Source organism: Streptomyces sp. S07_1.15 (assembly GCF_020739505.1).
GTDB classification, from domain to species: Bacteria; Actinomycetota; Actinomycetes; order Streptomycetales; family Streptomycetaceae; genus Streptomyces; species Streptomyces xinghaiensis.
Window position 1 is genome coordinate 1,711,497 of sequence record NZ_JAJBZK010000001.1, and the last position, 56,958, is coordinate 1,768,454.

General features: G+C 73.7%; 48 protein-coding genes and 1 riboswitch (1 of these 49 cut by a window edge). Of the genes, 15 read left to right on the plus strand and 33 right to left on the minus strand.

Annotation, left to right across the window (positions count from 1 at the left end; all coding sequences use genetic code 11):
• Window positions 1–15: 15 nt before the first annotated feature.
• Window positions 16–1,362 carry a class I SAM-dependent RNA methyltransferase gene (locus LIX60_RS07260; RefSeq protein WP_227957728.1) on the minus strand — a complete coding sequence of 449 codons (1,347 nt, stop codon included), beginning with the start codon at window positions 1,360–1,362 and terminating at the stop codon, window positions 16–18.
• A 79-nt stretch (window positions 1,363–1,441) separates the two neighbouring features.
• Complete coding sequence (locus LIX60_RS07265; protein WP_227957729.1) at window positions 1,442–3,544, minus strand: APC family permease; 2,103 nt, start codon at window positions 3,542–3,544, stop codon at window positions 1,442–1,444.
• 260 nt (window positions 3,545–3,804) lie between these two features.
• Between LIX60_RS07265 and LIX60_RS07270 the strand changes: the two genes are divergently transcribed.
• Window positions 3,805–4,473, plus strand: coding sequence for a TrkA family potassium uptake protein (locus LIX60_RS07270; RefSeq protein WP_043460731.1), 669 nt, complete (start codon window positions 3,805–3,807; stop codon window positions 4,471–4,473).
• Window positions 4,470–5,141, plus strand: a complete 672-nt coding sequence (locus tag LIX60_RS07275; protein WP_227957730.1) for a TrkA family potassium uptake protein — start codon at window positions 4,470–4,472, stop codon at window positions 5,139–5,141. Before LIX60_RS07270 ends, LIX60_RS07275 begins: the two co-directional genes overlap by 4 nt.
• 118 nt (window positions 5,142–5,259) lie before the next feature.
• On the opposite strand, the gene LIX60_RS07280 is transcribed toward LIX60_RS07275, so the two are convergent.
• The 7 genes from LIX60_RS07280 to LIX60_RS07310 form a co-directional block, all read right to left on the minus strand.
• Window positions 5,260–6,162, minus strand: a complete 903-nt coding sequence (locus LIX60_RS07280; protein WP_227957731.1) for a DUF3159 domain-containing protein — start codon at window positions 6,160–6,162, stop codon at window positions 5,260–5,262.
• Window positions 6,163–6,165: 3 nt separating this feature from the next.
• A complete protein-coding gene (locus tag LIX60_RS07285) occupies window positions 6,166–6,567 on the minus strand; it encodes an OB-fold nucleic acid binding domain-containing protein (RefSeq protein ID WP_043460733.1) in 402 nt (133 codons plus the stop codon).
• Between the two features lie 34 nt (window positions 6,568–6,601).
• Window positions 6,602–7,321: a response regulator gene (locus LIX60_RS07290; protein ID WP_050930897.1), complete on the minus strand. Its 720-nt coding sequence runs from the start codon at window positions 7,319–7,321 to the stop codon at window positions 6,602–6,604.
• Window positions 7,322–7,431: 110 nt separating this feature from the next.
• Window positions 7,432–9,978 (minus strand): DUF4118 domain-containing protein, encoded by a 2,547-nt coding sequence (locus LIX60_RS07295; protein WP_227957732.1) that lies wholly within the window; start codon window positions 9,976–9,978, stop codon window positions 7,432–7,434.
• Window positions 9,979–10,161: 183 nt separating this feature from the next.
• A complete protein-coding gene (locus LIX60_RS07300; RefSeq protein ID WP_043460735.1) occupies window positions 10,162–10,953 on the minus strand; it encodes a DUF3710 domain-containing protein in 792 nt (263 codons plus the stop codon).
• 1 nt (window position 10,954) lies between these two features.
• Entirely contained in the window at window positions 10,955–11,470 is a 516-nt protein-coding gene (gene dut / locus LIX60_RS07305) for a dUTP diphosphatase (protein ID WP_227957733.1), read from the minus strand.
• On the minus strand, window positions 11,467–12,051 hold the full coding sequence (locus LIX60_RS07310) for a PaaI family thioesterase (protein WP_227957734.1): 585 nt from the start codon (window positions 12,049–12,051) through the stop codon (window positions 11,467–11,469). Before LIX60_RS07310 ends, dut begins: the two co-directional genes overlap by 4 nt.
• Window positions 12,052–12,109: 58 nt before the next feature.
• Between LIX60_RS07310 and LIX60_RS07315 the strand changes: the two genes are divergently transcribed.
• On the plus strand, window positions 12,110–12,553 hold the full coding sequence (locus tag LIX60_RS07315) for a DUF3093 domain-containing protein (RefSeq protein WP_227957735.1): 444 nt from the start codon (window positions 12,110–12,112) through the stop codon (window positions 12,551–12,553).
• A gap of 72 nt (window positions 12,554–12,625) precedes the next feature.
• On the opposite strand, the gene LIX60_RS07320 is transcribed toward LIX60_RS07315, so the two are convergent.
• The 4 genes from LIX60_RS07320 to LIX60_RS07335 form a co-directional block, all read right to left on the minus strand.
• The gene (locus LIX60_RS07320) at window positions 12,626–13,579 is read right to left on the minus strand and encodes a hypothetical protein (protein WP_374117820.1); all 954 of its coding nucleotides are present in this window, start codon (window positions 13,577–13,579) and stop codon (window positions 12,626–12,628) included.
• Window positions 13,580–13,592: 13 nt separating this feature from the next.
• Window positions 13,593–13,892, minus strand: a complete 300-nt coding sequence (locus LIX60_RS07325) for a DUF4193 domain-containing protein (RefSeq protein WP_019709681.1) — start codon at window positions 13,890–13,892, stop codon at window positions 13,593–13,595.
• A 381-nt stretch (window positions 13,893–14,273) separates the two neighbouring features.
• Window positions 14,274–15,521 carry a HAMP domain-containing sensor histidine kinase gene (locus tag LIX60_RS07330; RefSeq protein WP_227957737.1) on the minus strand — a complete coding sequence of 416 codons (1,248 nt, stop codon included), beginning with the start codon at window positions 15,519–15,521 and terminating at the stop codon, window positions 14,274–14,276.
• Window positions 15,522–15,527: 6 nt separating this feature from the next.
• The gene (locus LIX60_RS07335) at window positions 15,528–16,181 is read right to left on the minus strand and encodes a response regulator transcription factor (RefSeq protein WP_227957738.1); all 654 of its coding nucleotides are present in this window, start codon (window positions 16,179–16,181) and stop codon (window positions 15,528–15,530) included.
• A gap of 174 nt (window positions 16,182–16,355) precedes the next feature.
• Between LIX60_RS07335 and LIX60_RS07340 the strand changes: the two genes are divergently transcribed.
• A complete protein-coding gene (locus tag LIX60_RS07340) occupies window positions 16,356–16,658 on the plus strand; it encodes a hypothetical protein (RefSeq protein ID WP_125621609.1) in 303 nt (100 codons plus the stop codon).
• A gap of 104 nt (window positions 16,659–16,762) precedes the next feature.
• Here the strand turns inward: LIX60_RS07340 and LIX60_RS07345 are convergent, their stop codons facing one another.
• Complete coding sequence (locus LIX60_RS07345; protein ID WP_227957739.1) at window positions 16,763–17,596, minus strand: inositol monophosphatase family protein; 834 nt, start codon at window positions 17,594–17,596, stop codon at window positions 16,763–16,765.
• The gene (locus LIX60_RS07350) at window positions 17,593–18,732 is read right to left on the minus strand and encodes a ferrochelatase (RefSeq protein WP_095756757.1); all 1,140 of its coding nucleotides are present in this window, start codon (window positions 18,730–18,732) and stop codon (window positions 17,593–17,595) included. Before LIX60_RS07350 ends, LIX60_RS07345 begins: the two co-directional genes overlap by 4 nt.
• A 138-nt stretch (window positions 18,733–18,870) precedes the next feature.
• Between LIX60_RS07350 and LIX60_RS07355 the strand changes: the two genes are divergently transcribed.
• The 3 genes from LIX60_RS07355 to sepH all read left to right on the plus strand — a co-directional run bounded on the left by LIX60_RS07355 (window position 18,871) and on the right by sepH (window position 23,055).
• Window positions 18,871–20,106: an MFS transporter gene (locus LIX60_RS07355; protein ID WP_227957740.1), complete on the plus strand. Its 1,236-nt coding sequence runs from the start codon at window positions 18,871–18,873 to the stop codon at window positions 20,104–20,106.
• Entirely contained in the window at window positions 20,075–21,385 is a 1,311-nt protein-coding gene (locus LIX60_RS07360; RefSeq protein ID WP_227957741.1) for a D-arabinono-1,4-lactone oxidase, read from the plus strand. The genes LIX60_RS07355 and LIX60_RS07360 overlap by 32 nt, the downstream gene beginning before the upstream one ends.
• 563 nt (window positions 21,386–21,948) lie before the next feature.
• The gene (sepH, locus tag LIX60_RS07365; protein WP_227957742.1) at window positions 21,949–23,055 is read left to right on the plus strand and encodes a septation protein SepH; all 1,107 of its coding nucleotides are present in this window, start codon (window positions 21,949–21,951) and stop codon (window positions 23,053–23,055) included.
• Between the two features lie 115 nt (window positions 23,056–23,170).
• Here the strand turns inward: sepH and LIX60_RS07370 are convergent, their stop codons facing one another.
• The gene (locus LIX60_RS07370) at window positions 23,171–24,007 is read right to left on the minus strand and encodes a sulfurtransferase (RefSeq protein WP_227957743.1); all 837 of its coding nucleotides are present in this window, start codon (window positions 24,005–24,007) and stop codon (window positions 23,171–23,173) included.
• 263 nt (window positions 24,008–24,270) lie between these two features.
• Between LIX60_RS07370 and LIX60_RS07375 the strand changes: the two genes are divergently transcribed.
• Complete coding sequence (locus tag LIX60_RS07375) at window positions 24,271–25,032, plus strand: VOC family protein (protein WP_095756760.1); 762 nt, start codon at window positions 24,271–24,273, stop codon at window positions 25,030–25,032.
• On the opposite strand, the gene LIX60_RS07380 is transcribed toward LIX60_RS07375, so the two are convergent.
• From LIX60_RS07380 to LIX60_RS07395, 4 genes are all read right to left on the minus strand, one after another.
• On the minus strand, window positions 25,007–25,693 hold the full coding sequence (locus tag LIX60_RS07380) for a thymidine kinase (protein ID WP_227957744.1): 687 nt from the start codon (window positions 25,691–25,693) through the stop codon (window positions 25,007–25,009). The genes LIX60_RS07375 and LIX60_RS07380 overlap by 26 nt on opposite strands.
• An 81-nt stretch (window positions 25,694–25,774) precedes the next feature.
• Entirely contained in the window at window positions 25,775–26,971 is a 1,197-nt protein-coding gene (locus LIX60_RS07385) for an alkaline phosphatase family protein (protein WP_043460766.1), read from the minus strand.
• The gene (locus LIX60_RS07390) at window positions 26,971–27,564 is read right to left on the minus strand and encodes a DUF5998 family protein (RefSeq protein WP_019709692.1); all 594 of its coding nucleotides are present in this window, start codon (window positions 27,562–27,564) and stop codon (window positions 26,971–26,973) included. The genes LIX60_RS07385 and LIX60_RS07390 overlap by 1 nt, the downstream gene beginning before the upstream one ends.
• A gap of 122 nt (window positions 27,565–27,686) precedes the next feature.
• Complete coding sequence (locus tag LIX60_RS07395; protein ID WP_227957745.1) at window positions 27,687–30,509, minus strand: bifunctional GNAT family N-acetyltransferase/acetate--CoA ligase family protein; 2,823 nt, start codon at window positions 30,507–30,509, stop codon at window positions 27,687–27,689.
• Window positions 30,510–30,730: 221 nt separating this feature from the next.
• On the opposite strand from LIX60_RS07395, the gene LIX60_RS07400 reads away from it, so the two are divergent.
• On the plus strand, window positions 30,731–31,012 hold the full coding sequence (locus tag LIX60_RS07400; protein ID WP_125621589.1) for an HPr family phosphocarrier protein: 282 nt from the start codon (window positions 30,731–30,733) through the stop codon (window positions 31,010–31,012).
• Window positions 31,013–31,262: 250 nt separating this feature from the next.
• On the opposite strand, the gene LIX60_RS07405 is transcribed toward LIX60_RS07400, so the two are convergent.
• From LIX60_RS07405 to LIX60_RS07420, 4 genes are all read right to left on the minus strand, one after another.
• The gene (locus LIX60_RS07405) at window positions 31,263–31,970 is read right to left on the minus strand and encodes a GntR family transcriptional regulator (protein WP_227957746.1); all 708 of its coding nucleotides are present in this window, start codon (window positions 31,968–31,970) and stop codon (window positions 31,263–31,265) included.
• A gap of 241 nt (window positions 31,971–32,211) precedes the next feature.
• Complete coding sequence (locus tag LIX60_RS07410) at window positions 32,212–33,006, minus strand: M23 family metallopeptidase (RefSeq protein WP_227957747.1); 795 nt, start codon at window positions 33,004–33,006, stop codon at window positions 32,212–32,214.
• A 14-nt stretch (window positions 33,007–33,020) separates the two neighbouring features.
• Window positions 33,021–33,240: riboswitch (cyclic di-AMP (ydaO/yuaA leader) on the minus strand.
• Between the two features lie 355 nt (window positions 33,241–33,595).
• A complete protein-coding gene (locus tag LIX60_RS07415) occupies window positions 33,596–34,984 on the minus strand; it encodes a pitrilysin family protein (protein WP_227957748.1) in 1,389 nt (462 codons plus the stop codon).
• Window positions 34,981–36,360: a pitrilysin family protein gene (locus LIX60_RS07420; protein WP_227957749.1), complete on the minus strand. Its 1,380-nt coding sequence runs from the start codon at window positions 36,358–36,360 to the stop codon at window positions 34,981–34,983. Before LIX60_RS07420 ends, LIX60_RS07415 begins: the two co-directional genes overlap by 4 nt.
• Window positions 36,361–36,563: 203 nt before the next feature.
• On the opposite strand from LIX60_RS07420, the gene LIX60_RS07425 reads away from it, so the two are divergent.
• Window positions 36,564–39,017 (plus strand): DNA topoisomerase (ATP-hydrolyzing) subunit A, encoded by a 2,454-nt coding sequence (locus tag LIX60_RS07425; RefSeq protein ID WP_227957750.1) that lies wholly within the window; start codon window positions 36,564–36,566, stop codon window positions 39,015–39,017.
• A gap of 107 nt (window positions 39,018–39,124) precedes the next feature.
• Here LIX60_RS07425 and LIX60_RS07430 read toward each other — a convergent pair whose 3' ends face one another.
• Window positions 39,125–40,324 (minus strand): GTP-binding protein, encoded by a 1,200-nt coding sequence (locus tag LIX60_RS07430; RefSeq protein WP_227957751.1) that lies wholly within the window; start codon window positions 40,322–40,324, stop codon window positions 39,125–39,127.
• A 176-nt stretch (window positions 40,325–40,500) separates the two neighbouring features.
• Between LIX60_RS07430 and LIX60_RS07435 the strand changes: the two genes are divergently transcribed.
• The 3 genes from LIX60_RS07435 to LIX60_RS07445 all read left to right on the plus strand — a co-directional run bounded on the left by LIX60_RS07435 (window position 40,501) and on the right by LIX60_RS07445 (window position 43,892).
• Window positions 40,501–40,842 carry a helix-turn-helix transcriptional regulator gene (locus LIX60_RS07435; protein ID WP_227957752.1) on the plus strand — a complete coding sequence of 114 codons (342 nt, stop codon included), beginning with the start codon at window positions 40,501–40,503 and terminating at the stop codon, window positions 40,840–40,842.
• Entirely contained in the window at window positions 40,839–42,635 is a 1,797-nt protein-coding gene (locus LIX60_RS07440; RefSeq protein WP_374117821.1) for a SulP family inorganic anion transporter, read from the plus strand. The genes LIX60_RS07435 and LIX60_RS07440 overlap by 4 nt, the downstream gene beginning before the upstream one ends.
• Before the next feature lie 324 nt (window positions 42,636–42,959).
• The gene (locus tag LIX60_RS07445) at window positions 42,960–43,892 is read left to right on the plus strand and encodes a sucrase ferredoxin (RefSeq protein WP_227957753.1); all 933 of its coding nucleotides are present in this window, start codon (window positions 42,960–42,962) and stop codon (window positions 43,890–43,892) included.
• Window positions 43,893–43,970: 78 nt separating this feature from the next.
• Here the strand turns inward: LIX60_RS07445 and LIX60_RS07450 are convergent, their stop codons facing one another.
• Complete coding sequence (locus LIX60_RS07450; protein WP_227957754.1) at window positions 43,971–46,109, minus strand: type IIA DNA topoisomerase subunit B; 2,139 nt, start codon at window positions 46,107–46,109, stop codon at window positions 43,971–43,973.
• A 436-nt stretch (window positions 46,110–46,545) separates the two neighbouring features.
• Between LIX60_RS07450 and LIX60_RS07455 the strand changes: the two genes are divergently transcribed.
• Complete coding sequence (locus LIX60_RS07455) at window positions 46,546–46,770, plus strand: hypothetical protein (RefSeq protein ID WP_019709703.1); 225 nt, start codon at window positions 46,546–46,548, stop codon at window positions 46,768–46,770.
• Window positions 46,771–46,873: 103 nt separating this feature from the next.
• Here the strand turns inward: LIX60_RS07455 and LIX60_RS07460 are convergent, their stop codons facing one another.
• The 6 genes from LIX60_RS07460 to LIX60_RS07485 form a co-directional block, all read right to left on the minus strand.
• Window positions 46,874–47,737, minus strand: a complete 864-nt coding sequence (locus tag LIX60_RS07460; RefSeq protein WP_227957755.1) for a trypsin-like serine protease — start codon at window positions 47,735–47,737, stop codon at window positions 46,874–46,876.
• 160 nt (window positions 47,738–47,897) lie between these two features.
• Window positions 47,898–49,475, minus strand: a complete 1,578-nt coding sequence (locus tag LIX60_RS07465; RefSeq protein WP_308101112.1) for an RNA polymerase sigma factor — start codon at window positions 49,473–49,475, stop codon at window positions 47,898–47,900.
• 323 nt (window positions 49,476–49,798) lie between these two features.
• On the minus strand, window positions 49,799–50,740 hold the full coding sequence (locus LIX60_RS07470) for an FCD domain-containing protein (RefSeq protein ID WP_308101113.1): 942 nt from the start codon (window positions 50,738–50,740) through the stop codon (window positions 49,799–49,801).
• 243 nt (window positions 50,741–50,983) lie between these two features.
• Entirely contained in the window at window positions 50,984–51,748 is a 765-nt protein-coding gene (locus tag LIX60_RS07475) for an NUDIX domain-containing protein (protein WP_019709707.1), read from the minus strand.
• 166 nt (window positions 51,749–51,914) lie between these two features.
• Window positions 51,915–53,213, minus strand: coding sequence for a DUF4192 domain-containing protein (locus LIX60_RS07480; RefSeq protein ID WP_227957758.1), 1,299 nt, complete (start codon window positions 53,211–53,213; stop codon window positions 51,915–51,917).
• Window positions 53,214–53,538: 325 nt separating this feature from the next.
• Entirely contained in the window at window positions 53,539–55,698 is a 2,160-nt protein-coding gene (locus tag LIX60_RS07485; protein ID WP_227957759.1) for a RecQ family ATP-dependent DNA helicase, read from the minus strand.
• 265 nt (window positions 55,699–55,963) lie between these two features.
• Between LIX60_RS07485 and LIX60_RS07490 the strand changes: the two genes are divergently transcribed.
• Entirely contained in the window at window positions 55,964–56,596 is a 633-nt protein-coding gene (locus LIX60_RS07490) for a hypothetical protein (RefSeq protein ID WP_374117822.1), read from the plus strand.
• 15 nt (window positions 56,597–56,611) lie between these two features.
• Here the strand turns inward: LIX60_RS07490 and LIX60_RS07495 are convergent, their stop codons facing one another.
• Window positions 56,612–56,958: the 3' portion of a hypothetical protein gene (locus LIX60_RS07495; protein WP_227957760.1), read on the minus strand. The gene runs 277 nt beyond the window's last position; only the last 347 of its 624 coding nucleotides appear in the window; its start codon lies beyond the right edge, outside the window; the stop codon is at window positions 56,612–56,614.

Below are 56,958 nucleotides of genomic sequence, written 5' to 3' on the forward strand. Positions count from 1 at the left end.
CAGAGAATCAGCAGGTCACAGGCCCTTTGCGGCGGGTTCCAGGACCGCCACGCACTCCACGTGGTGCGTCATCGGAAAGAGGTCGAACGCCCGCAGCTTGCGGGGCTTGTAGCCGCCCTCGCGGAAGTACGCCAGGTCGCGGGCGAGTGCCGCCGGGTCGCAGGCGACGTAGACGACGCGGCGGGCGCCCAGGGCGGCGATCCGGGCGACCGTCTGCCTGCCCGCGCCCGCGCGCGGCGGGTCGAGGACGATCAGGTCGGCCTCGGTGATGCCCGTCTTCGGCAGCACCTGCTCGACCTTGCCCTGCTCGATACGGACGCGGTCCAGGTCGGCGAGGTTGTGCCGGGCGTCCTCCACCGCGCGCTTGCCGGACTCGATGCCGAGCACCGCGCCGGCCTCGCCCACCCGCTCCGCGATGGCGCCCGCGAACAGGCCGACGCCGCAGTACAGATCCAGGGCCATCTCGCCCTTGCGCGGCATCAGGCCCTGCATCACGGCCTCCACCAGCAGGTCCGCCGCCTTGGGGTGAACCTGCCAGAAGCCGCCCGAGCCGACCCGCCAGGTGCGCCCGGCCGCCCGCTCGCGGACGAAGGGCCGGCCGTGCACCCGGTGCACGCCGCCGTCCCTCTCCTCCACCCGCATCACCGAGACGGGGCGGTCGAGTTCCACGATCGGCAGCCGGCCGCCGGGGCGGGGGGTGAGGATGACCTGCCGGTCGTTCGAGCCGGTGGCCGCGATCGCCTCGACCCCCGCGATCTGCGGCCACTCCCGCTTCTCCACGCCGAGTTCGCTGACGCCCGGCGCCGCGATCAGGCAGTGGTCGACCGGCTGTACCTCGTGCGAACGGTGCTTGCGCAGCCCCGCCTGCCCGTCCTCGTCCACCGCGTACTGCACCCGGGTGCGCCAGGCCGGCACCTCGCCCTTGGCCACCTTGTCGCCGGGAGCGGGCTCGACGGTCCCGTCCCAGCCCGCCTCCTGCGGCGTCAGCCCGGCCAGCCGGGAGAGCTGCTCGGCGACCACGGCGCCCTTGAGCCGCCGCTGGGCGCCCGGCGCCACGTGCTGCCAGTCGCAGCCGCCGCACTTGCCGGGACCGGAGAACGGGCACGGCGCGGGGATCCGGTCCGGCGAGGCCTCCAGGACCTCCACCGCGTCGGCCCGCAGGAAGCGGGAGCTCTCGTCGCCCTCGGTGACCCGGGCGGTCACCCGCTCACCGGGCAGCGTGTGCCGGACGAACAGCACCCGGCCGCCGGGGGTGCGGGCGATGCAGTGCCCCCCGTGCGCGACGGGCCCGACCTCGACCTCGTACTCCTCGCCGACGAGCGAGGGGGCTTCGGAGGCGGAGGGGGTGGATGGTGTCGTCACAGCGGGGATGCTCCTGAGCTGGTGGTGAGGTGGAGGCCGGGCGGGAAGGGCCGGGACGGGCCGACCGCAGCCCTCCAGTCTACGTCCCCCGGCGGGAGCCGCCGTCCACTCCGGAATCGGTACGGAACTCCGGCCGGGAAGGCTCCTGTTCGGCCGTGCCGGCCGGCCCCGCCGGCCCCCGCCGCACCGCTCCCGGCGCGCTCCAGTCGGCCCGCCGCTTCGCGCGCGCCTTGGCCCGCTCGGAGGACTCCAGCTGGTACGGCACGGAGGTCACCATCACCCCGGGCGTGAACAGCAGCCGTCCCTTGAGCCGCAGCGCGCTCTGGTTGTGCAGCAGGTGCTCGTACCAGTGGCCGACCACGTACTCCGGGATGTAGACCGTGACCGCGTCCCGCGGGCTGTCCCGGCGCAGCCCCTTGACGTACTCGATGGTGGGCCGGGTGACCTCCCGGTACGGCGAGTCCAGGATCTTCAGCGGCACGGTGATGCCGCGCCGCTCCCACTCCGCCCGCAGCTCCCGGGTCTCCTCCGGGTCCACGTTGACGCTCAGCGCCTCCAGCGGCCCGGAGCGCAGCAGCTTCGCGTAGGCGAGCGCACGCAGGGTGGGCTTGTGGACCTTGGAGACCAGCACGATGGAGTGCACCCGCGAGGGACGTGTGCCCTCGTCGCCCGGCTCGTCCGGGGCGGCCAGCTCCTCGGAGACCCGGTCGTAGTGGCGGCGGATCGCCGTCATCACCCCGTAGAAGATCACCATGCCCAGCAGGGCGACCCAGGCCCCGTGGGTGAACTTGGTGACCAGCACGACGACGAGCACCAGCCCCGTGATGCAGGCCCCGGTGAAGTTGATCACCCGGGAGCGGAGCATGCGGCGCCGGGCGGCCGGGGCGGTCTCCTGCGCCAGATGGCGGTTCCAGTGCCGGACCATGCCGGCCTGGCTGAGCGTGAAGGACACGAAGACGCCGACGATGTAGAGCTGGATCAGCCGGGTCGAGTCGGCGTCGTAGACGTACACGAGCACGCCGGCGGCGCCCGCCAGCATCACGATGCCGTTGGAGAACGCCAGCCGGTCGCCGCGGGTGTGCAGCTGGCGCGGCAGATACCGGTCCTGGGCGAGGATCGAGCCGAGCAGCGGGAATCCGTTGTACGCGGTGTTGGCCGCCAGGAACAGCACCAGCGCCGTGGCCCCGGCCAGCAGCAGGAAGAGCAGCGAGCCCCCGCCGAAGACCGCCGCGGCGACCTGCGAGATGACGGGGTCCTGGTGGTACTCGGCGCCGACCGGGACACCGTCCCGCAGCAGTTCGTGGGCCGGTCGCTCGGCCATCTTGACATCCGTGACCATGGCCAGCGCGATGATGCCGACGAACATGGTGACGGCCAGGGAGCCCATCAGGGCCAGGGTGGTCGCGGCGTTGCGGCTCTTGGGGCGGCGGAAGGCGGGGACGCCGTTGCTGATCGCCTCGACGCCCGTGAGCGCGGCGCAGCCGGAGGAGAACGCCCGCAGCAGCAGGAACACCAGGGCGAAGCCGGCGAGCCCCTGCTCCTCCGCGGCGATCTCCAGGTCCGCGGTCGGGGCGCGCATCTCGTCGTCGAGGACCAGCCCGCGGAAGGCCCCCCAGAAGATCATCAGGAAGACGCCCGCCACGAAGACGTACGTGGGGACCGCGAAGAGCTTGCCGGACTCCCGCACACCCCGCAGGTTCATCAGGGTCAGCACCACGATGGTGCCGATGGCGAACGCCGTCTGGTGCTCGGCCACGAACGGCACCGCAGAGCCCAGGTTCTCCACCCCGGCCGCGATCGACACGGCGACGGTGAGGACGTAGTCGACGAGCAGGGCTCCCGCGACGGCGAGCCCGGCCCGCGGCCCCAGGTTGGTGGTGGCCACCTCGTAGTCGCCGCCCCCGCTGGGGTACGCGTGCACGTTCTGCCGGTACGAGGTGACGACGATGAACATCAGCAGCACCACGGCGACCGTGATCCACGGGCTGAAGTGGTAGGCCGACACCCCCGCGACGGAGAGGACGATCAGCACCTCTCCCGGTGCGTAGGCCACGGACGAGAGCGGGTCGGACGCGAAGACGGGGAGTGCGATCCGCTTGGGGAGGAGCGTCTCCCCGAGCCTGTCGCTGCGCAGCGCCCGGCCGATCAGGATCCGCTTGGGCACGTCGGTCAGTTTGGACACGCTGAGGATCGTAAGCCCGCGCTCAGGGAGAACAGCGCGGGCGGTCCGGATGGCGGAACTCCTTGACGCGATTCGAACACCAGGGGAACACCGGCGGTGAGGCCGGGCACGCGATGGGTCCCGCTCGAACACGGAGGGGTAGCGTTGCCGGGGACAGTACGGATCAGCGACGGATCAGTGGCACCCCGGCGGGGACGGAAGGATGATGGGCGATGTGTGTCCAGGTCACAACGGCAGGGGAAGGCGCGGGGTAGGACCTCATGCACATCGTGATCATGGGCTGCGGCCGGGTCGGTTCGGCTCTGGCGCAGACGCTTGAAGAACAGGGCCACACGGTCGCCGTGATCGACCAGGACCCCACCGCCTTCCGGCGCCTCGGCTCGGGATTCGGCGGCCGCCGGGTCACCGGCATGGGCTTCGACCAGGACACCCTCCGCGAGGCGGGCATCGAGGAGGCGGGCGCGTTCGCCGCCGTGAGCAGCGGCGACAACTCCAACATCATCGCGGCCCGGGTGGCGCGGGAGATGTTCGCGGTGGAGAACGTGGCCGCCCGCATCTACGACCCGCGGCGCGCCGAGGTCTACCAGCGCCTGGGCATCCCCACCGTGGCCACCGTCCGCTGGACCGCGGACCAGATACTGCGCCGGCTGCTGCCGTCCGGCGCCGAGGCGCTCTGGCGCGACCCGAGCGGCGCGGTGCAACTGGCCGAGGTGCACGTCTCCACCGACTGGGTCGGCCACAAGGTCGGCCGGCTCCAGGAGGAGACCGGCGTCCGGGTGGCGTTCCTGACCCGGCTCGGCGAGGCCATACTGCCCACCTCCCAGACGGTGCTGCAGGAAGGCGACCTGGTGCATGTGATGATGCGCGTCGACGACATGGACAAGGTCGAGGCGGTCTTCTCCGAGGGCCCCGGGGAGGAACGGCGATGAGGGTGGCGATCGCGGGTGCCGGCGCGGTGGGCCGCTCCATCGCGGGCGAGCTCCTGGAGAACGGGCACGAGGTGCTGCTGATCGACAAGGCCCCGACGGCGATCTCCGTGGAGCGGGTGCCGCAGGCCGAGTGGCTGCTGGCGGACGCCTGCGAGATCACCTCGCTGGACGAGGCGGCGCTCCAGCGCTGCAATGTGGTGATCGCGGCGACCGGTGACGACAAGGTCAACCTGGTCGTCTCCCTGCTCGCCAAGACGGAGTACGGGGTGCCGCGCGTGGTGGCCCGGGTCAACCACCCCAAGAACGAATGGCTGTTCAACGAGTCCTGGGGTGTGGACGTGGCGGTCTCCACGCCGCGGCTGATGTCGGCGCTGGTGGAGGAGGCGGTCAGCGTCGGCGACCTCGTCCGGCTGCTGCGCTTCAGCCACGGTGACGCCAACCTCGTCGAGCTGACGCTGCCGCCGGAGTCCGCCCTGGCGGGTACCCGCGTCGGCGACGTGGACTGGCCGGAGGACACCTCGCTGGTCACGATCATCCGCGGTACGCGGGTGCTGGTGCCCAGCCAGGACGACGCCCTGGAGTCCGGTGACGAACTGCTGTTCGTCGCGGCGCCGGCCCGGGAGGAGCGGCTGGAGGAACTGCTGTCCGTACGCCGCCAGGACGGCTGAGCCGCCGGCCGCGTACGGCACAGGCCTACGCGCGAGGGGCCCGGAAACCCATGGTCACCCATCGGTTTCCGGGCCCCTCGGCCGTGTCACGGGCTCCGGCGCGGAGCGCCCTGCCGGCTCAGTCCCGCGCGTGCCGGCGCCGGACGGGCGGCTCCGCGCCGTCCCCGCCGTCCGTACGGTGCGTGCCGCCCGGGTGCGCCGGTCCGGACAGCCGCTCGATCGCGTCGTCCACCACCTCGTGCGCCAGCCGTTCGAAGGCGTCCTCCCCCCGGTGGTGGGCCCGCTCGCGCTCCTCGCGTTCCCGCTCCTCCGCCTCCATCTCGGCGATCACGTCGATCGGCGGCGGTGCCTTGGCCAGGAAGATCCAGGTGAGGTAGACGCAGAGCAGGAACGGCGGGATGCCGAGCGCCACCTTCACCCAGCCGAGCTGCGTGGCGTCCCCCCACCAGTAGAGCGGGAAGAGGATCGCCGACTTGGCCAGCAGGATGAGGCCCCAGGCCCAGGTGGCCCGGGTGTAGGCGCGGAAGCGGCCCGGGTTGCGGGTGCGCCAGGAGAGGTTCTCCCGCAGGATCGGGCCGAGCAGCAGGCCGATCAGCGGGAAGCGGAACACCGCCGAGAGGATGTACACCACCGAGAGGCCCAGGGTGTAGAGCATCCCCGGCAGGTAGAAGTTCTTCGCGTCGCCGGACATCATCGCGAAGACGGCGCCGAAGGCCACGCCGAAGAGCCCGCTGAGGGCGTGCTTGAGCGTGTCCCGCCGGATCAGCCGGACGGCGGCGAGCACCGCGGTCAGCCCGAGCGCGGCGATGGCCGACAGATGGATGTCGCGCTTGATCGTGTAGAGGAGGATGAAGACGAGACCGGGCACGGTGGTGTCCACCATGCCGCGCACCCCGCCGAACGCCTCCAGCAGCGCGGTGTCGGCGGCGGACCGGCTCCCCGCGGAGTCCTGGTCCGGGCCCGGGCTCTCGCCGTCGGTCTCTGCTGCGGTCGTGGGAGTCGGCTTGTCGGAGGACGCCACCGGCTACTCCTGTCCGGGAGGTCGGAGTTCGTATCGGGGGTTGAACAGCACGCGGCGGCCCTGACTGGTCGAGACCCGGCCGGTCGCGATGAGCCTGCGCCCCGGTTCTATACCGGCGATCGAGCGCCGGCCCAGCCAGACCACGTCCAGCGGCGCCGAGCCGTCGTACAGCTCGGCCTCCAGGGCGGGCACACCCGCCCTGGGCCGCTGGGTGACCGTGCGCAGCGTACCGGTCACCTTGACGACCTCGCGGTCGGGGCATTCCCGGATGGGAACGCAGCCCGCCGTCTCCCGGGCGTCCTCCCGGAGCTCGTCGGCGTCCAGCTCCTCCGGGGTGGAGGAGAGCCGGTCGAGCATCCGGCGGAAGCGGCCGGTCTGTTTCACGGGGCGGGGAGCACCACTCATACGGGCAGCCTACCGGGGGGTGGGGCCGGACGGATCACGGCTCGAAGCGGTAACCCATGCCGGGCTCGGTGATGAAATGCCGGGGATGTGAAGGGTCCGCTTCCAGTTTACGGCGGAGCTGTGCCATGTAGACCCGGAGATAGTTGGTCTCGGTGCCGTAGGAGGGCCCCCAGACCTCCTGCAGCAGCTGCTTCTGGCCCACGAGCCGCCCCGGGCTGCGGACCAGCACCTCCAGCAGATGCCACTCGGTCGGGGTCAGCCGGATGTCCCGGCCGCCGCGGTTGACGCGCTTCGCGGCCAGGTCGACGGTGAACTCCTCGGTCTCCACCAGCACCGTCTCCTCGGCGGCGGCCACGGGCTCGGAGCGCCGGACCGCGGCGCGCAGCCGGGCCAGCAGCTCGTCCATGCCGAACGGCTTGGTGACGTAGTCGTCCGCGCCGGCGTCGAGGGCCTTGACCTTCTCGCCGGAGGTGTGGCGGGCGGAGAGCACCAGGACCGGGACCCGGCTGGTGCGGCGCAGCTCGTGGAGGACGTCCACGCCGTCCATGTCGGGCAGGCCCAGGTCGAGTATCACCACGTCGGGGCGGTGGGCGGCCGCCGTGCGGAGGGCGGTGGCGCCGTCGGCGGCGGTGTCGACCTCGTAGTCGCGCGCCCGGAGGTTGATGACGAGGGCCCGGACGATCCGCGGCTCGTCGTCGACCACCAGGACTCTCCGCCGGGCGGCCGGACCGGTCCGTGCGGGTGGCTGCGGCATGGCTGTGCGGCCTTTCTCTCGTCTCCGGCGTCCGGTGGCGTTCCGCCGCTCCGGGGCGGGCGGGACCTCCGGACCGGGAGGACCATACGCCCCGCCGTCCGCCGCCGGGTTCACGAGGTCACCGTCGCGGGCAGGTCCGGACGGCACGGCGGACGGCCGCCCGCGGCCCGCACCGTGAGCACCATCGTCATGCCGCCGCCGGGGGTGTCCTCCGCGGCGAGCGTGCCGCCCATCGCCTCGGCGAAGCCGCGGGCGACGGCGAGGCCGAGGCCCACCCCGGCGCCCCGCGGGGCGTCGCCGTACCGCTGGAAGGGTTCAAATATCCGTTCCTTCCCGGTGTCCGGCACCCCCGGCCCCCGGTCCACCACCCGGATCTCCACCCGCTCCCCCAGCGCGCTCGCCGCGACCAGCACCGGCACCCCCTCGGGGCTGTACTTGACCGCGTTCTCCACGATGTTCGCCACCGCCCGCTCCAGCAGCCCGGGGTCCACGGCGGCCATCGGCAGCACCTCGGGGATGTCCAGCACCACGCTGCCGTCGGGGACCCCGCCGAGGGCCACCGGCACCACCTCGTCGAGGTCGGCGTCGCGGATCAGCGGGGTGACGGTGCCGGTCTGCAGCCGGGACATGTCCAGCAGATTGCCCACCAGGTGGTCGAGCCGGTCCGCGCCGTCCTCGATGCCCGCCAGCAGTTCCCGCTCGTCCTCCTCCGACCAGCACACGTCCTCGGAGCGGAGCGAGGTGACGGCCGCCTTGATCCCGGCGAGGGGGGTGCGCAGATCGTGCGAGACGGCGGCGAGCAGAGCGGTGCGGATCCGGTTGCCCTCCGCCAGCTCCCGCGCCTGCTCCGCCTCGCCGACCAGCCGCTCCCGGTCCCGTACCGCCACGGCCTGCGCCGCGAAGGCGGAGAGCACCCGGCGGTCCGCGGCGGGCAGCACCCGGCCGCACAGCGCCAGCATCATGTGGTCCCCGACCGGCATGTCGACGTCGGCGTCCTCCGGGCAGGCCGCCGGGGCCGGCCCCACGCCGCCGGCCCGGCGCCACGGCTCGACGTCGCTCTCCCGCTCCAGCAGGGCCACCGAGTCCATGCCGAAGGTCTCCCGGACCCGCTCCAGCAGCGGCTCCAGGCCGGCCTCGCCGCGCAGCACCCCGCCCGCCAGGAAGGACAGGATCTGCGACTCCGCGCGCAGCCGCGCCGCCTGCTGGGTGCGCCGGGCGGCGAGGTCGACGACCGAGGCGACGGAGACGGCGACCGCGAAGAAGACCACCATGGAGACGACGTTGCCGGGATCGGCGACGGTCAGCGTGCGGACGGGCGGGGTGAAGAAGTAGTTGAGCAGCACGGTGCCGATGGTGGCCGCGGCCAGCGCCGGGAGCAGCCCGCCCAGCAGCGCCGCCAGCACCGTGAGGAACAGGTACAGCAGGACGTCGTTGGCGAACTCCGGCCGCGGGTGCTGGGCCGTGAGGGCCACGGTGAGCAGCACCGGCCCGGCGATCCCCGCCAGCCAGCCCGCCAGGCTCCGGGAGCGGCCGAGCGGCACCCCGCGCGGCACCGGCAGCCCGCGCCCCTTGGCGGCCTCCTCGTGGGTCACGATGTGCACGTCGAGGTCGAGGCCCGACTCCCGGGCGACCGTCGCGCCGACGCCCGGCCCGAAGACGTACTGCCAGGGTTTGCGGCGGCTCGAACCCAGCAGGATCTGGGTGGCGTTGACCCCGCGGGCGAAATCCAGCAGGGCGGCCGGCACCGCGTCGCCGATCACGTGGTGGAAGGTGCCGCCGAGGTCCTCCACCAGCGTGCGCTGGCCGGCCAGTTCCTTCGGCGAGGGGTAGGCCAGCCCGGTGCTCGGCGAGATGTGCACGGCGAGGATCTCCCCGCCGGAGCCGCGCGCCGCCACCCGCGCCGCGCGGCGCAGCAGCGTACGGCCCTCGGGGCCGCCGGTGAGCCCGACGACGATCCGCTCGCGGGCCTGCCAGGTGGAGCGGATGCGGTGCTCGCTCCGGTACTGCTGCAGGTACTCGTCGACCCGGTCGGCGGTCCACAGCAGCGCCAGTTCGCGCAGGGCGGTGAGGTTGCCGGGGCGGAAGTAGTTGGAGAGGGCCGCGTCGACCTTGTCGGGGGCGTAGATGTTGCCGTGGGCCATCCGCCGGCGCAGCGCCTCGGGCGACATGTCGACCAGCTCGATCTGGTCGGCCCGGCGCACCACCTCGTCCGGCACCGTCTCGTGCTGCCGGACGCCGGTGATGGACTCCACCACGTCGCCCAGCGACTCCAGATGCTGGATGTTCACGGTGGAGATCACGTCGATCCCGGCCCGCAGCAGTTCCTCGACGTCCTTCCACCGCTTGGGGTTCCGCGAACCGGGCGCGTTGGTGTGGGCGAGTTCGTCCACGACGGCGACGGCGGGCCGCCGCTCCAGCACGGCCGCCACGTCCATCTCGCCCGCGCCCGCCCCGGCGCCGCCCTCCGGCTCCCGGCGGGGTATCCGCTCCAGCCCGTCCAGCAGCGCGGCGGTGCGCCGCCGGCCGTGCGGTTCGGCGAGCGCCACGACGACGTCGGTGCCCCGCTCGGCGCGCCGGTGCGCCTCGGAGAGCATCGCGTAGGTCTTGCCGACCCCCGGTGCGGCCCCGAGGTAGATCCTGAGCTTGCCCCGTCCCATGGCCCCATTCTGTCGGCTCCGGAGGCCGCTCCGGCACCCGCGGCGGGAACAACCGCGGCCCGGGGCCGTGCGGAACGCACCCGCCCCGGCCGGGGGATCCCCCGGCCGGGGCGGTACGGGCGGACCGGAGGCGGGAGGCACGCCCTGACGGCGTCGGCGCGGCTCCCCGCCGTCCCGGGTCCGTCAGCGGATCTCGGTGATCTCCGGGCCGCGGGCCAGGCGGTCGGCGCCGCCCGCGAAACGGGAGCCCTGCGGGGAGTCGGCCTCGTCCTGCTGGACGCCGTCCGGCACCATCTGGGCGTCGTCCGGCAGCTTGAGGACGATCGGGTCGCGCGGCGCCATCGGCTGCTCGCCGCGGACGACCACGGTGTCCCGGAAGATCTGCTCCAGCAGCCCGGCGGCCTGCGGCTGGACCGCGCCCTGGCCGGAGATCACGCCGCGCAGGAACCAGCGCGGGCCGTCGACGCCCACGAAGCGCACCAGCTGCACGCCGTTCTTGCCGTCCGGAAGCTGGACGGGCACCTGGGCGCGGAGCTCCCAGCCCAGCGGGCCCTCGACCTCGTCGACGACACCGCCCTGCTGGGTGATTCCGCCGGCGATCTCCTCGCGCACCTCGCCCCAGATGCCCTCGCGCTTGGGGGCGGCGAAGGCCTGGAGCTGGATGGCGCTGTCCCGCAGGACGACGGTGGCGGCGACGATCGAGTCACCGGCGACCTCGACCCGCAGCTCCATGCCCTCGACCCCGGGTACGAAGATCCCGCCGAGGTCGACACGGCCCTCGGCGGGCCTGCTCACCTCGGAGATGTCCCAGGGCCCGTCGGGGCGGGGGGCCGGCGGCAGGTTCACTCTGTGCTGCCCGGTCTCCTCCGCGGCCTCCGGCTCCTCGCCGCCCGGCCCGGATGCGGCCGTGTCCGCACCGTCCCTGCCCGCGGTGTTCTCAGCGTCTGCGCGTCCCTTGCGACGACGTCCGAACACGTCACTGTCCTTCCCGGTCGTTCACGACCGAAGCGTAATCATGTCCCCCGGCGGGGCCGTCCATCGCGGCGTGGCCACCGGTCGACCCGAAGCCGTCCGCGCCCCGCGCCGAGCCGGGCAGCTCCGCGACCTCGTGGAAGCTCACCTTCTCGACCCGCTGGACGACCAGCTGGGCGACCCGGTCGAATCTCTCGAACCGCACGGTCTCGCGCGGGTCCAGATTGACCACGGTCACCTTGATCTCCCCACGGTACCCGGCATCGACGGTGCCGGGCGCATTCACGAGGGCGACGCCGCAGCGGGCGGCGAGCCCGGAGCGCGGGTGGACGAACGCCGCGTAGCCGTCGGGGAGGGCGATCGCCACCCCGGTGGGCAGCACCGTCCGCTCCCCGGGGGCGAGTTCGGCGGCCTCGGTGGTGACGAGGTCCAGCCCCGCGTCGCCGGGGTGCCCGTACGAGGGGACCGGCACCCCGGGGTCGAGCCGCCGCAGCAGCACGTCCACCGGCGGGCGGTTCACGGGTTCACCTCGAAGGCGCGGGCGACCTTGATCTGGTCCGGGTCGGACATCGCCGACCGGATCTCCTCGTCCCGGCCGTTCTCGATGAAGTGGTCCACCTTCACCTCCACGAACAGCGCGGCCGCGCGGACCGCGACGGGCCCGTCCGGGCCGCCGATGCGGCCGGTGGCGGTGCCGTAGATCTTGCGGCCGTGCACCGCGGTCACCTCCGCCGCCAGATGCAGCTCGGTGCCCACCGGCACCGGGCGGACATAGTCGGTCTCCAGCCGGCCGGTCACCGCGATGGTGCGCAGCAGCCAGCTCAGCCCGCCGAGCGTCTCGTCGAGCGCCGTGGCCAGCACACCGCCGTGGGCCAGGCCCGGGGCGCCCTGGTGGGCCTCCTTGACGGTGAAGACGGCGGTGACGCCCACGCCCTCGCCGGCGCGCGTCTCCAGGTGCAGCCCGTGCGCCTGTTCGCCGCCGCAGCCGAAGCACCGGTCGTAATGGGAGCCGAGGAGCTCTCCGGGCGCGGGGGCGTCGGGGTGCCGCACCGGCCGGCGGGCGTCGGCCGGGGGCGTCAGCGATGTCGTTGGTCCACTCACGAGTGCAGACCCTACCCGCGCCGGTCACGGCCCGGCGCGGGCGTGCCAAGCTGGGAGCATGCAGTCGTACGAGGAACGCCTCACCGCGCCCGCCTCCTGGTGGGCCGCCGCCGTCGCCGCCGGGCTCTTCTGCGCGCTGACCGCGGCGCCCTTCGGCATCCTGGCGGTGCTCGGCGCGCTGATCGCCGGCGGGGCGCTCGGGGCGGCGGCGGTGAGCGCGTACGGCTCGGCGCGGATCCGGGTGGTCGCGGGCTCGCTGGTCGCCGGTGACGCGCGGATCCCGGTGGAGGCCCTGGGCGAGGCCGAGGTGCTGGACCGGGCGGAGGCGGCGGCCTGGCGCACGCACAAGGCCGATCCGCGCGCGTTCATGCTGCTGCGCAGCTACATCCCGACGGCGCTGCGGGTGGAGATCACGGACCCGGCCGACCCCACGCCGTACGTCTATCTGTCGACCCGGAATCCGGAGGGGCTGGCCGCGGCGCTCGCGGCCGTCCGGTCCTGACGCCCGGAGACGGGGCCGGAGACGGGGCCGGGGCCGGGCGGTCCGCCGACGGGATGCCGGGCGGGCCGGGTCTCAGCCGGCGGTGTCCGGGGGGCCGTCGCCGGGGGCGGTGCCGTCCTCCGGGCTCCCGCCGTCCGGCCCCTGGAGGGACTTCGGGCTGCCGGGCTCCGGGTCCGGCCCGGGAGGGAGCTGGTCCCAGGGGACCTGGCGCCGGCGCAGGTCCCGGCGGATCTTCGCGGCGAGCGCGGCCGTCTCGCGCCGGTTCATCACGGCTCCGGCGGCGGCGCCGATCATGAACGGGACCAGGGTGGGGAAGTTGCGCACGGTGCGCTTGAGGATCTGGTTCCGCAGCCGCCGGCGCATCTGGGCGCCGAGCAGGGAGCTGACGTCGGCCGTCGCGGCGACATCGATCCCGCGCTGCTCGGTCCACGCGGAGAGGTAGGCGTAGGCGCGCTGCGTGGCGTTACCGGGGGCGCGGATGCCGTAGACCTCGTGGAGCTCGGCGATGAGCTTGTACTCGACGGAGGCGACGCCGACGATCTCGGCGGCCAGCTCGGCCGGCATCGCGGGCGGGGCCGGGAGCATGGCCGCCGCGCCCACGCTCGCGCCGACCGCGGAGGAGGCCCGGACCGCTCCGGCCACCAGCTTGTCGGCCAGTTCCTCGGCGTCGAGCCCGGGGAAATGCCTGCGGAGCGCCGCCAGATCGCGGACCGGGACGCGCGGTGCGGTGTCGATGATGCGGTCGGAGACGAGCGCGAGGCCGCCGCGGAGGCCGCGCCCGCCGCGTGCCGCTCCCCGTCCGGCCGCCGCCACCAGCGAGGCCGTGCGGCCCCGCTCCGGGCGCGGGGACAGGGCGGTGCCGGGCGCCTGGTCGGGGCGTCCGGCGGGGTCCGCCGGCAGGGCGTCCTGTTCCGCGGGCGCCTGAGCGCCGCCCACGGGGGCCTCACGGCCCGCGTGTTCCTCCCGGGAACCCGGAGAGCCCTGCCGCCGGATGCGACGTCTGCGGGACGGCGTGGAGCCTGTCACGGCCGTCCCGGCCTCAGGCCGCGCAGTCGCGGCAGACCGGCTGGCCGTTCTTCTCGGCGGCCAGCTGGCTCCGGTGGTGCACGAGGAAGCAGCTCATGCAGGTGAACTCGTCGGCCTGCCGGGGCAGGACACGGACGGACAGCTCCTCGTTGGAGAGGTCCGCACCGGGCAGCTCCAGGCCCTCGGCCTGCTCGAACTCGTCCACGTCCACACTGGACGTGGACTTGTCGTTGCGCCGGGCCTTGAGCTCTTCGAGGCTGTCCTCGTTGAGCTCGTCATCGGTCTTGCGTGGGGTGTCGTAGTCCGTCGCCATGTCGCTCTCCCCCTCTGGGTGTCTGCTGGTGTCTCAGCGCTCGTAACGCGTGAGGGGCCGGTCTTGTGCCCGACCTGAGGCGGAGATTTTGCCTCACATCAAGGTCTGTTACTCAATCGACACCCAACCGCCCCCCTGAAGGGGCGAGCACGTTGGATGGCGAAGGGGACCGTACACGGTCGTGTTCCCGCGCCGCGCGGGGCCATCCCGTGTACTTCCCGTGATCAAGGGTCTCGAAAACCCGCATTTTCCCGGCTTTCCGGGGACCTGTGCGGTCACGGAGCGTCAAGGGGCCGAAAATCGCGATTGTGAGCGATTCCACAGTGGGAGACCCGGGACCGTCCCGGGAATTTCCGCCCAAAGCGAACCACGGCCAGCATCTCAGACGGGGAGGGTGACCCGCATCACGAGACCACCGCCCTCCCGCGGCTCCGCGCTGACGTGGCCGCCGTGCGCGCGGACCACCGAGCGCACGATCGACAGCCCGAGCCCCACGCCCTTGTCGCTGCCGGTGCGCTCGGAGCGCAGCCTGCGGAAGGGCTCGAAGATGTTCTCCAGCTCGTACGCCGGGACCACCGGACCGGAGTTCGAGACCACCAGGGACGCCCCGCCCTCCCACTGCCCGGTGGAGATCTCCACCCAGCCGTCGGGCACGTTGTACCGCACCGCGTTCTGCAGCAGATTGAGGGCGACGCGCTCCAGCAGCACACCGTTGCCCAGGACGACCGCGAGCCGCCGCTCGCCCCGCAGCTCCACGCCCTTGCCCCGGGCCTCCTCGCGGACCTGCTCCACCGCCTGCGAGGCGACCTCCGCCAGGTCCACCGGCTTGCGGTCGACGATCTCGTTCTCGCTCCGCGCCAGCAGCAGCAGTCCCTCGACGAGCTGCTCACTGCGCTCGTTGGTGGCCAGCAGCGTCTTGCCGAGCTGGGTGAGCTCCGGCCCCGCCTCCGGGTCGGAGAGCTGGACCTCCAGCAGGGTGCGGTTGATCGCCAGCGGGGTGCGCAGCTCGTGGGAGGCGTTGGCGACGAAGCGTCGCTGGGCGTCGAACGCCCGGTCCAGCCGGTTCAGCATCTCGTCGAAGGTGTCCGCCAGCTCCTTCAACTCGTCGTCCGGGCCGTCCAGTTCGATCCGGCGGGACAGGTCGGAGCCGACCACCCGGCGCGCGGTGCGGGTGATCCGGCCCAGCGGCGAGAGCACCCGGCCCGCCATGGCGTAGCCGAAGGCGAACGCGGCCACGCTGAGGCCGAGCAGGGCCAGCAGCGAGCGCCGCAGCAGGTTGTCCAGCGCCAGCTGCCGCTGGTGGTCCATGCAGACCTCCAGCGCGGCGTTGAACTCCTCGTGGTTCTCGAAGAAGCGGTCGGTGAGGTTCGGGCAGGTGCTGCTCGTCGGCCGGAAGCTGCCCTCCAGCAGCTTGAACGGCAGGGCGTTGCCCTTGTCCAGCGCCTCGGCGGCCAGCAGATAGATGATCGAGAGCAGCACGATGCCGGCGATCAGGAACATGCCGCCGTAGAGCAGCGTGAGCCGGATCCGGATCGTCGGACGGAGCCAGGGACGCGGGCCCCCGGGCGCCGTCTGGGGGTCCCAGGTGGGCTTGGGGGGCGCCGCGGGGGGCGCGGGTGTGCCGGCCACGGCCGCTCAGACCCGGTAGCCGGAGCCGGGGACCGTGATGATCACGGGCGGCTCGCCGAGCTTGCGGCGGAGGGTCATCACCGTGACCCGGACCACGTTGGTGAAGGGGTCGGTGTTCTCGTCCCAGGCCTTCTCCAGCAGCTGCTCGGCCGAGACCACGGACCCCTCGGCCCGCATCAGCACGTCCAGCACCGCGAACTCCTTCGGCGCCAGCTGCACCTGCCGGCCGTCCCGGAAGACCTCCCGGCGGTTCGGGTCGAGCCGGATGCCGGCGCGCTCCAGGACGGGGGGCAGCGGTGCGGTCGTACGGCGCCCGAGGGCCCGCACCCGGGCGGTGAGTTCGCTGAAGGCGAACGGCTTGGGGAGGTAGTCGTCGGCACCGATCTCCAGGCCCTCGACGCGGTCGCTGACGTCGCCGGAGGCGGTGAGCATCAGCACCCGGGTCGGCAGCCCGAGCTCCACGATGTGCCGACAGACGTCGTCCCCGTGCACCAGCGGCAGATCGCGGTCGAGGACGACCACGTCGTACTCGTTGACGTCGACCCGCTCCTGGGCGGCGGCCCCGTCGTACACGACGTCGACGGCCATGGCCTCCCGGCGCAGCCCGGTGGCCACCGCATCGGCGAGCAGCTGCTCGTCCTCGACGACGAGTACGCGCACGGCACGCTCCCTTTCCCTGGTCCGCGGCCCGTGATCAGGCCGGACGCTGTTCGGACATCCTCCCCATCCTGCCCCGGCCGCCCGTAAACCGGCGGTAAGAGGATCACCGGATCGGGAGAATCAGGATTCTTATCGCGTTTGAGGTTTCTCTGAGGTCCGGGTTGGGGAGGACGAATGCACATCCGAGATCACGCCCTGTACGTGGCATGCCACGGCCTGCTGTCCCCCGCAGAGAAGCGGTGCGTGATCAACCCGCCGTCGGCACACCCCCGTGCCATCGACCCACGACGAGGGGGCGCAACCATGGACGCGTTCACCGCAGGACTTCTGCAGCGTATAGAGAGCACCGAGTCCGACCTGACGCGCGCTCGGGAGACGGGCGACGACTTCCTCGTGGAGGTGGAGCTGGCGGAGCTGGACGATCTTCGCCGCCTCGCAGCCGAGCACGGCGTGGAGATCGGCGCCCTGACCGCCTGAGCCGGCCCCGGTCACGTACGGAGGGCGCCCCGGTACCGTTCACCCGGTACCGGGGCGCCCTCCGTCCGTTTCCGGGGCGCGACGTTTCCGGGGTGCGGCCCGGCTCAGCCCGCGGGGTGGTCGTCGTGCCAGGCGCCGAGCTCCTCCAGCCGGCCGCGCAGCGCCTCGAAGAGCCCCGGCGGGGCGGCCACGGCCAGCTCACCGGAGAGCGGCTCCCCGGGCCGGCCGCCGGTGACCGCGCCGGCCTCCCGGGCGATCAGCTCGCCCGCGGCGTAGTCCCACGGGTTCAGCCCGCGCTCGTAGTAGCCGTCGAGCCGGCCCGCCGCCACATCGCAGAGGTCGATCGCGGCGGACCCGGAGCGCCGGATGTCCCGCAGCTCCGGCACCAGCGCGCGGAGCACCGCTGCCTGCCCGATCTTGCGCTCGCGGACATAGCCGAAGCCGGTGCCGATGAGGGCCCGGTCCAGCGGCGGCGCGGGATTGCAGCGCAGCCGCCGCTCCCCCCGGTACGCTCCCCCGCCCAGCACGGCCCGGGACGTCTCGCCCCGCACCGGCGCCGCCACCACGCCGGCCACCGTCTCGCCGCCGGCCTCGGCGGCGATGCTCACCGCCCAGTCGGGCCGCCCGTAGAGGTAGTTGACCGTGCCGTCGATGGGGTCGACTATCCAGCGGACGCCGCTGCGGCCCGCGGTGTCCGCGCCCTCCTCGCCGAGGAGCCCGTCGTCCGGCCGCCGCTCCGCGAGGAAGTCCTTGATCAGCTTCTCCGAGGCGATGTCCATCTCGGTGACGACGTCGATGGCGCTGGTCTTGGTCGCGGCCACCCCGAGGTCCTCCGGGCGGCTGTCGCGCAGCAGCGTCCCGGCGCGCTCGGCGGCCTCCAGGGCGATCGGCAGCAGCTCCCGGCCCAGGGCTTCGAGGTCCGTGTCCCGGGCGCTCATCGCGCGGCTCCCGCGTACGGGTCGTCCGCGCCGGCCGCGGCCGGCTTCGGCGTCCGGCCGGGGCAGCAGCCCACCGGGCAGACGTCGTGGCTCGGGCCGAGGTCGCCCAGCGCGCGGCGGCGCACCTCCTCGCCGCGCTCGGCGGCCGCGCGCTCCAGGACCAGCTCCCGGATGCCGGCCACGAAGCGCGGGTCGGCGCCGACCGTGCCGGCCCGGGCCACCGGCAGGTCCAGCGCGGTGGCCTTCGCCATGGCCTCCGTGTCGAGGTCGTAGATGACCTCCATGTGGTCGGAGACGAAGCCGATGGGCACCATGACGACGGCGGGCGCGCCCGCGCCGTGCAGCTCCTCCAGGTGGTCGCAGATGTCCGGCTCCAGCCAGGGGATGTGCGGGGCGCCGCTGCGCGACTGGTAGACGAGCCGCCACGGCCGCTCGACCCCGTCCGATCCCCGCACCGCCTCCGCGATCAGCCGGGCGACGTCCAGGTGCTGCGCGACGTACGCGCCGCCGTCGCCGTGGCCCTCCGGCGGGCCGGAGGTGTCGGCCGAGGCCGTGGGGATGGAGTGGGTGGTGAACGCCAGATGGGCGCCCTCCCGCACCTCCTCCGGCAGCCCGGCGAGCGCCGTGAGCGCCGCCTCGGCCACGGGCTCGACGAAGCCCGGGTGGTTGAAGTAGTGCCGGAGCTTGTCGATCCGCGGCAGGGGCAGGCCCTCGGCCTCCAGGGCCGCGAGCGACGCGGCGAGGTTCTCGCGGTACTGCCGGCAGCCCGAGTAGGAGGCGTAGGCGCTGGTGGCCAGCGTGAGGACGCGGCGGTGCCCGGCGGCGGCCATCTCCCGCAGGGTGTCCGTGAGATAGGGCGCCCAGTTGCGGTTGCCCCAGTACACGGGGAGGTCCAGGCCGTGCTCGGCGAAGTCCTTCCGGAGCGCGGCCAGCAGCTCGCGGTTCTGGTCGTTGATGGGGCTCACGCCCCCGAAGAGGAAGTAGTGCTGCCCCACTTCCTCCAGCCGCTCGCGGGGGATGCCCCGGCCGCGGGTGACGTTCTCCAGGAAGGGCACCACGTCGTCCGGCCCCTCGGGGCCGCCGAAGGAGAGGAGCAGCAGGGCGTCGTAGGGATCGGGGACTGACTGATCGGACATGCCGCCGATCCTGCCACCCGCTACCGACGGCCGGGAAAATACCCGGGCGTCCGGGCCCCGGACGGCCGTAGGCTGAGGCGCCCCTGTCCCCAGTCCTCCCCTGGTCCTCCCCTGCCAGGTCGCCGCCGGAGCCGTCACGTGCCCAGTCCCTACCGCGAGATCTTCGCGCACCCCGGCACCATGGCGTTCTCCGCGGCCGGTCTCCTCGGGCGGTTGCCCGGGGCCATGCTGGCCGTCGGCGTCGTCACGATGATCTCCCGGCTGACGGGCCGCTACGGGCTGGCGGGGGCGGTCGCCGCGACGCTGGCCCTCTCCTCCGCCTGCCTGTCCCCGCGGATGTCCCGGCTGGTCGACCGGCACGGCCAGCGCCGGGTGCTGCGCCCCGCCCTGCTCGGCTCGGTGGCGGCCGTCACGGGACTGCTGGTCTCCGCCCGCCAGGGGCTGCCCGCCTGGACGCTCTTCGTCTTCGCCGCCGGAGCCGGCTGTGTGCCGCACCTCGGCTCGATGATCCGCTCCCGCTGGGCCGCCCTCCACCGCGGCTCACCACGGATGCTGCACACCGCCTACTCCTGGGAGTCCCTGGTCGACGAGGTCTGCTTCGTCCTCGGGCCGCTGGTCTCCATCGGGCTGTCCACCCAGTGGTTCCCGGAGGCCGGGCCGCTGGCGGCCCTGGTGTTCCTCACCTCGGGCGTCCTGTGGCTGACCTCCCAGCGCGCCACCGAGCCCGTTCCGCACCCCCGCGAGCAGCACACCGCGGGCTCGGCGCTCCGCTCCCCCGGCCTGCGGGTGCTGGTGATGACCTTCGGCGTCTGCGGAGCGATCTTCAGTTCGGTCGACGTGGTGACGGTGGCCTTCGCCGAGGAGGCCGGCCATCCGGCGCTGGCCGGGCCCGTGCTGGCGGTGTACGCCCTGGGGTCGGGGCTGGCCGCCGGGGTGTTCGGGCTGCTGGACCTCAAGGGCGCGCCGTCCCGCCGGTGGCTGCTCGGGGTGTGGGCGATGGCGCTCTGCACGCTGCCCCTGCTGTCGGCCGGGAATCTGCTCGCGCTGGCCGCGGCCCTCTTCTTCGCCGGCATGACGATCGCCCCCACGGCGGTCACCACCATGGCCCTGGTCGCGCAGCACGTCCCCGCCGCCCGGCTGACCGAGGGCATGAGCTGGACGAGCACCGGCGTGCAGCTGGGCATCGCCGGCGGGGCGGCCGCCGGCGGCTGGGTGGTCGACGCGGCGGGTGCCGGGGCCGGATACTCGGTGCCCGCCGGGGCTGGACTTCTCGCGGCAGTGGTGGCATCCCTGGGGTACCGCCGGCTCCGGCCGGCTCCGCGGCGGCAGAGAGTGGGAGCACATGACGCAGAAGACCGGCGACGCGTGGCGTAACTGGGCGGGGACGGTGGCGGCGCGGCCGCTGCGCTCCCCGGCCCCCGCGGCCACCGACGAGGTGGCCCGGATCGTCAAGTCGGCCGCCGAGGAGGGGGTTCCGGTGAAGGCCGCCGGCACCGGCCACTCCTTCACCGCCGCCGCGGCCACCGACGGCGTGCTGATCCGCCCCGACCGGCTGACCGGGGTCCGGCGGATCGACCGCGACGCCGGGACGGTCACCGTCGCCGCGGGCACCCCGCTGTGGCAGCTCAACCAGACCCTGGCCGGTGCGGGCCTGTCGCTGACGAACATGGGCGACATCATGGCGCAGACGGCCGCCGGGGCCACGAGCACCGGGACGCACGGCACGGGGCGGGACTCCGCCTCCATATCCGCGCAGCTCACCGCCCTGGAGCTGGTCACCGCCGACGGCTCGGTGCTGCAGTGCTCGCGCGAGGAGAACCCCGAGGTCTTCGCCGCGGCCCGGATCGGCCTGGGCGCGCTGGGGATCGTCACCGCTCTCACTTTCGCGGTCGAGCCGCTCTTCCTGCTCACGGCCCGTGAGGAACCGATGCCGCTGAACCGGGTGCTGGCCGACTTCGATCAACTGACACGGGAGAACGAGCACTTCGAGTTCTACTGGTTCCCGCACACGGAGCACTGCAACACCAAGCGGAACAACCGCAGCGCCGGTCCCGCCGCCCCGCTCGGCCGGATCGGCGGCTGGGTCGAGGACGAGCTGCTCTCCAACGCCGCCTTCCAGCTGGTGTGTTCGGCGGGCCGCGCCGTGCCCGCCGCGATCCCGCGGATGGCCCGGATCACCGGCCGCGCGCTGTCGGCACGCACCTACACCGACATTCCGTACAAGGTCTTCACCTGCCCGCGCCGGGTCCGGTTCGTGGAGATGGAGTACGCCGTCCCGCGCGCCGCGGGCATCGCCGCGCTGCGCGAGGTGAAGTCGCTCATCGAACGCTCCGGTCTGCGCGTCGGTTTCCCCGTGGAGGTGCGCACCGCACCGGCCGACGACATCACGCTCTCGACCGCCTCCGGCCGGGACAGCGTCTACATCGCCGTGCACCTGTACCGCGGCACCCCGTACCGGCCGTACTTCTCGGAGGTCGAGCGGATCATGACGGCTCATGAGGGGCGCCCGCACTGGGGGAAGCTGCACAGCCGGGACGCAGGCCAACTCGCCTCGGTGTACCCGCGCTTCGGCGAGTTCACGGCGCTGCGCGACCGGCTCGACCCGGAGCGGGTGTTCGGCAACGCGTATCTGCGCCGGGTCCTGGGCGGCTGACGGGCTGCCGCGCGTCGGCGCGTACCGGCTGCTGCCCCTTCGGTCGGATGTGCGACGGGGTACGGGGCCGGGGCCTGGGCCGGTGGTCCGCGCGCCGGCGCCCGGCGCTCCGTCACTCTCCGTCCACGCTCCCGCCGTACGGCCGCCCGCCTCCGCAGCAGGGCGAACGGAAGGGATGACTCCGGATCAGGAGGTTCCGTGAAACTCCGTCCGCGCACGGTTACCCGTGCTCCGGCCGATCCGGTCCGGGCGGCAGAAGTCGGCGGCGTGCCAGTCCACCCGGGTGGGCTGAATGGAGTACTGTGGCGAATCCTGGCTCCGGCTCCCCGCCGGGCTGCCCGGATCCGCGAAAGCGGCCCGGAGCAGGGTTCGGACCGACGTAGTCGTGGCAGGACCTGGGTAGGGTGCATGGGACGGACGGCGCGGTCACGCATCGTGACATATGGGTGACCGCGTCACAACGGCGAAGAAGGGCCCCGGCCCGACACGCCGGGCAACTCGGCAATGCTGTGGCAGGCTGCACCCGGGCAGGCCACACTCGTCTAGCGGAAGCAGCGACGCACGTGACGTCGGCAGGCACCACCCGGGAGGTCCCCATGCCCGAACTGCGTGTCGTGGCCGTCAGCAACGACGGCACACGGCTGGTGCTGAAGGCTGCGGACAGCACGGAATACACCCTTCCGATCGATGAGCGGCTGCGCGCCGCCGTGCGGAACGACCGTGCCCGGCTGGGCCAGATCGAGATCGAGGTCGAGAGCCACCTCCGCCCCCGGGACATCCAGGCGCGGATAAGGGCGGGTGCCTCCGCCGAGGAGGTCGCGCAGCTCGCCGGCATCCCCGTCGAGCGGGTGCGCCGCTTCGAGGGCCCGGTGCTCGCCGAGCGCGCCTTCATGGCCGAGCGGGCCCGCAAGACCCCGGTCCGCCGCCCGGGCGAGAACACCGGACCCCAGCTCGGCGAGGCCGTCGCGGAGCGCCTGATGCTGCGCGGAGCGGAGAAGGACACCGTCCAGTGGGACTCCTGGCGGCGGGACGACGGCACCTGGGAGGTGCTGCTCGCCTACCGGGTCGCCGGTGAACCGCACTCCGCGAGCTGGACCTACGACCCCCCGCGCCGACTGGTGCAGGCGGTGGACGACGAGGCCCGCTCCCTGATCGGGGACACGGACGACACCCCCGAGCCGAGCATCCCGTTCGTTCCCCGGATCGCCCGGCTCCCCCGGGACCGGCCGATGGACCGCACCGTGCCGATCGACCGCTCGGAGCGGCCGGACCGCGCGCTGTCCGCCCGCTCGGAGTCCGAGGAGACCGCCGAGCGGGAGGGCCGCGACCGCGACTCGCTGACCAGCCTGCTGGAGGCGGTGCCGAGCTTCCGGGGCGACATGGTCGTACCGGAGCAGACCTCGCCGTCCCGGGCCGAGCCCGCCGACAGCCCTCCGGACGACGAGCCGGCCGCCGCCGAGGAGCCCGCGGCACCGCCCGCCGCCGCGGCGAGCGCCGGCTCGGCGTACGCCGACGTGCTGATGCCCCGCGCCGTGGCGGGTCACCGGGACCGGCTCACCGGCACGACGGACCGGCAGGCGGAGGCGGACGGCGTCCGTCCCGGCCGCCGCGCGGCCGTACCGAGCTGGGACGAGATCGTCTTCGGCACCCGCCGCAAGAAGCAGGAGTAGCCGGAGCCCTCCGGTGACGGCACCCGGTGGCCGGGACCCGCGTGTTGCCGCGGGCCCCGGCCACCGGGCGTTCGTCCGTACGGACCGGGGGCCGCCCGGGAGCCGCCGGGCCGCGTCAGCCCGGGTCGGCGCCCGTGGCGACCGGACGGTCCGGATCGGCGCACCACTCGCTCCAGGAGCCGGGGTACAGGGCCGCCGGAATGCCCGCCAGCTCCAGCGCGAGCACCTCCTGTGCCGCCGAGACCCCGGAGCCGCAGTACACGCCCACGGGCGCGTCACCGCGGACCCCGAGGGCGGCGAAGCGCCCGGCGAGCTCGCCCGCCGGACGGAACCGGCCCCCGGCGGTGAGATTGCCGGCCGCCGGCGCGGACAGCGCACCCGGGATGTGGCCCGCCACCGGGTCGACCGGTTCCACCTCGCCGCGGTAGCGCTCGGCCGCGCGGGCGTCCAGCAGCACGCCCGTACGCGCCAGTTCGGCGGCCTCGTCCGCGCCGAGCACCGGCAGACCGCCCGGGCCGGGCTCGAACGTTCCCTCGGCCGGGGCGGGTTCGGACGTCTCCAGCGGGCCGCCGGTCTCCCGCCAGGCGCGGAGGCCGCCGTCGAGCACGCGGACCGAGGGGTGCCCGGCCCAGCGGAGCAGCCACCACGCGCGGGCCGCGCCCCAGCCCTGCGCGTCGTCGTACACCACGACCGGGCGGCCGGAGGAGACGCCGGCCCGCCGCATCGCGGCCCCGAGGACGGCCGGGTCCGGCAGCGGATGCCGGCCGCCGCTCCCGGGCGGACCGGCGAGGTCGGCCTCCAGGTCCACGTAGACGGCGCCGGGGATGTGGCCCTCCCCGTACGCCGGTCTGCCCGGTGGGCCGCCCAGCTGCCAGCGCACGTCGAGGAGGACCGGCGGGGAGCCGCCCGCCGCCTCCCGGGCCAGATCGGATGCGGTGATGAGGGTGTCCATGTCCCCATCTTCGCGTAGGCCGGCTGCGCACCGGACCGACTCCGGAAACCAGCCGTACGTCGGGCAGTTGTCGGACAGCCGGACCGCCGGCACGGATACGCAACGGCAAAGTGGGCATCCTTGACCCCAAAGCCATGGAACGCGGCGCGGCCGTCTCCCTCGGCGCGGCAGCTGGTGCAAGCATGAGGCCGGGCGCCCTCCCACCGCGACGACGTGCGCCCGGTCCCGCCCGGATCCGAACGCCCCCGAGGAGAGTAGTGACGATGACCGAGGCAGCCACGCCGCGTACACCGGGAACGCCCTGCTGGGTGAGCCTGATGGCGCACAACCTGGCGGCGACCCAGGACTTCTACGGCGCCCTGTTCGGCTGGAGCTTCGTGCCCGCGCCGCGGCAGCTCGGGCCGTATGTCCGCGCCCAGCTGGGCGGACGCGAGGTCGCCGGGGTGGGCGAGCTGTCGGGCGGGCGCGAGCTGCCGGTCGCCTGGACCACCTATCTGGCCACGGACGACGCGGACGCGACGGCCGAGCTGATCCGCGCCTGCGGCGGTACGGTCGCCGTCGGCCCGCTGGACGCGGGGGACGCGGGGCGGCTGGCGATCGCCTCGGACCCGTTCGGCGCGGTGTTCGGGATCTGGCAGGGACTGGCCCTGGCCGGAGCCCAGGCTTCCGGTGAGCCGGGCACCCAGACCTGGAACGATCTCCAGCAGCAGGACTTGGCGGCCGCGAAGTTCTACGAGGCGGTCTTCGGCTACGACAGCGCGGCGAACGGCCCGGAGGAGATCACGCTCTCCCTGGCCGGCCGGCCCGTGGCCGCCGTGCGGGAGCTGGGCGAGGAGCCGGTCCGGGGGCACGGGCCGCGCTGGATGACGTACTTCGAGTCGGCCGATCCGGATGCCGACGCGCGCCGGGTGGCCGGTCTGGGCGGCCGCCTGCTCGCGCCGCCGCACGACCAGCCGTTCGGGCGGGTGGCCACGGTCGCCGACCCCGAGGGCGCGGTCTTCAATCTGCTGCGGACGGCCCGCTGACGACGGGCCCCTCTCCGCGGTCGACCGGGAGGACGTCCGGGGAGAGCGCGGCGGCGCGGGCCGCGGCCGACGTCATCCGGCGTTGGTGGTGGCGGCGGCACAGCACCTCGTAGCCGGTCTCGTCCCCGGACAGGCCGACGTCCCCGACGACCACCTGCTCGCCCTCCACGACCATCCGGCCGCCGGACGTGCGGGCGTTGTGGGTGGCCCGCGCGCCGCACCAGCAGAGCGCCTCGACCTGCAGGGTCTCGATGCGGTCGGCGAGTTCGACCAGCCGCTGCGAGCCGGGGAAGAGCTTGGAGCGGAAGTCGGTCGTGATGCCGAAGGCGAAGACGTCGACGCCCAGATCGTCGACGACCCGGGCGAGTTGGTCGATCTGCGCGGGCGCGAGGAACTGCGCCTCGTCGGCGATCACGTAGTCGGCGCGGCCGCCCGCGGAGAGATGGCCGACGAGATGGGCGTAGAGGTCGAGGTCCGCGGCCGCCTCGATGGCCTCGGTGACGAGGCCCAGCCGGGAGGAGAGCTTGCCCTCGCCGGCCCGGTCGTCCCGGGTGAAGATCAGGCCCTGGAGGCCGCGCGCCGACCGGTTGTGCTCGATCTGCAGGGCGAGAGTCGACTTTCCGCAGTCCATCGTGCCGCTGAAGAAGACCAGTTCGGGCATCGGGGGTGGGGGGCCTTTCGGTTCGGGGTCGCCGCCGGCCGCGCCGGGGCCCGCGGATCGAGCGCAAGTATCGCCGTGCGGTCAGGAGCGTACTTCGAGCAGCGGGACGAGCTGTTCGGCGGCCGTCATCGAACCGTGCAGCCCCACCATCGAGGACTCGTTGGGCTCGGTGCGGGACGCGGTGATCGCCACGTCGGCGCAGGCCGCGGCGACGACATCGCCGATGCGGCCGTACACGCGCTCCTCCACGGGGCCGAACCAGCCCGCCTCGACGGCCTCGTCGCGGCTCGCGACCCACATCCGGTCGCCGAGCACCTCGCGCCACACGGCGGCGACGTCACCGGCGGCACCGGGGACGGCGTAGACGTGCCGGGCGCGGGCCTCGCCGCCGAGGATCGCGACGCCGGCGCGCAGCTCCCAGTCCTCGTCGAAGTCGATCCGGGACTCCTCGTCGAACGGGATGTCGACCATCCCGTGGTCGGCGGTGATGTAGAGCGCCGAGCGGGGCGGCAGTTGCTCGGCGAGGCGCTGCGCGAGCCGGTCCACATAGGCGAGTTCGGCGAGCCATTCGCCGGAGCCGGTGCCGTGGCGGTGCCCCTTGCCGTCCACCTCGCTGTAGTACGTGTAGACGAGCGAGCGGCCCGCGGCGCCGAGTTCCGCCGCGGCGAGGTCCATCCGCTCCTCGCCGGTGGCCCGGCCGTGGAAGGTGCCTCCGCTGAGCGCCACCCGGGTCAGCGGGGTGGTCTCGAAGCCGGGCGCGGAGACCTGGCAGGTGTGGATGCCGGCCGCGTCCGCGCGCTGGAAGACCGTCGGGTACGGCTGCCAGACGTGCGGGTCGGTCCAGGGCCGCCAGCGGAGCTGGTTCATCAGCACGCCGCTCGCCGGGTCCAGGACGGTGTAGCCGGCCAGGCCGTGCGCGCCGGGCGGCAGGCCGGTGCCGACGGAGGCGAGGGAGGTGGCCGTGGTGGAGGGGAAGCCCGCGGTGAGGGGCCCGCCGGTGCCGCCGTTGGAGCCGGCCAGCAGGGAGGTGAGGAACGGGGCCTCGCCGGGGTGGGCCCTCAGCAGCTCCCAGCCGAGGCCGTCCACGAGGAAGACGCAGTTCCGGTCGGCCGGTTCCAGTCCGAGCCCGGCGCTCAGCCCCGGAACTCCCTGGCCGGCGGCGAGGGTCGGCAGCAGCTCGGCGAGCGATCCGGTCCCGTAGGCCGGTGCGGGGGCGGAGCGCGGATCGAGCGGTGCGGGGTCCTGCCAGGCGGAGCCGGCGGTGGCGGGCTGGGCCATCAGCGGGCGGCGGTGGAGGCCACGGTGGCCTCGGAGAGCGACTGCGCGAAGGCGAGCGTCTGGCGGACGGAGTCGGGGCCGTCACCGGCCTCGCTGACCCGCAGGCTGAGGTCGTCGGCGGTGGAGTTGCCGGTGTAGCCGTGGTCGGCCTCGCAGCCCGGGTCGCCGCAGGCGGCGGGCTCCAGGTCGATGCGGTTGACCGCGCCCCAGCCGATGGTGAGGACGACCTCGCGGGGCAGCGTGCCCGGGGTGTACGACTCGGGGTTGGCCACGACCCGGCTGAGCACCACGGAGGAGATCCGCTCCAGCCGCACCGACTCCGTGGAGGTGGTCGCGTACGGGGAGGGGGACGTGCCGTCGGCGGCCTGCTCGTCGGTGTGGCTGACGATGAACCGGGTGCGGGTCAGCACGAGCACGGTGACATGGCGGCGGACCTCGTTGGAGTCGAAGGTCGTCTCCTGGTGGACCAGGTACGAGGTGACCGGTTCGCCGCCCACGGCGGCCTCCACCGCCTCGGCCACCAGGGCCGGGTAGTAACCGCTGCGCTCGATCGCCGAGCGCAGCCCTTGGGTCGTCGTGCCGGTCTTCGCCATGGCCCCATCCTACGGGGCGGCGGCACCGCCCGAGGAACGGCGGCACCACCCGGCGGCACCACCCCGGCGGCACCACCCCGGCGGCCCGCCCGGCGGCCCGCCCCCGGCCGTCCGCGGACGGCTCAGTAGACGGGCAGCCGGCGCGGGCCCATGTCGGAGCCGGTGGGCGGGGCCGCGAGCCGTACGGAGGCGCCGAGCACGCTCAGCCCGTGGGCGGCGACGACGACCGGTTCCAGCTCCACCGCGACCACCTCGGGGTGGTCGTCGACCAGGCGGGAGAGCCGGAGCAGCAGTTCCTCCAGGGCCGCGGTGTCCACCGGGTCCGCTCCGCGCCAGCCGAAGAGGAGCGGCGCGGCCCGGAGGGACCGGATCAGCTCGGCGGCGTCCCGGTCGGTGGCCGGCAGCAGCCGGTGCGCGATGTCGCCGAGCAGTTCGGAGGGCGCGCCGGAGAGGCCGAAGGAGAGCACGGCGCCGGCCGCGGGGTCGATCGCCGCCCGGACGACGGTGTCGACGCCGCGGGGCACCATGGCCTGCACCACGGGGCGCAGTTCCTCCGGCTTCCCCAGGAAGTCCGTGAACTCCCGGTAGGCGCGGCGCAGGGCCTCCTCGGTGGTGAGGTCGAGCCGGACACCGCCGAGGTCGGCGCGGTGGCGCAGATGCGGGGCGGTGGTCTTGAGCGCGACCGGGTAGCCGAGGACGGCGGCGGCCCGGGCGGCGGTGTCCGCGTCGGGCGCGGGCAGCGCGGGCCGGACGGCGATGCCGTACCGGGCGAGCAGGGAGGCGGCGCGGTCGGCGGGGAGCGGGAAGCTGCGGGCGTCCCGGTCGCCGGCGGCGGCGAGCAGGCCGTCGATCTCGGTGCCCGCCCCGGCCTCGTCGATGTCCTCGTACTCGGGGACCCGGCCCGGTTCGGCGGCCGTGCGGCGCCAGGCGGCGTAGCGCACGGCCTCGGCGAGCGCCCGTACGGCCCGTTCGGCCGCGGGGTAGGCGGGGACGCCCGAACCGCGCGGGGTGCCGTCGGCCTCCGTGTCGGCGTCCGCGGCGGGTGACGCCCCGGTGGCCGCCACGGGGTCCTCCCCGGAGGCGCCGAGGGCGGCCGCGAGCCCGTCCATCTCCAGGTGGGCCACCACGACCGGCTTGCCGGCGCCGCCCGCCCGGACGGCGTCGCGCAGGGCGGCGGCCAGCTCCGGGCCCTCGCCGGGCGAGGGGCCGTCGCTCTCGCCGACCCAGGGGATGGCGGTGACGACCACCGCGTCGCAGGCGTCGTCGGCGAGCGCCGCGGCGAGCGCCGTGCGGAAGTCGTCGGGGGTGGCCTGGGTGGTGAGGTCGAGCGGGGTGAGCGGGCGGAGCCGTTCGGTGAGGCAGGCGTCGTAGGCGAGCAGGCCGAGGGATTCGGAGTTGCCGAGGATGGCCACCCGCGGTCCGTCCGGCAGGGGCTGGCCGGCCAGCAGCAGGCCGGTGTCGACGAGTTCGGTGACGGTGTCGACGCGGATCACCCCCGCCTGCCGGAAGAGCGCCGAGACGGTGGCGTCGGGGATGCGGGCGCTGGGCACGGCGTGCCCGGTGGGGGCGGCGCCGCTGTGCCGGGCGCCCTTGACCACGACGACCGGCTTCGCGGCGGCCGTGCGGCGGGCGAGGCGCGTGAACTTGCGCGGGTTGCCGATGGATTCCAGGTACATCAGGACGACGTCGGTGGCCGGGTCGTCGTGCCAGAACTGGAGGACGTCGTTGCCGGAGACGTCGGCGCGGTTGCCCGCCGAGACGAAGGTCGAGGTGCCGATGTGGCCGGCGCCGCGCCGGTGCAGCGCCGAGAGCAGGGCGATGCCGATGGCGCCGGACTGGGTGAAGAGGCCGATGTGCCCGGGCGGCGGCAGTTCGGGGGCGAGGGAGGCGTTGAGGCGTACGCCGGGTGCGGTGTTGAGGATGCCGAAGGCGTTCGGGCCGATGATGCGCATGCCGTACGAGCGGGCCTGGCGGACCAGTTCGCGCTGGCGCTCGCGCCCCTCGGGGCCGCTCTCGCCGTAGCCGGAGGAGATGACGACCAGGCCCTGCACGCCGTGTTCGCCGCAGTCGGCGACGACGGCGGGCACGGATCCCGCGGGGACGGCGACGACGGCGAGGTCCACGGCCTCGCCGATCTCCCCGACGGTGCGGTGGGCGGGCACGCCCTCCGGGTCCAGGGTGTTCAGGCCCTCGGGGAAGGCCCGGTTGACGGCGTGGACGCGGCCGGTGAAGCCGCCGTGCAGCAGGGCGCGGAGGACGGCGCGGCCCATGCCGCCGGGCCGGCGTCCGGTGCCGATCACGGCGACCGAGCCCGGGGCCAGCAGCCGCTGGACGGACCGGGCCTCGGCGCGCTGCTCGCGGCTGCGCTGCACGGCCACGGAGCGGTCGGTGGGTTCGAGGTCGAACTCCAGCCGGACGACGCCGTCCTCGAAGTGGCGCTTCTGGGTGTAGCCGGCGTCCGTGAACACCTTGATCATCTTGGTGTTGGCGGGCAGCACCTCGGCGGCGAAGCGGCGGATGCCGCGTTCGCGGGCGACGGCGGCGATGTGTTCGAGGAGGGCGGAGGCCAGACCGCGGCCCTGGTGGGCGTCCTGGACGAGGAAGGCGACCTCGGCCTCGTCGGCCGGGGCGGAGGCGGGCCGTCCGGTGGCGTCGATGCGGTCGTACCGCACGGTGGCGATGAACTCCCCGCCCACGACGGCCGCCAGGCCGACCCGGTCGACGTAGTCGTGGTGGGTGAAGCGGTGGACATCGCGGTCGGACAGCCGGGGGTACGGCGCGAAGAAGCGGTAGTACTTGGACTCGTCCGAGACCTGCTCGTAGAAGTCGACCAGGCGCTTCGCGTCGTCCTCGGTGATGGGGCGGATGTGGGCGGTGCCGCCGTCGCGCAGGACGACGTCGGCTTCCCAGTGGGCCGGATAGACGTGCTCCGACGGCGTTTCCATGGGGCCAAGCGTACGGGTGTGCGGCCCGGTGCGCGGGGTGCCGCGCGCCGGTGGCGCCGGTCCGGGCCGGCGGACGGCCGTTCCGGGCCGTTCGGGAGCGGGCGCGGGGCCCCGGTACGGTGACCGCAGGCCGGCCCGGGCACTTGCGGCACCGTGGCAGAATGGTCTAGACAACTCACGGCTCACGGATTACCCGTTTCCTGCGATCGAAGGGCACCACCATGGCAGAGCGCCGCGTCACCGTCGGCTGGGCAGAAGGGCTGCACGCCCGCCCCGCCTCGATCTTCGTCCGCGCGGCGACCGCCTCCGGCGTTCCCGTGACGATCGCCAAGGGCGACAGCTCCCCGGTCAACGCCGCCTCGATGCTCGCGGTGCTCAGCCTGGGCGCCCAGGGCGGCGAGGAGATCGTCCTCGCCTCCGAGGCCGAGGGCGCGGACGCCGCGCTCGACCGGCTGGCCAAGCTGGTCTCGGAAGGGCTGGAGGAGCTGCCGGAAACGGTCTGAGACCGGGGCCGCCGGGAGCGGCGAACGGCGCACACCGGAGCCGCGGTTGCCCCTCGGGGGCGGCCGCGGCTTCCGTGTGCGGCCCGTGCGCCCCCGCGAGGGCGTGCCGGGAAAACAATCCGGCACCCTTACGGCAGCCGCTTCTTCTCGTCCACCCGATATCCGCGTCACCGCCCCGTATACGCGTCCCGTCCGCACCTTCCCCGCTTCTCCGCCCTCTTTTCCCCACGCCCGCATTACGCCCGCGTTGTTAATTCTGGACGCGTTCCGTGTTGACGGATTGTTTCGGATTCCTCACCGCGGCCGGACGGCGGAGCCGGCTGCCGTCCGGCGGCGCGAGTTCGGTGTGCGCCGCCACAAGGGCCCGGGCACGCGCCGCGTCCCCCCGCGCGACGGCGTCCACGATGGCGCCGCGCTCCGTCCAGGTGTCGGCCGTGGGCGCCGACCGCGGGGCCGCGTACACCCACGCGATCTTGCGGCGGACCTGGGTGAGCAGGGCGATCAGGCTCGGACTGCCCGAAGCCTGGGCCAGCGTCTCGTGGAACCAGGCGTCCAGCGAGCGCAGATCCGCCGCCTGCCCGTGGCGCGCCCGCTCCCGGCCGAGCGCCACCAGCCCGCGCAGCACCTTGAGATGCGCCTCGGTGCGGCGCTGCGCCGCCCGCCCCGCGGCCAGGGGCTCCAGCAGGGAGCGGATCTCCAGCAGGTCGGCGGCCTCCCGCTCCGTCGGCTCGGCCACACAGGCGCCCGCGTGCCGCCGCGTGGTGACGAACCCCTCGGACTCCAGGGCCCGCAGGGCCTCCCGCACCGGGACCCGCGAGACGCCGTAGCGGCGCGCGAGCAGTTCCTCGGTGAGGCGGCTGCCGAAGGGATACGTCCCGGCGACGATGTCGTCGCGGATCGCATGGCGCACCGCGTGCGCCGGAATACGGCGGCCGGCGGGCGGCGAATCACCGTTCATCTCCGACTCCGCATTTCCGGACCTCCACTGGAATTCCCGTGGAACACAGGGCTCGACATTCCCGAACTGTATTGCAGGACGCGGAATATGGTGCCGGGGATGCGCGCCGGTGGAGGCGATCCGGCCAGGAAACCGGCCACGGCGGGAGGCGGCCGGGACGGACCGCAGGGCCCGGGCCGTCCGGAGCCGGATACGCGAAGACCCCGGCCGGGTGGGCCGGGGTCTCGCCTCGCGCCGGGCGTCAGACCGAGACGCCGTGCGACCGCAGGTACGCGACGGGGTCGATGTCGGAGCCGTACTCGGCGGTGGTGCGGGCCTCGAAGTGGAGGTGCGCACCGAAGGAGTTGCCGGTGTTCCCGGCAAGACCGATCTGCCGGCCGGGCGTGACCGCCTGGCCCGCGGTGACATTGAGGGCGGACAGGTGCCCGTACTGGGTGTAGGTGCCGTCGTTCATCCTGATGACGACGCTGTTGCCGTAGGAGCCGTCCCAGCCGGCCTCGACGACGGTGCCCGAGCCCACGGACTTGACCGGGGTGCCCTCGGCGGCCTTGAAGTCGATCCCGGTGTGGCTGCCGGAGGACCAGGCGGCACCGGAGGCGTGGTACTGGGTGGAGACGAAGCTGCCGTCGACCGGCATCACGAAGGTGTTGAGGCGCTTGCGCTCGGCCGCGCGGGCGGCCCGCTCCTTGGCGGCGCGCTCCTCCTTGGCCCGGGCGTCGGCGATCCGCTTGGCCTCGGCGGCCTCACGCCTGGCGGCGGCCTCGGCCCGCTCCATGGCGGCGGCCACGTCGGCGGCGGACTGCTGGGCCTCGGCCTGGTCGCCGATCCGCTCGCCGAGGGTGTCGTCGAGGACGACCGCCTGGCGGAGCCCGGTGTCCGCGGCCCCGCGGGCACTGTCGTCGGCGGCGAACGCCGGGGAGGCGAGCGTGGCGGCCACGCCGCTGGTGGCGAGGGTGGCCATGCCGGCGACGCGCGCGGGGCGGATGCCGCGACGGCTCGGACGGCGGTGCTTCCCGGTGGTACGGGTGGGCGGCATAGGGTGCGGCTGTCCTTTCCTTCCTTCTCGCCTACCGGGTTAGCTGACGGGTTCGGAGCAGGAAGGTCTCCTACGGGCCCCTCACGGGGAGGCGCCCGATTCACCCCAAGGGACCGGACCGTTCCCGTACCGCCGTCGGCGGCGTGGGGCGGCCCGTCCCGCACCGGTGAGGTACGGGAAGGAGGGTCCCCGGCTCCCCTGGCTCGCGCCATGGGGACTCGGCGATGACTGCCCGGTGCCGCGGTTTGCGGCGAAGTGCCCGGCCGGACAGCCGGATCGACGCTAAGACGGACGGCTCCGCCGCGCCAAACGAAACCGGCTTATTGTTGCGGAGGCCACAGGAGAGAACGCCCGCACCGCGGCAAAACGGGCCAAAGGGCGGTGCTCCCCGCCGCACGGAACGGCGGAATCGGCGCCTCCGCCGGGCCCGCCTCCGGAGCCCCCGCCCGGGCCCCGTGCGCCGTACCGGCGTGACGGGAAACGGCCGTGACGGACCGCCGGTTCCGACGGTGCGTCACGGCCGCCTGTCCGGCAGGTCGCGCGCTGCTCGACAGCTCGCGTCCCGAACGCCGGTGACCGGACCGGTCGTTCAGCCGCTGACGACCTTGACCTCCCCGATGCCCAGCGCCCGGACCGGCTCCTCGATCGCGGAGGCGTCCCCGACCAGCACCGTCACCAGGTTGTCCACCGGGAACGCGCTGACCGCGGCGGCGGTGGCCTCCACTGTGCCGGCCTCGGCGAGCCGGGCGTACAACTGCGCCTGGAAATCGTCCGGAAGGTACTGCTCGACCTGGTCGGCCAGGGTCCCGGCGACGGCCGCGGCGGTCTCGTACTTCAGCGGCGCGACCCCGACCAGGTTCTGCACGGCCACATCGCGCTCCTCGTCGGTCAGCCCGCCGGCCGCGAGGGTGCGCAGCACCTGCCAGGTGTCCTCCAGGGCCGGGCCGGTGACGTCCGTGGCGACCGAGCCGCTGATGGCCAGCAGCGAGGCGCCCGTGCCCTCGGGCGTCGAGCGCAGCACCTGGCCGAAGGCGCGCACGCCGTAGGTGTAGCCCTTCTCCTCGCGCAGCACCCGGTCCAGGCGGGAGGTGAGCGTGCCGCCGAGGCAGTAGACGCCGAGCACCTGGGCCGCCCAGACCCGGTCGTGCCGGTCGGGGCCGACCCGGCCGATGAGGACCTGGGTCTGCACCGCGCCCGGCCGGTCCACGATCACGACCCGGCCGGTGTCGTCCGCCGTGATGGCCGGTACGGGGCGGGCCTCGGCCGTGCCGCCGGTCCAGGTGCCCAGGGTGCCGGCGAGGACCTCGGCCAGCGCGATGCCGGTGAAGTCGCCCACGATCACGGCGGTCGCGGTGGCGGGGCGGACGTGCGCCGCGTAGAACGCGCGGACGCCGGCCGCGTCCACCCGCGCGACGGTCTCCTCGGTGCCCTGCCGGGGCCGGGACATCCGGGACTCGGCCGGGAACAGCTCCTTGGAGAGCTCCATCGCGGCCCGGCGGGCGGGGTTGGCCAGCTCGTGCGGGATCTCGTCGAGACGGTTGCGGACCAGCCGCTCGACCTCGTCCTCGGGGAAGGCCGGGGCCCGCAGGGCGTCGGCGAGCAGCCCCAGCGCCTTGGCCAGCCGGGAGGCCGGGACCTCCAGGGAGACCCGGACCCCGGGGTGGTCCGCGTGCGCGTCCAGGGTGGCGCCGCAGCGCTCCAGTTCGGCGGCGAACTCCTCGGCGGTGTGCCGGTCGGTGCCCTCCGAGAGGGCGCGCGCCATGATCGTGGCGACGCCGTCGGTGCCCTCCGGCTCGGCCTCCAGGGGTGCCTGCAGATTGATCTCGACGGCCACCACCTTCTGGCCGGGGCGGTGGCAGTGGAGCACCGTCAGCCCGTTGGGCAGGGTGTCCCGCTCGGGGGTCGGGAAGGCCCAGGGCGTGGGCTCCCCGGCGCGCGGCATCGGGTGGTACGTCATGGTGGTGCCGGCGTCGCTCACTGGGCCGCCTCCTTCTCGTCGGTGCCGTCGGTGCCCTCGGTGCCGTCCGCGCCGTCCCCGGACTCGTGTCCGGGCCCGGTCGGCTCGTAGACGAGCGAGGCGCGGTTGTCGGGACGCAGCCGCGCCGCCGCCACCTCCCGCACCTCCTCGGGGCCGACCTCCAGCAGCCGCTGTACCGCCGTCAGCGCGAGCTGCGGGTCGCCGAAGAGGACGGCGTACCGGCAGAGCTGGTCGGCGCGGCCGCCGACGGTGGCGAGCTGGTCCAGCCACTCGCGCTCCAGCTGCGCCTGGGCGCGCTCCATCTCCTCGGGGGTCGGGCCCTCCTCGGCGAACCGGGCCAGCTCCTCGTCGACCGCCCGTTCGATGGCGGGGATCTCCACACCGGAGGACGCCTTGACGTCCAGCCAGCCCATCGAGGGGGCGCCCGCCAGCCGCAGCAGGCCGAAGCCCGCGCCGACGGCGAGGCGGTCCCGGCGGACCAGCCGGTTGTACAGCCGGGAGGACTCGCCGCCGCCGAGGACCGTCAGGGCCAGATCGGCGGCGTCGGCGGCGCGGGTGCCGTCCTCCGGGAGCCGGTAGGCGGACATCAGCGCGCGGGCCGGGACCTCCTCGCGCAGTTCCTCCCGCAGCTCCCCGCCGATGATGTCGGGCAGGGCGCCGTCGCGCGGCGGCTGCTTGCCGTCGTGGCCGGGGATGGAGCCGAAGTAGCGCTCGATCCAGGCGAGGGTCCGCTCGGGGTCGATGTCGCCGACGACCGCGAGGACGGCGTTGTTCGGCGCGTAGTACGTCCGGAAGAAGTTCCGGGCGTCCTCCAGGGAGGCGGCGTCGAGGTCGGCCATCGAGCCGATGGGGGTGTGGTGGTACGGGTGGCCCTCGGGGTAGGCCATGGCGGTCAGCTTCTCGAACGAGGTGCCGTAGGGGACGTTGTCGTAGCGCTGGCGGCGCTCGTTCTTCACGACGTCCCGCTGGTTCTCCATGCTCTCGTCGTCGAGGGCGACGAGGAGGCTGCCCATGCGGTCGGCCTCCAGCCAGAGCGCGAGTTCGAGCTGGTGGGCGGGCATGGTCTCGTAGTAGTTGGTCCGCTCGAAGCTCGTGGTGCCGTTGAGCGAGCCGCCGGCGCCCTGCACCAGCTCGAAGTGGCCGTTGCCCTTCACGTTCGCGGAGCCCTGGAACATCAGGTGCTCGAAGAGGTGTGCCAGGCCGGTGCGGCCCTGGACCTCGTGGCGGGAGCCGACGTCGTACCAGAGACAGACCGCGGCGACCGGGGTCAGGTGGTCCTCGGAGAGGATCACGCGCAGACCGTTGGCCAGCCGGTGCTCCGTCGCTGTCAGGCCGCCGGACCCGGCCTTCTCGGTGGCCGTGTGACCCATGGGCATGTACGTCCCTTCGATCGCGGGTGAGGGGTGCGGAGATGATGAGTGCTGCCACTGTATGCAAGCGGCCGGAGACCTGCCGAAGTTCCCGTAGCGTGCCGTTCGGACGGGTCGTGGGCCGCACTGTCCGCGGCGGGGTCCACAATGGTCCGCGTCACCAACCCCCGCCCAGCGAAGTTTCGAAGTCCTAAGGAGCAGCAGCCGCGATGGCCCGCCGCAGTACGAAGACCCCGCCTCCCGAGGAATTCGAGGAGCGCATCCTCGACATCGACGTCGTGGACGAGATGCAGGGCTCCTTCCTGGAGTACGCCTACTCGGTCATCTACTCGCGCGCCCTCCCCGACGCCCGCGACGGCCTCAAGCCCGTCCACCGGCGCATCGTCTACCAGATGAACGAGATGGGCCTGCGGCCGGACCGCTCGTACGTGAAGTGCGCACGCGTCGTCGGCGAGGTGATGGGCAAGCTCCACCCGCACGGCGACGCCTCGATCTACGACGCCCTCGTGCGCATGGCGCAGCCGTTCTCGATGCGGCTCCCGCTGGTGGACGGCCACGGCAACTTCGGCTCCCTGGGCAACGACGACCCGCCCGCCGCCATGCGGTACACCGAGTGCCGGATGGCCGCCGCGACCTCCCTGATGACGGAGTCGATCGACGAGGACACGGTCGACTTCGCCCCCAACTACGACGGCCAGGAGCGGGAGCCGGCCGCCCTGCCGGCCGCGTATCCGAACCTGCTGGTGAACGGCGCCTCGGGCATCGCGGTGGGCATGGCGACCAATATGCCGCCGCACAACCTGGGCGAGGTGATCGCCGCCGCCCGGCATCTGATCAAGCACCCGGGCGCCGATCTGGCCACGCTGATGCGCTTCGTGCCCGGCCCGGACCTGCCGACCGGCGGCCGGATCGCCGGGCTGGCCGGCATCCGCGACGCCTACGAGACCGGCCGCGGCACCTTCAAGATCCGCGCCACGGTGGCGGTGGAGAACGTCACCGCACGCCGCAAGGGCCTCGTCGTCACCGAACTGCCGTTCACCGTGGGACCCGAGAAGGTCATCGCCAAGATCAAGGACCTGGTGGGCGCCAAGAAGCTCCAGGGCATCGCGGACGTCAAGGACCTCACCGACCGGTCGCACGGTCTGCGGCTCGTCATCGAGATCAAGAACGGCTTCAACCCGGAGGCCGTGCTGGCGCAGCTCTACAAGCTGACGCCCATGGAGGAGTCCTTCGGCATCAACAACGTCGCGCTGGTGGACGGCCAGCCGCTGACGCTGGGGCTCAAGGAGCTGCTGGAGGTCTATCTGGACCACCGCTTCGAGGTCGTCCGGCGGCGCAGCGAGTTCCGGCGCGGCAAGCGCCGCGACCGGCTGCACCTGGTCGAGGGCCTGCTGACCGCGCTGATCGACATCGACGAGGTCATCCGGATCATCCGTTCCAGCGACAACTCCGCCGAGGCCAAGCAGTCGCTGATCGCCCGCTTCTCCCTGAGCGAGATCCAGACCCAGTACATCCTGGACACCCCGCTGCGCCGGCTGACCCGGTTCGACCGGATCGAGCTGGAGTCGGAGCGGGACCGCCTCAACACCGAGATCGCGGAGCTGACCCGCATCCTGGACTCCGACGCGGAGCTGCGGAAGCTGGTCTCCTCGGAACTCGCCGTGGTGGCGAAGAAGTTCGGCACCGACCGGCGCACGGTGCTGCTGGAGTCGGCGGACGCCCCGGTGCAGGCGGTGCCGCTGCAGGTCGCCGACGACCCGTGCCGGGTGCTGCTCTCCTCCACCGGCCTGCTGGCCCGTACCGCCAACGGCGAGCCGCTGGAGGGCGGTTCCACGAAGCGCGTCAAGCACGACGTGATCGTCTCCGCCGTCCCGGCCACGGCCCGCGGCCATGTCGGCGCGGTGACCTCCATCGGGCGGATGCTGCGCCTGTCCGTGATCGACCTGCCGCAGCTTCCCGACACGGCCTCCGCCCCGAATCTGTCCGGGGGCGCGCCGATCGCCGAGTTCCTCACCCTCGACGAGGGCGAGGAACTCATCTGCCTGACCACGCTCGACGAGAGCTCCCCCGGGCTGGCCATCGGCACCCGGCAGGGCGTGGTGAAGCGCGTGGTGCCGGACTATCCGGCGAACAAGGACGAGTTGGAGGTCATCGGCCTCCGGGACGGCGACCGGGTGGTCGGCGCGGTCGAACTGCGCACGGGTGACGAGGACCTGGTCTTCGTCACCAGTGAGGCGCAGCTGCTGCGCTACCCGGCCTCCCAGGTACGGCCGCAGGGCCGCGCTGCGGGCGGCATGGCCGGGGTGAAGCTGCCCGAGGGCGCCGAGGTGATCTTCTTCGGCGCGGTGGACCCGGCCGGCGACGCCGCGGTCTTCACCGTCGCCGGTGCCGCCCAGGGCACGCTCGACGCGTCGGTGCAGCAGTCGGCGAAGCTGACCCCGTTCGACCAGTACCCGCGCAAGGGGCGGGCCACCGGCGGAGTGCGCTGCCAGCGCTTCCTCAAGGGCGAGGACCGGCTGGTCTTCGCCTGGGCCGGGGCCACGCCGCCCCGGGCGGCCGGTTCCTCGGGCGCCCCGGTGGAGCTGCCGGAGCCGGACCCGCGCCGGGACGGTTCGGGCCTGCCGCTGACGAAGCCGGTCGCGGTGGTCGCCGGACCGGTGTAGCGGGCCGGGCGGAGCGGGCCGGCCGACGCGGGTCGTCGGCCGTGCGCGCCGGAGGCCCGCGCTCCGGGAGCCCGGGCGCCGGAGGGCCCGGGCTCCCGGGCCCGGGCTCAGGCGTACTCGGCGTCCTCCGGCTCGCCGGGGTCCGCGGCTTCCCCGTACGCCCCTGGTTCGCCGTACTCCCCCGGCCGCCCCGGCTCCCCCGGTGGTCCCGGCTGTTCGCGCTGTACGTACCGCAGTACGCCCCACATGCCCGTCTCGTCGGCGGCGCCCTCCCCCGGCTCCGTCTCCCGGCAGGCCTTCAGCTCCTTGCGCACGGCCCCGGTGTCGATGCCGGCTCCGATCAGCACGAGCTGGGTGCCCGGTGTCTCGCCCCGGGACCAGGGCGAGGGGTAGAAGCGCAGGAAGTCGCCGACGGCGTGCAGGGTGAACTTCTCGCGGTGGCCGTCCGCGCCGAAGTGGACCCAGCCCTTGATCCGGTAGAGCCCGTCCGGCCTGCCGTCGAGGAAGGCCATCAGCCGGCGCGGGTCCAGCGGGGTGCCGGAGGTGAACTCCACGCTGTCGTAGGCGCTGTGGAGGTGGCCGCCGCCGTCACAGCCGTCACCGCACCCGCCGTCGCGGCCGGCGGGCCCGCGGGCCGCCCGCTCCCGGTTGACCTCCCGGTAGAGGTCCTCGAACGACAACTGCCGTACGGGCTCGGTCTCCTCCCCGCGCGGCCGTTCGTCGAAGAGCAGCCCGGCGTCGATCCGCCCGTGCGCGGCGGGGATGACGGGGGCGCGCGGAGCGAGCCGTTCCAGCGTCTCCAGGGTGTCCCGCAGTCCCGCCTCGTCCACCCGGTCCGCCTTGTTGAGGACCACCAGGTCGGCGATGCCCACATGGCGGTCGAGCTCCGGGTGCGCGGTGCGGGTCCGGGCGAACTCGGCGGCGTCGACCACCTCGACCAGACCGCCGTAGACGATGTCCCCGTTGTCGCTGGCCAGGATCATCCGGATGAGCTCCTGCGGCTCGGCCAGCCCGCTCGCCTCGATGACGATGACGTCGATGCCGGCCCCGGGACGGGCGAGCCGCTCCAGGAAGCCGTCGAGCTCACTGGTGTCGACGGCGCAGCAGAGGCAGCCGTTCCCGAGCGAGACCATGGAGTCCACCTGGCCGGCCAGGGCCATCGCGTCGATCTCGATCCTGCCGAAGTCATTGACGATCGCGCCGACGCGCGTACCGTCGCTGCTGCTCAGCAGGTGGTTGAGCAGGGTGGTCTTGCCCGATCCCAGGAACCCCGCCAGCACGACGACCGGTATCTGTCTCCTGGCCAAGGGGGCGCCTCCGTCGTCGTCATCAGCTGGGCCGGTTCGGTGGTGTGCCGCGGGAACGGCCGCGGACCAGGATAGAAGGCGGTCGCGCGTCAACGATTTGAAGAATTCTTCAATTGAGCACATCATGGGATCGGGCTCCCACGGCTCCATCCCTCCCCCGAAGACAGGTGCTGATCTTGCAGGTCCCCCTCTACCAGGCCAAGGCGGAGTTCTTCCGCATGCTCGGGCATCCCGTCCGCATCCGGGTGCTGGAACTCCTCCAGGACGGCCCCATGCCCGTACGGGACCTGCTCGCCGCCATCGGCACCGAGCCGTCCAGCCTCTCCCAGCAGCTCGCCGTGCTGCGCCGCTCCGGCATCGTGACCTCGGCCCGCGAGGGGTCGACCGTGGTCTACGCCCTGGCCGGCGGCGATGTGGCGGACCTGATGAAGGCGGCCCGGCGGATCCTCACCGAGATGCTGGCCGGCCGCAACGAACTGCTGGCGGAACTGCGGGAGCCCGGGGACCTCCACCGGTGAACCGGTTCCGCGCACGGGCCCTCTCCGGGCTCCTCTCCCTCCTGCCCACGCGCTCCGATCTCGCCGCGATGCGCGGCCGTCCGCGCCGTGACCTGCTGGCCGGCCTCACCGTGGCCGTCGTCGCGCTGCCGCTCGCCCTCGGCTTCGGCATCTCCTCGGGCCTGGGGGCCGAGGCCGGCCTGGCCACCGCCGTGGTCGCGGGGGCGCTGGCGGCCGTCTTCGGCGGCTCCAGCCTCCAGGTCTCCGGACCGACCGGGGCCATGACCGTCGTCCTGGTGCCGATCGTCCACGCCCACGGCGCCTCCGGCGTGCTCACGGTGGGGCTCATGGCGGGCGTGCTGCTCCTGCTGCTCGCCGCCGCCCGGGCCGGGAAGTACATGGCCTTCGTGCCCGCGCCGGTGGTCGAGGGCTTCACCGTGGGCATCGCCCTGGTGATCGGGCTCCAGCAGATACCCGCGGTCCTCGGCGTGCCGGTCCCGGACGAGGAGAAGGTCACGGTGGCCGCCTTCCAGGCCGTACGGGACTACCTCGGCGCCCCGGACTGGCCCGCGGTCACCGTCGCGCTGGCCGTCGCCGGGCTGATGCTCGCCGGCGCACGGTGGCGCCCGGCCGTGCCGTTCTCCCTGCTGGCCGTGGTGGCCGCGACGCTCGCCGCCGAGACGACCGGGCTGGACGTGGACCGCATCGGGGCGCTGCCGTCCGGACTCCCCGCGCCCTCGCTCGGTTTCGTCGACCTCTCCGCCCTGTCCTCGCTGATCGCCCCCGCCGTGGCGGTCGCCGCGCTGGCCGCCCTGGAATCCCTGCTCTCCGCGGCGGTCGCCGACGGCATGACCGTGGGGCAGAAGCACGACCCCGACCGCGAACTCTTCGGCCAGGGCCTCGCCAACCTCGCCTCGCCGCTCTTCGGCGGCGTGCCCGCGACCGGCGCGATCGCCCGGACCGCCGTCAACGTCCGCACCGGGGCGACCTCCCGCCTGGCGGCGCTGGCCCACGCGGTGGTCCTCGCCGTCATCGTCTTCACCGCCGCGCCACTGGTCTCCCGTATCCCGCTCGCCGCCCTGGCGGGCGTCCTGCTCGCCACCGCCGTCCGCATGATCGAGGTCGGTTCGGTGCGCGCGATGGCCCGCGCCACCCGCGCCGACGCCCTCGTGCTGGTGCTCACCGCGTGCGCCACCCTGGCGCTCGACCTGGTGCAGGCGGTCGTCATCGGCCTGGTCGTCGCGGGCGCGCTGGCGCTGCGGGCGGTCGCCCGCAACGCCCGGCTGGACGAGGTGCCGCTCCACCACGAGGACACCCCCGGCAGCCACGACGCCGCCGAACACGCGCTGCTGGCCGAGCACATCGTCGCCTACCGCCTCGACGGACCGCTCTTCTTCGCCGCCGCACACCGCTTCCTGCTGGAGCTCTCCGAGGTCGCGGACGTCTCCGTGGTGATCCTCCGCATGTCGCGGGTGACCACCATCGACGCCAGCGGCTCCCTGGTGCTGAAGGACGCCATCGAGAAACTGGAACGCCGCGGGATCACCGTGCTGGTCTCCGGCATCCGCGACGGCCACCACCGCCCGCTGGAGGCGCTCGGCGTCATCGGGCGGCTCGACGCCACCGGACGGGTGTTCGCCAGCACGCCGGAGGCCATCGCCGCCGCCCGAGAACTCCTCCACGGCTCCGGAGTCCTGCCCGCCCCGAGGAACCCCCGGCCGGAGGGCCCGCCCGAGCCCGTACGAGAGGCTCCACGGGAGCCCGCGGACAAGGCCGAACCGAAGGAGAACCCGCCGAGCGCTCTGCCCCTGTGAACCCGTGAACGCGTGCACACCTGAATACCTGAACCAGTGAACCGGGCCTTTCCGCATGGGGATTCGCGCACCCGGGCGGCAGCGCGCCGAGCTGCCGGAGGCTCCGGCGCGAGGCCGGCGGCCCGCCTCCGCCACCTCGGCCCCTCCTCGGCCCCTCCCCGGCCGGAAAGGGAAGACCAGGACGGCTTCCGGACGGCTTCCCCGTGACCGTATGCGATCGAACACCCGCGCTCGGTCCACCGCGTCCGGCGTCGCCCTCTCCCGGCGCCGCGGCGGACCCGCTCGCCCGGCGGCCCCCCGTCATCGCAGGTTAGGCTCACCTGTGTGAGCACGTGTGCGACGGCATCCCGGGAACTGTCCGAACCCCTGGCCGGGACGGCCGCCACCGCCCGGACCTGGCTGCTGGTCGAACAGCCGGGCCCCTGGGGTGCCAAAGCGCTGACATCCAGCCACCTCGACCCCGTCCTCGGCCGCGCCCTGGAGACCGCCGCCGCCGGCACCGGGGTCCGCGTCGCCCTCATCCGCAGACCCGGCCGGCACGCGGACCACCCCGGGGGCCGCGAGCGCCGGGTCCACGTCGCCCACACCCTGCCGGGCCGCTCCTGGACCCGTACGGCTCTCCTCGCCGATCCGGAGGACCTGCTGGAGCTGGACTTCCCCGCCCTCGGCGCCGGTGAGCACGGCGGCCTCTGGGAGCCGTACGAGGGCGATCCGCTCGTCCTCGTCTGCACCAACGGCAAGCGCGACCGGTGCTGCGCCCTGCTCGGCCGGCCGCTGGTCGACGAGCTCGCCGCCACGGGTGAGGCCGTCTGGGAGGTCACCCACATCGGCGGCCACCGCTTCGCGCCGACCCTGTTCGTCCTCCCGTACGGCTACGCCTACGGCCGCGTCACCGCGCGGGCCGTCAAGGAGATCCTGCACGCCGTCCGCGACGGCCAGGTGGTGACGGCGAACGCCCGCGGCCGCTCCGCCTGGGAGCGGCCCGCGCAGGCCGCCGACCTGGCGGTCCGGAAACACACCGGAGAGGACCGCGCCGACGCACTGCGGATCACCCGCACCGAGCCCCGCCCGGCCGGCAGCGCGGAGCCGGGCGGCTGGAGCGTGACCGTGGAGCACGCCGACGGCCGCCTCTGGCGGGTGGAGGTCGAGCGGGGCACCTCGCTGCCGCCCCGCCCCGAGAGCTGCGGCGCGGTGCCGGGCAGCCCGGCGAGGATGGATGTGACCGCGCTGCGGGAGGTCACCGGCCGTACGGCCTGAGGCGGGCGCCGGGCCGCCCCGGGCACCCCGAGGGCCCGGAGCCGCCCGGCGGCCGGCCCCGGGGCGCCCGGCGGGCCCTCAGGCGTCGATACGGGACCGGTCCAGCGTGGCCGCGGAGCTGGTGATGAACTCCTTGCGCGGCGCGACCTCGTTGCCCATCAGCAGATCGAAGATCCGCTCGGCCCCCTCCAGGTCGCCGATGTTGATCCGGCGCAGCGTCCGGAACCGGGGGTCCATCGTGGTCTCGGAGAGCTGGTCCGCGTCCATCTCGCCGAGGCCCTTGTAGCGCTGGATCGACTCCTTGTACTGGATCCCCTTGCGCTGGAACTCCAGCAGCGTGGTGCGCAGCTCGTTGTCGGAGTACGTGTAGACGTACTTGTCCTGGCCCTTCTTGGGGTGGCTCAGCTCCACCCGGTGCAGCGGGGGCACCGCGGCGAACACCCGTCCGGCCTCGACCATCGGCCGCATGTAGCGCTGGAACAGCGTCAGCAGCAAACAGCGGATGTGGGCGCCGTCGACGTCGGCGTCCACCAGCAGCACGATCTTGCCGTAGCGGGCCTGGTCGATGTCGAAGGTCCGTCCGGACCCGGCTCCTATGACCTGGATGATCGCCCCGCACTCGGCGTTCTTGAGCATGTCCGAGATCGAGGACTTCTGGACGTTGAGGATCTTGCCCCGGATCGGCAGCAGCGCCTGGAACTCGGAGTCGCGGGCCAGCTTCGCGGTGCCCAGCGCCGAGTCGCCCTCGACGATGAACAGCTCGCTGCGGTCCACGTCGTCGCTGCGGCAGTCCGCCAGCTTCGCCGGCAGCGAGGAGGACTCCAGGGCCGTCTTCCGCCGCTGGGCCTCCTTGTGCTGCCGGGCCGCGATGCGGGTGCGGGCGGCCGCCACGATCTTGTCCAGCACCGCGCGTGCCTGCTGTTTGGTGTCGCGCTTGGCGGAGGTCAGGAACGCCTTGAGCTCCTTGGCGACGACCGTGGCGACGACCCGCGAGGCGGCGGAGGTGCCCAGCACCTCCTTGGTCTGCCCCTCGAACTGGGGCTCGGCCAGCCGGACGGTGACGACCGCCGTGAGCCCTTCCATGGCGTCGTCCTTGTTGACGTCGTCCTCGGCGACCCGGAGCAGTTTGGCGGAGCGCAGCGCCTCGTTGACCGTCCGGGTGAGGGACCTCTCGAAACCGGAGACGTGCGTGCCGCCCTTGGGCGTCGCGATGATGTTCACGAACGACCGGACGGTGGTGTCGTAGCCGGTGCCCCAGCGCAGCGCGATGTCGACCCCGAGTTCGCGGGTGACCTCGGTGGGGGTCATGTGGCCGCGGTCGTCGAGGACGGGCACGGTCTCCTTGAAGGAGCCCTGGCCGGTCAGGCGCAGTACGTCGCAGACGGCCCGGTCCTGGGCGAGGTACTCGCAGAACTCGCTGATCCCGCCGTCGTAGCGGAAGACCTCCTGGGAGGGCTCCTGCCGCTCGCCGTCCGGACCGGCGGGGCGCCGCTCGTCCCGGACGACGAGGGTGAGGCCGGGCACCAGGAAGGCGGTCTGGCGCGCCCGTGCGTGCAGGTTCTCCAGGGAGAGCCGGGCGTCCTTGAGGAAGATCTGCCGGTCGGCCCAGAAGCGGACGCGGGTGCCGGTGCGGCTCTTGGGCACCCGCTTCTTCTTGATCAGCCCGCTGGTGGGGTCGAAGGGGGCGTCGGGGCCGGATTCGGTGAAGATGCCGGGCACACCGCGCCGGAAGCTGACGGCGTGGGTGCTGCCGTTGCGGTCGACCTCGACGTCGAGCCGGCTGGAAAGCGCGTTGACGACGGAGGCGCCCACGCCGTGCAGCCCGCCGGAGGCCGCGTAGGAGCCGCCGCCGAACTTGCCGCCGGCATGCAGCTTGGTCATCACGACCTCGACACCCGACAGCCCGGTCTTGGGCTCGACGTCGACCGGGATGCCGCGGCCGTTGTCGCGGACCTCCACGGAGCCGTCGTCGTGCAGCAGCACCTCGATGTGGTCGCAGTGCCCGCCCAGGGCCTCGTCGACCGAGTTGTCGATGATCTCCCAGAGGCAGTGCATGAGACCGCGGCTGTCGGTCGAGCCGATGTACATGCCCGGCCGCTTGCGGACCGCTTCCAGCCCTTCGAGGACGAGCAGGTGCCGCGCGGTGTAGTTGGAACCGCCGTCCCGGTCTGCTCCGGTCAGCAGCGCTGTGGACGGTACGGACGTCTCGGCGGTCACGCGGTTCGCTCCTCGCTTAATTTTCGTTGCCGGCCCAACTCTGGGCCCGGGGCGGCTTGGGTCACCGAGGAGAGGGTACCGAGGCCTGGTAGAGCCTTTGTGACGCCACCCGTCGGGAGGAGCCATGCTAGTCGAGGATCGTTCACCTGTTCGATCCCTGGGTAGGGTGACATGGACATCACGTTCCCTTCGAGGCATGAACCATTTAGGCTCCGGGCACGTCCTCATGAACAACGGCAATCCCGCCGGAGGACGGACCCCCGACAAGCGCGATGAATACGTAAGCCAACGCGATACGGCTCATTCGCCGCCACCCGGCAGCATCCGGTCGACTCGGAAGGAAGGTTTTCGAGAAAAAGGCACGAGCGGGAACGTTTTCGGCCTGGTTGGATGTTGACCCTGGTACGACAGCTCGTCGAGCTAGAGAAGAGGCGACGTGACTACTGTTCTGACCCCCGCGAGCCCGCTGACGGCCGCCGACCGCTGCGACCGCTGCGGCGCCCAGGCATACCTGCGCGTCGTCCTGATGAGCGGTGGTGAACTGCTCTTCTGCGCCCACCACGGGCGCAAGTTCGAGCCGGAACTCAAGAAGATCGCCGCAGAGATACAGGACGAGACGGAGCGGCTCACCGCCACTCCCTCCTCGGCGTCGGACGACTGACGACGCCCAGCACCGCAGCGACGACGAGCGACAGCCGGCCCTCCGGCCGGACAGCGGGCGTGCGGCCCTGCACCACAGGACCGCACGCCCGCTCTCGTCGCGGTTACCCCTGCCGTCGTCCCTGCCGCGAGACTTCCGGCTGGGAGACCTCCGGCTGGGAGACCACACGCTCCATCGCGGACATCCTGGTGTAGACACCGGGGCTGTCCGCCGCGCCACAGCCACTGCCCCAGGAGACCAGCCCCACCAGGCGGCCCCGGGCCACCAGCGGCCCTCCGCTGTCCCCCTGGCAGGCGTCCCCGCCGCCGTTGTCCCCCGCGCAGACCATGAACGCGGGCGTGTACGTCCCGTCGGCGCTGCCCGGGTAGGCCCGCTCGCAGATCCCGTCCTCCAGGATCCGCACCCGGGCCGCGTGCAGCACCGACGCGTATCCGCCCCGCCCCGTCGTGTCGCCCCAGCCGTAGACCTCGGCCGGGGTGCCCGGACGGTACGCCGCGTCCCCGCTCCTCGCCAGCGGCAGGCCCTCCCCGTCCAGCCCCCGTTCCACCGTGAGCACCGCCAGGTCCCCCGCGTTGGTGGTGCTGTCGTAGTCCGGGTTCACCCGGACCTCCCGCACCGGCAGCTCCTCGCCCCCGGCGGAGCGCAGATCGTCTCGCCCCGCGATGACCGTGAGATCGCCGACCGCCGAGACGTCCACGCCCAGCACCGCGCGGCTCACGCAGTGCGCCGCCGTGAGAACGGTCCGGGGCGCCACCACGACCCCGCCGCAGAACTGCCCGGACCGGGTGTCGCCGAAGCGGTCACGGCTCGCCAGGGCGACCGCCCAGGGCCTCTCCTCCGTACTGACCTGCCGGCCACCCACCACCACACTGTCCGCGGCCGCGGACGGAGCCGTCACCAGGGACACCGCCGCGGCCGCCGGTATCAGCGACAGGGCCCCGGCCAGGGTGCGCGAGATGGGACGCATGCTGTCTCCTCACTCCGCGACGACACGTGCCGCCCCAGCGTCAAACAGCACGGCGCCCCCCCGCCACCCGGACGGAGGGCGCCCAAAAGACCGCCGGCCCGGAATCCCCAAGGGATTCCGGGCCGGCCGGGTTCTGGGGCCGCTTGGCCCGACCGGGTGATCAGTCGAGGTAGTCGCGGAGCACCTGCGAGCGCGACGGATGCCGCAGCTTGGACATCGTCTTCGACTCGATCTGCCGGATGCGCTCACGCGTCACGCCGTAGACCTTGCCGATCTCGTCCAGCGTCTTGGGCTGGCCGTCGGTGAGCCCGAAGCGCATCGACACCACCCCCGCCTCGCGCTCACTGAGCGTGTCGAGCACCGAGTGCAGCTGCTCCTGGAGCAGCGTGAAGCTGACCGCGTCGGCCGGGACGACGGCCTCGGAGTCCTCGATGAGGTCACCGAACTCGCTGTCGCCGTCCTCGCCCAGCGGGGTGTGCAGGGAGATCGGCTCGCGGCCGTACTTCTGGACCTCGATGACCTTCTCCGGGGTCATGTCGAGCTCCTTGGCCAGCTCCTCCGGGGTGGGCTCACGGCCCAGGTCCTGGAGCATCTGGCGCTGCACGCGCGCGAGCTTGTTGATGACCTCGACCATGTGCACCGGGATACGGATGGTGCGGGCCTGGTCGGCCATGGCGCGGGTGATCGCCTGCCGGATCCACCAGGTGGCATAGGTGGAGAACTTGTAGCCCTTGGTGTAGTCGAACTTCTCGACGGCGCGGATCAGACCGAGGTTGCCCTCCTGGATCAGGTCCAGGAAGAGCATGCCGCGGCCGGTGTAGCGCTTGGCCAGCGAGACCACCAGCCGGAGGTTGGCCTCCAGCAGGTGGTTCTTGGCCCGCCGGCCGTCCTCGGCGATGATCTCCAGCTCGCGCTTGAGCTTCGGGGCGAGCTTGTCGGAGTTCGCCAGCTTGTCCTCGGCGAACAGCCCGGCCTCGATGCGCTTGGCGAGCTCGACCTCCTGCTCGGCGTTGAGCAGCGGCACCTTGCCGATCTGCTTGAGGTAGTCCTTCACCGGGTCGGCGGTGGCACCGGCGGCCGCGACCTGCTGCGCGGGCGCGTCGTCCTCGTCGTCGTCGGAGAGGACGAAGCCCTGGTTCTCCGGCTGGTCGCCGCCCTCGGTGGCCTCGCCCGGCTTTCCGGCCGCCGGACCGGCCTCCTCCGCCGCGCCGTCCGCGCCCTCGAGCAGCTCGTCGGCGTCCTTCTTGGCGGTGGTCTTCTTGGCGGTGGTCTTCTTGGCCGCGGTCTTCTTGGCGGTGGTCTTCTTGGCCGCGGTCTTCTTCACGGCCGCCTTCTTGGCCGGGGCCGCCGGGGCCTCGGCGACCGTGCCGTCCACCGCCTCGTCCGCGCCCGGGGCGGCCTCGGCGGGGGCGGCGGCCTTCCTGGTCGCGGCCGTCTTGGCCGGGACGGTCTTGGTGGCGGTGCGCTTCGCCGGGCTCTTCGCTGCGACGCTCTTGCGGGTGCGCTTGGGCGCCTCTGCGGCACTGACCATCAGCGTCACACCCTCCTCGTCGAGGACCTGGTTGAGGCTGCGCAGAACGTTCTTCCACTGGGTTGGCGGAATCTGGTCAGCCTCGAAGGCCCGACGCACGTCGTCGCCGGCGATCTGCCCATCAGCCTTTCCCCGCTCGATGAGCGCCATGACAGACTCGGATTCGGCGATCTCCGGCGGGAGCGTACGGGATGTGCTGGCCGACACGAACAACCTCTCGGAACGATGGGAACGGCTTCCGGTCCCGTCCTGCGACGGGAACCGACGACCGCCGGCGGGGTGGACCGGCGGCGCGAGGGGACCGCGGAGCAATCAGCGTCGCGAACGACATCCGTATTCCTCCACCGGCCATCACCTCTTAGGTCATCGCGCATCCGCAAAGAGCGTTACGCCCGATCCGCGTGGCCCGGGTCACACTCGTCAGGGATTCCAAACCTCCGAAAGCCGGACACATCACCAGAGAAGACCTGGAGCCCCGCCGCCGGGATCCGGCGGCGGGGCTCCGCGGCACCACCGCTCCGCGCGGCGGGTCAGTGCTCGCGCGGGGCGGGCACCACATGCTCGACATCGGGGTGGATGGTGAGCAGCTGGCGCATGGCGGACTCGGCGCCGGCCGCGTCACCCGCGCCGACGGCCTCGACGATGCGGACGTGATGGCCGACGGAACTCTCGGTCGGCCGGTCGCAGCCGGTGGCGGGCCCGCCGGAGACCTGGAGCGCGGAGGACACGATGCCCGCCAGGTGCTCCAGCATGCGGTTGCCCCCGAGCTGGAGCAGCAGGGAGTGGAACTCGGCGTCGGCACGGCCGAAGGTGAGGGCGTCGCCCTGGGCCAGCGCGCGGCTCATGATGTCGGTCATGTCGGTGAGGCGCTGCTGCACCTCCTCGCGGTCGTGCCCGGCCGCCAGCCGAGCGGCGAGCGGTTCGATGGTCCAGCGCAGCTCGAACAGCTCCCGGCGCTGGTCGTCGCGCTGCGGCCCAAAGGCGCGCCACTCGATGATGTCCGGGTCCAGGAGGTTCCAGTCGCTGACGGGGCGGACGCGCGTGCCCACGTTCGGCCGGGCGCTCACGAGACCCTTGGCCTCAAGGACTCGCAGCGACTCCCGCACCACGGTGCGGGAGACCTCGAAGCGCTGCCCGATCTCCTCGGGGACGAGGGGGCGGTCCGCGCCGAGGTCACCGGAGACGATCATCTGCCCGAGCTGCTGGACGAGCTGGCCGTGCAGTCCGCGGCCCCGGTTTCCTGCCGTGCGGCGGCCGACCCGGCCCGCCTCCGAGCCGCCTCCCTCCCAGGAGGGGCCGACGGCGCGCTCGCCCACCGGGCCCTCCGCGTAGGGGTAACGGTCAAGCTCGCCCGGGCCGGAGAGGCCGGAATCGACGGGGCGAGCCGCGGTCATCGTGGTGTGCGCAAGGGTACTCACGCATCCTTTGTCGGCCAGCCCCCGGACACCCTTGAGGTCTTTGGTGAAAAGCACACGAAAGGGTGATCGCCCATTACCTCACAATTGACGCCTTTCCGGAAGCAGCCGGACGGCGTGCCGTGTGTGCTCCCGCCGCCTCCGGCCGAACGGCCCGGAGGGGCACGGGTGCTCCGCGGATTCCGGGCGCAACACGCGTGCGGCCAGGGGCGGAAGCCATGCCGGTGAGCCCAAGGGGCGGGGCTCCCGGGCCGGTTGCAGCAGCGCGCCGGCTCCACCGCCGACCCGCCGGGGACCGCCTCAGACCTCCGGGCGCAGCATCGGCGGATTGAGGAGCGTGGCGCCGCCGGCCCGGAACAGCTGTGCGGGGCGCCCGCCCTGACGTGTGGTCGTGCCACCGGTGGGGACGAGGAATCCCGGGGTGCCGGTGACTTTCCGGTGGAAGTTGCGGGGGTCGAGCGCCACCCCCCAGACCGACTCATAGACCCGGCGCAGCTCCCCCACGGTGAACTCCGGCGGGCAGAACGCCGTGGCCAGGGAGGAGTATTCGATCTTCGAGCGGGCCCGCTCCACGCCGTCGGAGAGGATCCGGTCGTGGTCGAAGGCGAGCGGTGCGGGCTGCTCTCCCTCACGGCCGAACCCGCCCTTGCCCAGCAGGGCGTCCACCGGCGCCCAGCGTGCGCTGTGGGCGTCGCCTCCCGCCCGCGGTGCGGGGAGGTCGGGGGCCAGCACGAGATGGGCGACGCTGACGACCCGCATCCGGGGATCGCGGCGCGGGTCCCCGTAGGTCGCCAGCTGTTCGAGGTGGGCACCGCCGTCGACGGGGCCCGGACCGGACGGGTCGAGCGCCAACAGCCCGGTTTCCTCCGCGAGTTCCCTGGCGGCGGCGGCCGCCAGGTCCTCGTCCGCCCGCACGAAACCACCGGGCAGCGCCCACCGGCCCTGGAAGGGAGGCTCACCGCGCCGGACGGCCAGGGCGCAGAGCGCATCGCGCTTGACGGTGAGCACGACCAGGTCCACGGTGACGGCGAAGGGCGGGAAGGCCGACGGGTCGTAGGGCGACATGCCGTGATCATAGGCGTCTGCCTGACGATAAACAGGAGTTCGCCGGCACTCCGCCCGGCCCCGGGGCACCGGGGCACAGGGGCCGGTCCCTTCCCCGCCGCGCCGCCCGTCGGCACAGGCCCCCGCGGCCCCGGGGCCCGCCCCCGGCACCCCTGGGGCGGGAGGCTCACTCGCGCCCCGCCGTGCCGGTCCGGCCCGCCCGCCTGCCGCCGCTCCGGCGCCCGCCGGGGCCGGACGGCCGGGTGCCGGCGCGCGGACGCGCCGCGGTCCTGCCTCCCGGCCGGGGTCCGGTGGCTACTGGGCGGCCGGGCCGTGCCTCCGCCGCGGCGGCGAGACGAGCGGCGCGCTCCCGGCGCAGGCAGCCGCGCAGCACTTCGGGATCGACCCCCTCGTTCGCCCCCTGGTGCAGGAGCCTGGCGAACACGTACTCGGGGTCGGCCCGCAGGGCGAGTCCCAGCGCGGCGCGGGCCTCCGGTTCGTCCCCGGTGGACCAGGCGACCCAGCCCGCGAGGGTGAGCGGGGCGGCGGCGTGCTCCGCGTAGGCGCCGACGCAACGGCGGGCCAGAGCCCGCCAGAGGCGCAGCGCGGGCCCCGCCTCGGGCCCTTCCATCCACTCCGCGGCCCGGTCCCTGGCCGTCCGGTCCTGCAGGCCGAGGATCACGGCCGCCGCCTCGTCGTGGGCCAGCAGCGCGTCGTCGCGGGCATCGTCCCCGGCCCGGTCCGGGGACGGCGGGCTCCCGGCGAGGCGGCCGATGAGGACACCGGCGAGGGCGATGGTCTCCTCCCGGACGGTCTCCCGGCCGGCCTCCTCCAGAATGCGTGGCACCAGCTCGGCCGCGGCCGCGTCGAGCGCGGCCTCCTGCTCCGCGGCGGCCGGGCCCGCCGGCGGGGCGAACCCGGCTTCCAGCTCCCGCAGGGAGCCGCGCGCCCGGATCCCCGCGTAGGCCGCGGCCGCGGCCATCACGGAGGTACCGGGGAGGGCGAGCGGGGTGCCGTCCTCCGGGCAGCAGCGCGGATCGGGACAGCAGTAGGACCAGAACCGGCCACCGGAGAGACACAGGGCCTCCAGCACCGGGACGTCGAGCGCTCCGCAGGCCAGCCGCAGCGCCTGGGACAGCGGCCGCAGCCGCTCCACGACCTCCCGGGCCGTCTCCCCCTCGGCGGGATCCTGGCAGAGGAACACGATGATGCCGTCGGGCCGGACGCCCCGCTCAGCACTTCCGGAGACCAGGCAGCGGGCCAACCGGCCGGAGACCCCGGGCCATTCGGCGGGGTCGCCGGGGATCCCGAGGCGCAACCGGCCGCCGAAGCGCCCGCGTTCGCCGTGGACGGCCACCATCACGACACTGTCGTCCGGATGGAAACCGCCCATGAGATAGGGGAGGGCGTCCGCCAGCTCGGCGGGGCCGCGGAGGGTGACCTGCTCGCCCGCGGACGACGGACTCGGTTCGCTGTTCTTCGTCATGCCGCGAGCCTGGCGCCTCACCGTTCCGATTCGCCAGCCCTGTGGATAAATAAGCAATCTTGTCCCACTTACGCTCCGCCCTGTGGACGGCCCGGCTGCGGGTGTCCGTGGCGTCCGGTTGCATGGGGCCATGGCGTGGATACGGGCCGGTGTCACGGCTCCGGGACCGGAGGGCGAGAAGGGGCGGGGGATGGAGCTCTGTGGACGCGGGAGTGCCGGGGAAGCCGTCTTCCGGCGGCTTCCCCGGCCGTACAAGGGCGTTGGGCGGGCGGGCACGGTCACGGCCCCGGAGGGACCGCGCACCGATCGCGGGGGCGCGGCGGGCTCAGGCGGCCGCGGCGAGGACCAGCGGCAGGACCCCTTCACCGCCGGCCCGGCGGAGCAGGCGGGCCGCGACCGCGAGCGTCCAGCCGGAGTCGGTGTAGTCGTCCACGAGCAGGACGGGGCCGGACACACCCGCCAGGGCACCGGCCAGTTCCTCCGAGACGGTGAAGGCGCCGGACAGCGCCTTGACGCGCTGGGCCGAGTTGCTGCGGCGCACGGTGTGCTCCCCGCTCGGCCCGGTGTACGTCAGTGCGCCCAGGAACGGGAGCCGGCCGATGTCGGCGATCCCCCGGGCCAGGGAGCCGACCAACTGCGGGCGGGACAGGGAGGGCACGGCGACGACGCCCGCCGGCCGGGGGGAGGCGTCCGGGACATCCGGCGCCCAGCCCCCCGGGGAGCGCGCCCAGTCGGCGAGGACCGCCACCGCGGCCCGGAGAACATCGTCGGGCACCGGCCCGTCGGGCGCGTGCTCGGCCAGCAGCGGGCGCAGCCGGTTGCCCCAGCCGATGTCCGAGAGCCGCCCCAGGGCGCGCCCGGTGGAGCACTGCTCCTGGGCGGGGATGCGCCCCTTGAGGTCGATGCCCAGGGCGGGCAGCCCCGTCGGCCACATCCGGCGCGGCTCGATCTCCACCCCCGGACGGTCCAGTTCCTTCGCCGCCCCCGTCAGCGTCTCCGCGGAGACGGAGGCGTCGGCCCAGGCCCCGGCGCAGTTGTCGCAGCGCCCGCACGGGGCCGCCCCCTCGTCGTCCAGCTGCCGCCGCAGGAATTCCATCCGGCAGCCGGAGGTGCTCACGTAATCGCGCATGGCCTGCTGCTCGGCCGACCGCTGCCGGGCGACCCAGGCGTAGCGCTCGGCGTCGTACGCCCACGGCTCGCCGGTCGAGATCCAGCCACCCTTCACCCGTTTGACCGCGCCGTCCACGTCGAGCACCTTCAGCATGGTCTCCAGACGGGTGCGCCGGAGGTCCACCAGGGCCTCCAGGGCCGGCACGGACAGTGGCCGTCCCGCCTCGGCGAGGGCCGCGAGGGTCTGCCGGACCTGCGCCTCGGGCGGGAAGGCGGTATCGGCGAAGTAGCGCCAGATGGCCTCGTCCTCCCGGCCCGGCAGCAGGAGCACGTCGGCGTGGGCCACACCGCGGCCCGCCCGCCCCACCTGCTGGTAGTAGGCGATCGGCGAGGAGGGGGAGCCGAGGTGGACCACGAAGCCCAGGTCGGGCTTGTCGAAGCCCATGCCCAGTGCCGAGGTGGCGACCAGCGCCTTGACCCGGTTCTCCTGCAGATCGGTCTCGGCCTGCAGCCGGTCGGCGTTCTCCGTGCGCCCCGTGTAGGACGCCACCCGGAAGCCGTGCTGCCGCAGGAAGGCGGTGGCCTCCTCGGCCGCGGCGACGGTCAGGGCGTAGACGATCCCGGAGCCCTGCAGCTCGTCCAGGTGCTCGGCCAGCCAGGCCAGGCGGTGCGCGGCGTCCGGCAGCCGGACCACCCCGAGCCGCAGGCTCTCCCGGTCCAGCGGACCGCGCAGCACGAGGGCCTCGCCGGCACCGGTGCCCAGTTGCTCGGCCACGTCCGCGGTGACCCGGGCGTTGGCGGTCGCGGTGGTGGCCAGCACGGGCACACCCGGGGCGAGCTCGGTGAGCATCGCCCGCAGCCGGCGGTAATCGGGGCGGAAGTCGTGGCCCCAGTCGGAGATGCAGTGCGCCTCGTCGACGACCAGCAGACCGGTCGTGGCCGCGAGCCGGGGAAGCACCTGATCGCGGAAGTCCACCGAGTTGAGACGTTCCGGGCTGACGAGGAGGACGTCGGTCTCGCCCCGCTCGATCTCCTCGTGGATGACGTCCCACTCCTCCGGGTTGGCCGAGTTGATGGTGCGCGCGCGGATACCGGCCCGCGCCGCCGACTCGACCTGGTTGCGCATCAGGGCCAGCAGCGGCGAGACGATCACCGTGGGGCCCGAGCCGCGCCGGCGCAGGAGGGCCGTGGCGACGAAGTACACCGCCGACTTGCCCCAGCCGGTGCGCTGCACCACCAGGGCGCGCCGGCGCTCCTCGACCAGAGCCGCCACGGCCTGCCACTGGTCCTCCCGCAGCCGCGCCGTACCCCCCGGGTCGCCGACGAGCTCGGCGAGGATGGTGTCGGCTTCGGTGCGGAGCTCCGGATCGTCCATGTCCCCCATGCAACCACCTCGCGGACGGTCCCACCGACACCGGAGGGGGGCGGCGGCCGCCGCACCGCCCGGGAGCAGGGGCGAGATCCGCGGATCCGGTTCCCGGCCGCCCGTTCCCCCGGCTGCTCATTGCCGGGGACCCCTCCCGCCAGGGAGAATCGTTCCACCACAGCTCTGTTGCGCAGACGGGCCGGAGGCCGGTCCGCTGTGCCCCCGCGCCCGCCTCCGCCCGCCGGCGGCTGCCGCACACCCCGAAGGGAGGACCGTGACCTCCGGTTCCATGATCTCTCCGGCGGCGGTCCGGCCGCCGGCCGCCGTCTCCGCCACCCGGCTCGGGCGGACCCTGGAACCCGCGGAGTGGGTGGCCGCCGGTATCCCCCTGCTCCGGGACCCGCGGGAGATCGTCACGGGGCTGCACACGCGCCACCGGCCGGCTCCGGCGACCGTCGTCATCGCCGTTCTGGACACGGAGCAGCGGGTCATCGCCAGCGCGTCGTTCGAGTGCGGCGAGGCGGCCGCCGACGGCTGGGTGTTCCGCAACGCCCTGCTCGACCGGCTGCGCCGGATCATCCCGCACGACCTGCGGCGCCGGAGCCCCGTCCGCACGGCCGTGCTCCTCCACTGCCGCGCCGGGGAGGCCGAGTGGACACCACTCGACGGAGCCTGGATGTGGGGGCTGCGCGACGCCTGCACCCTGCACGGGCTGCGCTGCGGGGCGTACCTCGTGCTGACCCCGGGCGGCTGGCGGGTGCTCGGCGAGGGCCGCGGCGGCCGCCACCCGCACTCCGGGGCACCCGGAGGTGCCGCGCGTGCGGCGGGACGGGCCCGCGCCGCCGTCACACCCCGGCGGACGGCCGGCGGGGCGCCGGGTACCCGGCGCCGTACGGCCGCCCGCTGAGGGACGGTGCGGCGGTCAGGCTCCGCTTCCGATGAGGGAGTTGATCCGCTGGGGGTCACCGCACACGATGAGCAGCGAACCGGCCTTCGCCATGGCGTCCGGCAGGGCCCGGACGGCATCGTCATCCGCACCGCCGTTGACCGCGACGACCACGACAGGGCGTCCCGTCGTGCGCCCGGCCGCCGAGGCGGCCGCGTAGAAGACGTCCTCGCGCGCGTCGTGCTGCGCCCAGTAGGTCTTCTCGCCGAAGGACAGCTCGTGTGCGGCCCACGGGTGCTGTTCGCCCGTGGTCAGGACGAGGACGTCACCGGGCGCGCGGCCGGAGTCGAGGAGCAGGTCGACGGCTTCCTCCGCGGCGTCCA

Excerpts from the sequence above, each read along its gene's own strand:
- LIX60_RS07370 (WP_227957743.1), bottom strand. The coding sequence starts at position 24,007 with ATGGACACCCTCATCACCGCATCCGATCTGGCCCGGGAGGCGGCGGGC.
- LIX60_RS07275 (WP_227957730.1), top strand. The coding sequence starts at position 4,470 with ATGAGGGTGGCGATCGCGGGTGCCGGCGCGGTGGGCCGCTCCATCGCG.
- LIX60_RS07325 (WP_019709681.1), bottom strand. The coding sequence starts at position 13,892 with ATGGCGACGGACTACGACACCCCACGCAAGACCGATGACGAGCTCAAC.
- LIX60_RS07480 (WP_227957758.1), bottom strand. The coding sequence starts at position 53,213 with ATGACGAAGAACAGCGAACCGAGTCCGTCGTCCGCGGGCGAGCAGGTC.
- LIX60_RS07400 (WP_125621589.1), top strand. The coding sequence starts at position 30,731 with ATGGCAGAGCGCCGCGTCACCGTCGGCTGGGCAGAAGGGCTGCACGCC.
- LIX60_RS07375 (WP_095756760.1), top strand. The coding sequence starts at position 24,271 with ATGACCGAGGCAGCCACGCCGCGTACACCGGGAACGCCCTGCTGGGTG.
- LIX60_RS07385 (WP_043460766.1), bottom strand. The coding sequence starts at position 26,971 with ATGGCCCAGCCCGCCACCGCCGGCTCCGCCTGGCAGGACCCCGCACCG.
- LIX60_RS07425 (WP_227957750.1), top strand. The coding sequence starts at position 36,564 with ATGGCCCGCCGCAGTACGAAGACCCCGCCTCCCGAGGAATTCGAGGAG.
- LIX60_RS07350 (WP_095756757.1), bottom strand. The coding sequence starts at position 18,732 with ATGTCCGATCAGTCAGTCCCCGATCCCTACGACGCCCTGCTGCTCCTC.
- LIX60_RS07485 (WP_227957759.1), bottom strand. The coding sequence starts at position 55,698 with ATGGACGATCCGGAGCTCCGCACCGAAGCCGACACCATCCTCGCCGAG.
- LIX60_RS07460 (WP_227957755.1), bottom strand. The coding sequence starts at position 47,737 with ATGCGTCCCATCTCGCGCACCCTGGCCGGGGCCCTGTCGCTGATACCG.
- LIX60_RS07340 (WP_125621609.1), top strand. The coding sequence starts at position 16,356 with ATGCACATCCGAGATCACGCCCTGTACGTGGCATGCCACGGCCTGCTG.
- LIX60_RS07390 (WP_019709692.1), bottom strand. The coding sequence starts at position 27,564 with ATGGCGAAGACCGGCACGACGACCCAAGGGCTGCGCTCGGCGATCGAG.
- LIX60_RS07420 (WP_227957749.1), bottom strand. The coding sequence starts at position 36,360 with ATGCCCATGGGTCACACGGCCACCGAGAAGGCCGGGTCCGGCGGCCTG.
- LIX60_RS07285 (WP_043460733.1), bottom strand. The coding sequence starts at position 6,567 with ATGAGTGGTGCTCCCCGCCCCGTGAAACAGACCGGCCGCTTCCGCCGG.
- LIX60_RS07360 (WP_227957741.1), top strand. The coding sequence starts at position 20,075 with ATGACGCAGAAGACCGGCGACGCGTGGCGTAACTGGGCGGGGACGGTG.
- LIX60_RS07380 (WP_227957744.1), bottom strand. The coding sequence starts at position 25,693 with ATGCCCGAACTGGTCTTCTTCAGCGGCACGATGGACTGCGGAAAGTCG.
- LIX60_RS07295 (WP_227957732.1), bottom strand. The coding sequence starts at position 9,978 with ATGGGACGGGGCAAGCTCAGGATCTACCTCGGGGCCGCACCGGGGGTC.
- LIX60_RS07315 (WP_227957735.1), top strand. The coding sequence starts at position 12,110 with ATGCAGTCGTACGAGGAACGCCTCACCGCGCCCGCCTCCTGGTGGGCC.
- LIX60_RS07345 (WP_227957739.1), bottom strand. The coding sequence starts at position 17,596 with ATGAGCGCCCGGGACACGGACCTCGAAGCCCTGGGCCGGGAGCTGCTG.
- LIX60_RS07395 (WP_227957745.1), bottom strand. The coding sequence starts at position 30,509 with ATGGAAACGCCGTCGGAGCACGTCTATCCGGCCCACTGGGAAGCCGAC.
- LIX60_RS07475 (WP_019709707.1), bottom strand. The coding sequence starts at position 51,748 with ATGTCGCCCTACGACCCGTCGGCCTTCCCGCCCTTCGCCGTCACCGTG.
- LIX60_RS07410 (WP_227957747.1), bottom strand. The coding sequence starts at position 33,006 with ATGCCGCCCACCCGTACCACCGGGAAGCACCGCCGTCCGAGCCGTCGC.
- LIX60_RS07290 (WP_050930897.1), bottom strand. The coding sequence starts at position 7,321 with ATGCCGCAGCCACCCGCACGGACCGGTCCGGCCGCCCGGCGGAGAGTC.
- LIX60_RS07270 (WP_043460731.1), top strand. The coding sequence starts at position 3,805 with ATGCACATCGTGATCATGGGCTGCGGCCGGGTCGGTTCGGCTCTGGCG.
- LIX60_RS07405 (WP_227957746.1), bottom strand. The coding sequence starts at position 31,970 with ATGAACGGTGATTCGCCGCCCGCCGGCCGCCGTATTCCGGCGCACGCG.